Raw genomic sequence first — 46,817 nt, forward strand, 5'->3', positions numbered from 1 at the left:
AGCTGCGCCGCGAGCTCGCGGGGCTGCGCACCACCCGCGACATCAAGAAGGCCCGACGTCGGCGCAACGAGGTGCCGGCCGTCGTCATCGCCGGCTACACCAACGCCGGAAAGTCGAGCCTGCTCAACCGGCTGACGGGCGCGGGCGTGCTGGTCGAGGACGCGCTGTTCGCGACCCTCGACCCCACCACGCGCAAGACCCAGACGAGCGACGGACGCGTGTTCACCATGTCCGACACCGTCGGGTTCGTGCGGCACCTGCCGCACCAGCTGGTCGAGGCGTTCCGCTCCACGCTCGAGGAGGTCGGCCAGGCCGACGTCATCGTGCACGTCGTGGATGGCTCGCACCCGGATCCGGGCGCGCAGCTGGCGACCGTCCGCGACGTGATCGGTGATGTCGGCGCCAGAGACACCCGCGAGATCGTCGTGTTCAACAAGGCCGATCTGCTCGACGCCGACGCGCGGCTGCTCCTTCGCGGGCTCCAGCCCGATGCGCTGTTCGTGTCTTCCCGCACCGGAGAGGGGATCGACGAACTCCGTGACGCCGTGGAAGCGGCGCTGCCGCTGCCCGCGGTCGAGGTCGACGCGCTCGTCCCCTACGACCGGGGCGACCTCGTCTCGGCCGTCCACGAGCACGGCATGATCCTCACGCAGAGCCACGAGGAGCACGGCACCGCACTGCGCGCGCGCGTCCCCGAGGCGCTCGCCGGGCGGCTGGCGCCGTTCGCCCGCTGACCCGGGCGGTCAGGCGCCGTCGAGCGTCGGCATCAGCACGCACAGGTCGGGATCATCCGCGACCGTCATGAACCCGGCCCCGTGCAGCAGCTCGGTCCAGGCCGCATCCGTCGACCGGGTGTAGAGCGGCCGGTCCGCTTCGCGGGAGACGACGATCGTGAGATCGCGTCCGGAGTGTTCGGTGGGGACGGCGCCCTCGGCGATGCGTAGCTCACGCCCTCGGGGGCCGGCCGTGGCGGTGAACGGGCCCACCGAGAGTTCGAACGGCGGCACATCGGGGGTCGCGAACCCGAACACGCGACCCAGGAACGCGTAGGTGCTCTCCAGGGCGTGGATCACGGTCTCCCGGCGGCGGAAGCCGTGTCCCTCGCCCGGGTAGAGCACATAGCCGTACGGCACGCCACGGGATATCAGCGCGTCCCGGATGGATTCCGCCTGCGCCGGCGGCACCACGGCGTCCTCGTCCCCCTGCAGGATCAGCAGCGGCACCCGGAAGCGCTCCGCGTGCGAGAGCGGCGAGCGTTCCCGGTACACCTCAGCGGATTCCGGCAGCGGTCCGATGAGCCCGTCCAGATAGCGCGCCTCGAAGTCGTGCGTGTCCTCGGCGAGGGCGCGCGCATCTCCCACGCCGTAGCGGGAGATCCCAGCCGCGAACACGTCCGTGCCCACAAGGGCAGCCAGCACCGTCCAGCCGCCGGCGGATCCGCCCTCGATCGCGATGCGCTCCGGGTCGGCACGGCCGATCTCGCACAGTCCGACCGCGGCGGCCGCGACGTCGTCGACGTCGACCACCCCCCACTGCCCTTTCAGTCGCTCACGGTACGCCCGCCCGTATCCGGTCGAACCGCCGTAGTTGACCTCGAGCACGCCGATGCCGCGGCTGGTGAAGTAGGCGACCTTCGCGGACGCCGACGGGGTCGCGTGGCTCGTCGGTCCGCCGTGCACCCACACCGCATAGGGCGGCAGTTCGCCCTCGGGTCCTGCGGCGTCGGGGTGGGTCGGCGGGTAGTCGATCGCGTGCACCGGGCCGTGCGGGCCGGCCACATGCAGCTCCCGCGGGCGCGGCAGCCACTCCTCGCCCCAGGGGGTGTCCGTGCCGGTCACGGGCACGGCAGTCCCCGCATCCAGGTCGATCAGCCACACGGCGGCGTCGCTGATCTCACCCGCGCCGATGACGAGCGCGCGCGAGCCCTGCACCTGTTCGACCGTGATACCCGCCGTGAGGGGGGCGTCCACCGGGGTCGCCGATCCCTCCTCCGGGTCGATGACGACGAGGCGGTCGCCGCCGTCGGTCTGCACCGCCAGGATGCGGCCGTCCTCGAGCACGTCGAACCATCGAGTGCCGAGTACCCACAGCGCGCCGCCGGTGTCGGCCTCGGCTGGGGCGACCGGGACCGGCGCGAGGGAACCGGGGGAGAGGCGGAAGAGGTTCCAGCGGTCCTCGGGATCGTCGCTGAACACGAGGTCCACGCCGTCCCATACCGGCTGCAGCGGGGCGGAACCGTGGTCGATGAGGGTCTCGACCGGGCCGCCGAGGTCGCGGACGTGCAGGCGGCCGTGATCCCACGGCATGTTCGGGTGGTCCCACGCGATCCACGCGAGACGGGTGCCGTCCGGTGACAACGCCGGCTGCGCGACGAAATCGCCGCCGGCGGCGAGCACCCGGATGCGGTCGCGATCGGCGACGGCACTGCCATCGAGCGGGATAGCGACAATCTCCCGATGGGGTGTGCGGGCCTCGCCGTGCGTCTCCCGGACGGCGAGGAGGATGCCCGCCTGGAGTCGGAGGCCGCCGAAGCGTTCGGCCGTCTTCTCCGCGGTCAGCGGACGCGGATCCTCGCCCGGGCGCAGGGACCATACCCGCTGGTCCGCCTTCTCCACGAACAGCAACTCGCCGTCGTCGGTGGCCGTCCAGGCGCCGCCGCCGTACTCGTGCACCAGAGACCGGGCGTTCCACGGGGCGGGCAGCACCGTGGACACGGTGTCGTCGGCCATTCGGCGAAAGACCGCCACCCGGCCCGACTCGGCCGGCACCGACTGCCCCCACCACACCTCGTCGCCGACGAACCGGGCGCCGTCGAGGCGGGGAGCCGCGGCCGTCACCTCAGCCGCAGTGAGGGGGGAAGGCCAGGAACCGTAGGGGAGGGTCTGCGTCACGCCCCCACGCTACGGCGAGACGTCCGCCCCGTCGACATCCGCGGGAGTCGGCGCCGAGAGTGGCAGATCAGACGGCGCGCAGCAGCGCCACGATCTTGCCGAGCACGACGGCCTCGTCGCCGAGGATCGGCTCGAATGCGGAGTTGCGGGGCAGCAGCCAGGTGTGCCCGTCGCGCTGCCGGAAGGTCTTCACGGTCGCTTCGCCGTCGAGCATGGCGGCGACGATGTCCCCGTTCTCGGCGGTCGACTGCGACCGCACGACGACCCAGTCCCCGTCGCAGATCGCGGCGTCGATCATCGACTCACCCGCCACCTTCAGCATGAACAGGTCGCCCTTGCCGACCAGCTGGCGGGGGAGGGGGAACACCTCTTCCACCTGCTGCTCCGCGGTGATCGGCACGCCGGCCGCGATCCGCCCGACAAGGGGGACGAGTGCCGCGTCGCCGATGTTCGGGGCGCTGTCGGCCGGACTCTCGGTCGCGGTGCCGGGAAGATCGATCAGCACCTCCATGGCGCGGGTCTTGCCCGGGTCGCGGCGGAGATACCCGCTCAGCTCCAGCTGGTTCAGCTGATGGGTGACGCTCGAGAGCGACTTGAGACCGACGGCGTCCCCGATCTCACGCATGCTCGGCGGATAGCCGTGCCGGGCGATCGACCGCTGGATGACCTCGAGGATCGCCATCTGCTTGTCGCTCAGGCTCTTGCGGCGTCGGGTCTGCGGCTTCGGCGCTGCGCTCATCTGCGTGACTCCCTCGGTTTCCGTCCGCCCGCGTCTTCGAATGTCGGAGGTCGGTGATTCGGTGTTCTTGTCGAAACGGTATCCGGTTCGGACCCGACTGTGGGGCAAGCGCCTCGCGTGTCGTCTTCGAAACTCCGGGTCGCCGGATCCCCATTGACAGGTTACAGAATCGAAGATAACTTCGGAAGAGAGGTTCGCATCCGGTGCTCCCGGCCGAGCACCTGGATGCGAATCTCTCCCCGGCGGAAGGAGACCTCATGAGCACGATCGAGTACGCACCCATCGAGTACCCATCGATCCGGCACGCCGCGCGCCTCACGGCGCGCACGCGGCTGCGGCTCACGGCCCGCGGTCGCCGGGTGCTGACGGCGCTGGCGGCGACGCCGCTCGTGGTCGCGGTGGCGGCCGGGGTGCTCGCCGGCGGCGCGGCCCTCGCGTCCCGTGAGGCGAGCGCACCGGCGGGGTCCTTCGAGACCGTCACCGTCACGGCAGGGGACTCGCTGTGGTCGATCGCCGAAGACGTCGCCCCCGGGCACGACCCGCGCGACGTGGTCGACGCCATCATGCGACTCAACGCCCTCGACGACGCTGCGGTGCTCGCGGGTGAGCGACTCGCGATCCCCGCGGAGTTCGTCCAGGAGTGAGGCCTCGCCCCGGCTCTACGATGGATGGATGAGCGCGCGACTGGAAGACCTGCCCCTCCGTGATGACCTGCGGGGCATGACGCCGTACGGTGCACCGCAGGCACCGCTGTCCATTGCGCTCAACGTCAACGAGAACACCCACCCGGTCCCGGAGGAGGTCGTCGACGACATCCTTGGCCAGATCGCCCGGTCGCTGCACGAAATCAACCGGTACCCCGACCGTGAGTTCGTCCAGTTGCGCGAGGCCTTCGCGGACTACCTCGGCGAGGGACTGACCGCCGACCAGATGTGGGCTGCCAACGGCTCCAACGAAGTGCTGCAGCACCTGCTGCAGGCCTTCGGCGGACCGGGTCGGACGGCGATGGGCTTCGCCCCCACCTACTCCATGTACCCGCTGCTGACCCGCGCGACCGGGGCGTCATGGATCGCGGGCACCCGGGAACCCGACTTTCGGCTGACCCCCGACTCCGTCTCCGCGCAGATCGCCGACGCGCAGCCGGATGTCGTGTTCCTCTGTGCACCGAACAACCCCACCGGCACGCCGCTCGAGCTCGACGTGGTCGACGCTGCGTATGAAGCGGCTCGGGGCATCGTCATCGTCGACGAGGCCTACCAGGAGTTCGCACCGCACGACGCCCCGTCCGCTGTGACCCTGCTGGAGGGCCGGGAGCGCCTGGTGGTGTCGCGCACCATGAGCAAGGCGTTCGCCTTCGCCGGCGCTCGGGTCGGGTACCTCGCGGCCGACCCCGCCGTCGTGGATGCGCTGCGCCTGGTGCGATTGCCTTACCACCTCAGCGCGCTCACCCAGGCGGCAGCGCTCGCGGCTCTCCGCCACGCCCCGCTCATGCTCGGGATGGTGGACGAGATCGTCGCGCAGCGCGACCGCATCTCGGCGACCCTTGAGGCGCTCGGCTACGTGGCGCACCAGTCGTGGACCAACTTCGTCCTGTTCGGCGACGTCGACGATCCCGCCGCGACCTGGCAGGCGCTCTACGACCGTGGCGTCCTCATTCGCGACGTGGGCATCCCCCACCACCTGCGGGTGACGGCGGGCACCGAGGCAGAGACCACCGCGTTCCTGGAGGCGCTGGCCTCGATAGACTCGGAGGCATGAGCCTCGAGCCCGCCGCACACCGTACGGCCAGCATCCGCCGCGCCACCAGCGAGTCCTCGGTCGAGCTGACGCTCGACCTCGACGGAACCGGCGTGAGCACGATCGCGACCACCGTGCCGTTCTTGGATCACCTGCTGACGGCGTTCGCGAAGCACTCCCTCACCGATCTCACCGTGACCGCCACCGGCGACACGCACATCGACGCGCACCACACCGTGGAGGACGTCGCGATCGTGCTGGGCCAGGCGATCCGGCAGGCGCTCGGCGACAAGTCCGGCATCGCCCGGTACGGCGACGCTCTGGTGCCACTGGACGAAGCGCTCGCGCAGGCCGTGGTCGACATCAGCGGCCGGCCCTATCTCGTGCACTCCGGCGAGCCCGCCGGCTACGAGCACCACCTCATCGGCGGGCACTTCACCGGCTCGCTCGTGCGCCACACGTTCGAGGCGATCGCGTTCAACGCCGGGCTCACCGTGCACGTCACGGTGCTCGGCGGGCGCGACCCGCACCACATCGCCGAGGCCGAGTACAAGGCGTTCGCGCGCGCGTTCCGGCAGGCGAAGGCACTCGACCCGCTTGTGCAGGGCATCCCCAGCACCAAGGGCGCACTGTGACCGAACGCCCCCTCGTCGCTGTCCTCGATTACGGGTCGGGGAACGTCCACTCCGCGGTGAAGGCACTCATCGCCGCGGGCGCAGACGCCCGGCTCACCGCCGACCGCGCCCTCGTCGCGGAAGCCGACGGACTCCTGGTGCCCGGCGTCGGGGCGTATGCCGCCGTCATCGAGGCGCTCCGGGAGAGTCGCGGAGACGAACTCATCGACCGGCGGCTCGCCGGAGGGCGTCCGGTGCTCGGGATCTGCGTCGGGATGCAGGTCCTGTTCGGCCGCGGCGTGGAGCGCGGCATCGACACCGAAGGCCTCGGGCAGTGGCCGGGCGTCGTGACCGAGCTCGATGCGCCCGTGCTGCCGCACATCGGCTGGAACACCGTCTCCCCGGACCCCGATTCGGTCCTCTTCGCCGGCCTCGAGGACGAGCGGTTCTACTTCGTGCACTCCTACGCCGCGCAGGACTGGACGCTCGAGACGCAGCCGCCGTTCCCCACCCCGAGGCTCACCTGGACGACGTACGGGTCGCCGTTCCTGGCTGCCGTGGAGAACGGACCGCTGTCGGCGACGCAGTTCCACCCGGAGAAATCCGGGGCCGCCGGCATCCGCCTTCTCGCCAATTGGATCGGCACCCTCCGCGCGGGCTAGTCTCTTACCTCGTGCGTGCGGCGGATGTCCGCGCGAGGCACGAGGAGCTATGAACGATTTCGCGTCGACCCCGGCATTGACCCTGCTGCCGGCCGTGGATGTCGCCGGCGGCAAGGCCGTCCGTCTCACCCAGGGTGAAGCGGGCAGCGAGACCAGCTATGGCGACCCCGTCGATGCGGCCATGGAGTGGGCCCGTCAGGGTGCCGAGTGGATCCATCTCGTCGACCTGGATGCGGCCTTCGGGCGCGGCAACAACGCCGGCGTGCTGCGCAAGGCCATCAAGGCCGTCCGCGGCGTCCAGGTGGAACTGTCCGGCGGCATCCGCGACGACGAGTCGCTGGAGGCTGCGCTGGAATCCGGTGCCTCCCGCATCAACCTCGGCACCGCGGCGCTGGAGAACCCGGAGTGGGCCGCCGACGTCATCGGACGCTACGGCGACGCGATCGCTGTCGGCCTCGACGTCCGCGGCACGACCCTGGCCGCCCGCGGCTGGACCCGCGACGGCGGCGACCTCTGGACCGTGCTCGACCGGCTCGAGGACGCCGGCTGCAGCCGCTACGTCGTCACCGACGTCACGAAGGATGGCACGCTGCGCGGACCCAACCTGGACCTGCTGCGCGAGATGACCACGCGCACCCCGAAGCCCATCGTCGCCTCCGGCGGCATCGCCAACCTCGACGACATCGCCGCCCTGCGTGAGCTCGTGCCGCTCGGTGTCGAGGGTGCGATCGTGGGCAAGGCCCTGTATGCGGGCGCGTTCACGCTCGCCGAGGCGCTGGATGTCGCCGGAGGCTGAGCACCCGCACCACGCGGATTCGGCGGGTGTTCCCTGGGAGGGGCGCCGGTTCGAATCGAACCCGTACTCGACCGACGACGGCACGGCCGATCCGGCGCTCCTCGCGGCGCTGACGGCGTTCCGCGACGGCACCGGCGACGAGATCGCGGTCGTCGAGGCGTACCGCGAGGCACGCCTGCTCATCCCGCTCATCGCGGAGAAGGGCGACGAGGGCGTCGGCCCCACCGGGCTGACGGTGGACAAGACGCAGGAGCTGTCGATCGTGACGGTCGCCTCGCCCGACGGGCGGCGGGTGCTGCCAGTGTTCACGAGCGTCACGACGCTGCAGGCGTGGGACGCGGTCGCCCGCCCCGTGCCCGCCGCGGGGATCCGCACGGCGCTTGCCGCTGTCGCAGACGACACCGACCTGATCGTTCTCGACCCGGGTTCACCGACGGAGTTCGTGCTGCGCCGCCCAGCGGTGTGGGCCATCGGCAAGGGCGAGCCGTGGGAGCCGTCGCACCGCTCACCCGAGGTGTTCCGCGGGCTGCAGCAGAGCATTGCGATGGAGCTCGCGGTGCTCGACCTCGCCGTCGCCCCGGGCGACCCCGAGGCGCGCGGCCGCGGTCCGGAGCTGATCGTGGAGCTGGAACTCGTTTCGGGACTCGAGCAGGCCGAGCTCGACGCGGTGCTGCAGCGTCTCGCTCGTCGCTGGGCCGAGGACGATCGGGTGGCGACCCTGGTCGACTCGCTGACCGTCAAGCTCCGTCGTTCGCGCTGACCCTGACCCTGGTCGACTCGCTGACCGTCAAGCTCCGTCGTTCGCGCTGACCCGCTGCATCCGTCGCCCGCGTGTCCCGAAAACCGCAGAACATGTCCCATTTTGTGCCGTTATGAGGTGCGTATAACGACAGAAATCGGGACATGCTCGCTGGGGTGGCGGGTCGGCGCTGAACCGGCGCGCTAATCCTGACGGCGCGGCCGACGCGAGCGCTCGGCCGGGATCAGCGCGGGGGAGCGGTCAGTTGACCGGGCCGGTCCACTTCTCGCCCGGGCCCTTGCCGATCGGGTCGGGGATGACGGATGCTTCGCGGAACGCCAGCTGCAGGGAGCGCAGGCCGTCGCGCAGCGAGCGCGCGTGCATGTCGCTGATCTCGGGAGCCGCGGCCGTGATGAGGCCGGCGAGGGAGTTGATGAGCTTGCGGGCCTCATCCAGGTCCATCTGGCTGTCCGGGTCATCGGCGAGGCCCACCTTCACAGCCGCCGCGCTCATGAGGTGAACCGCGGTGGTGGTGATCACCTCGACCGCCGGGACGTCGGCGATGTCGCGCGTAGCCGCGGAGGCGGCGCGTTCGCGCTCCTCCCATTCGGCTTCGCGGTCGACGTCGGTCGGGACGCCTGCGGGCTGGGGCTGGGAGGGAGTCGAGTCCACGGTGCACTTTCTGCTAAACTAGGCGGGCATCGGAGCGTCTGCTCCGTTCGAAAGAGGATTTATCCCACCCGCGCTTGCCGTTCCAGGCTACCGGGTCATTGCACTCCGTCTCTCCCAGAGAGGCAGTCAGGGTGCGAAAGCCGGTCGTCTCGACGTTCGGCGGGTGGAATATGCCTCTTCTGCCCGTGACGCACCCGCGTCGCGGTGGCACCACTCGCACGTCAGAGGAGTTCCGCATCAGCGATCCCCGCACCAATGAGCGCATTCGTGTGCCTGAGGTCCGACTCGTCGGCCCGAACGGCGAACAGGTCGGCGTCGTCCGCATCGAAGTTGCGATGCGGCTCGCTCAGGAGGCCGATCTCGACCTCGTCGAGGTGGCACCCAACTCGAAGCCTCCCGTGGTCAAGATCATGGACTACGGAAAGTTCAAGTACGAGGCCGCTCAGAAGGCCAAGGAAGCTCGCCGTAACCAGGCCAACACCGTCCTCAAAGAGGTCCGGTTCCGGCTGAAGATCGAGGCTCACGACTACACGACCAAGCTCAAGCGCGCCGAGGGCTTCCTCCAGGCGGGGGACAAGGTCAAGGCCATGATCCTCTTCCGCGGTCGGGAGCAGCAGCGCCCCGAGCAGGGCGTCCGGCTTCTGCGCAAGTTCGCAGAGGACGTCGAGGAGTTCGGCACCGTCGAGTCGAACCCCACGATCGACGGCCGCAACATGGTCATGGTGATCGCACCGCACAAGAACAAGTCCGAGGTCAAGACGGAGCAGAACGCTCAGCGCGCGGCCAACAAGGAAGCAGCCCGCTCCGCGCGGACCAGCTCCGAGGACGAGTCCACTGACGAGGCCCCCGCAGCCACGGCCGAATAGGCCCCCCAGACTCCCGCTCCGGCGGGACGCACAACGAAGGAAGAGAACATGCCGAAGCAGAAGACCCACTCGGGTGCCAAGAAGCGGTTCAAGCTGACCGGGAGCGGCAAGCTCATGAAGCAGCAGGCCGGCATGCGGCACAACCTCGAGGGCAAGTCGAGCCGCCGCACCCGCCGCCTCAACCAGGAGCAGGTCCTGGCCCCGGGCGACGCCAAGGTCGCCAAGAAGCTGCTCGGTCTCTGAGCGACGCACGTTAGTTAGGAAGAGAAATGGCTAGAGTCAAGCGGGCAGTAAACGCCCACAAGAAGCGTCGCGTCATCCTCGAGCGCGCCTCCGGTTACCGGGGACAGCGTTCGCGCCTGTACCGCAAGGCGAAGGAGCAGGTCACCCACTCGCTCGTCTACGCGTACCGTGACCGTCGCAAGCGCAAGGGCGACTTCCGCCGCCTGTGGATCCAGCGCATCAACGCCGCGGCCCGGGCGAACGGCATCACCTACAACCGCTTCATCCAGGGCCTGGGCCTTGCGGGCGTGCAGGTGGACCGTCGCATCCTCGCGGAGCTCGCCGTGAAGGAGCCGGCGACGTTCGCCTCGCTCGTGGCGACCGCCAAGGGCGCGCTGCCCACCGATGTGAACGCGGCCAAGGCCTCGGCGTAATCGCATCCTCGTCCGAAGGGGCGTCCACCCGTCAGGGAGGGCGCCCCTTCGTCGTGTCCGGGCTGCCCGTCGCCCTAGACTGAGACCGTGCTTGAGAATCCGCGGTCGCCGCGCGTCCGCGCCGTCGCGAAGCTCGCCAAACGGAGCGCGCGCGACGAGACCGGCCTGTTCCTGCTCGAGGGCCCGCAAGCGGTCGCCGAGGCGATCCGCTACCGGCCAGAGGGCGTGATCGAGCTGTTCGCGACCCCCACCGCGATGGAGCGCCACCCCGCGCTGCGCGACGCCGCCCGGGATGCGGACATCGACATCGAGTTCGCGGTCGAGAGCGTGCTGGACGCGATGAGCGACACCGTCACGCCGCAGGGCATCGTCGCGGTCGCCCGGCAGTTCCCCACCGCGCTGAAGGACGTGCTGGCCGAGGGGCCGCGCCTCATCGCCATCTGTGAGGAAGTGCGCGACCCCGGCAACCTCGGCACGATCATCCGAGCTGCGGATGCGGCGGGCGCCGACGCCGTGCTCCTCACCGGACGCACCGTCGACCCGTTCCACCCCAAGGTCGTCCGGGCCACCACCGGTTCGCTGTTCCACGTGGCCGTGTCGCGGGCGGGGGAGCTCGAGGACGTCATCACCGCCGTGGGGCTCGCTGGGCTCCGCGTCATCGCCGCCGATGTGAAGGGCGAGGACCTCCTCGCCGCGCGTTCGCGGGGGATCCTGGCGGAACCCACCGCCTGGCTCTTCGGCAACGAGGCCCGCGGACTGTCGGATGAGGCGCTCAAGCTCGTCCCCACCGTGCTGCGCCTGCCGATCTACGGCGCGGCGGAATCGCTGAACCTCGCCACCGCCGCGAGTGTCTGCCTGTACGAATCCGCATTCGCGCAGCGCGCCGCCGACCTCTCCTGATCGCGTCGCCGCGGGCGGCGATCGTGAGAAGTAGATGAGAGAGCTGTGGACAACTCCTCATGTAGCGATCGGGTTCCTAGCCTGAGGGCATGACGCCTTCAGATGACGCGGCACCGCAGACTTCGAACATCTCGGTGCGGCGCGGTGACCCGCTGGTCGTCATGACCGGGGTGCAGAAGCACTACGGCGACTTCCAGGCGCTCACCGATATCGACCTGACCGTCAATCGCGGCGAGGTGGTCGTCGTGATCGGCCCGTCCGGATCCGGGAAGTCGACCCTGTGCCGCACCATCAACCGGCTCGAGACGATCACGAGCGGCACCATCACGATCGACGGTCGGGCGCTCCCCAGCGAAGGCAAGGCGCTGGCCGCCCTCCGGGCGGACGTCGGCATGGTGTTCCAGTCGTTCAACCTGTTCGCACACCTCACGATCCTGGAGAACGTGACCCTGGGGCCGATCAAGGTCCGGGGCATGAAGAAGGCGGATGCGGAGCGCGAGGCCCGCATCCTGCTCGAACGCGTGGGCGTTGCGCAACAGGCCGACAAGCTCCCCGCTCAGCTGTCCGGCGGCCAGCAGCAGCGCGTCGCGATCGCCCGTGCGCTCGCGATGAACCCGAAGGTGATGCTCTTCGACGAGCCGACGAGCGCACTCGACCCGGAGATGATCAACGAGGTCCTCGACGTCATGACCTCGCTGGCCGAGAGCGGGATGACCATGATCGTCGTCACCCACGAGATGGGGTTCGCCCGCAAGGCGGCGGACCGCGTCGTTTTCATGGCCGACGGGCTGATCCTCGAAGAGGGCACCCCGGAGGAATTCTTCACCGCAGCCAAGAGTGACCGCGCGAAGGACTTCCTGTCGAAGCTCATCACGCACTGACCCGCGCACCGGATCGTTCCATCCCCCCACGAAGGAGACAGCACATGCGACCCTCACGATTGATTGCCGGAATCGGCCTCGCCGCCGTGGCGATGCTCACCCTCAGCGCCTGCAACAGCGGTTCACCGACGGAGCCGGCGGGAACCGGCGACACCGGGGGCGACGACGCCCTCTGGGAGGTCGCGACCGAGGTCGATCTCACGGACAGCCCCACGTACGACCGCATGGTGGAGCGCGACGGCGTGATCATCGGCGTGAAGAACGACCAGCCCGGCCTGGGGTACCAGGACGCGGTCACCAATGAGCGCAGCGGGTTCGACATCGACATCGCCCGCTGGATCGCCGCCTCCCTCGGTTTCGACGAGGACCAGATCGAGTACGTCACGATCCCCTCGGCGAACCGCGAGCAGGCCATCGTCAACGGCGACATCGACTACTACGTCGGCACCTACTCCATCACCGACGCCCGCAAGCAGCAGATCGACTTCGCCGGTCCGTACTTCATCACCGGGCAGGGCCTGCTGGTCGCCGCCGACGACGACTCCATCAGCGGCCCGGACGACCTCGCCGGCAAGATCGTCTGCTCGGTCACCGGCTCGACGCCGCTGCAGCGCATCCGTGACGAGTACAGCCCGGGCGACACGGTCGAGTACGACACCTACTCGCAGTGCGTCGAGCAGCTGAAGGCCGGATCGGTCGACGCGATCACCACCGACGAGGCGATCCTCGCCGGGTATGTCGCACTCGAGCCGGACGCGCTGAAGATCGCCGGCGAGCCGTTCAGCGAGGAGCGCTACGGCGTCGGCCTCGAGAAGGGCGACACGGCGCTGAAGGACTGGATCAACACGCTGTTCACCGACGGCGGTGACGTGTGGACCGCGCTGTTCGACGAGCACCTCGCCCCGGCCGGCATCGAGGGCGAACAGCCCGCCGTCGACGAATGATCCCCGCGGGGGCGGCGCATGCGCCGCCCCCGCTCCTCCCTCCGGAAAGGACCGCCTGTGGGCGTCATCACCGACAACCTCGACCTCTGGGTCCAAGTGGTGCTCGGCACGCTCCTGCTGTTCGCCGCCGGCGGTGCCCTCGCGCTCGTGCTCGGCACGATCGTCGGGGCGATGCGGGTCTCACCGATTCCGGTGGCGCGTGTGATCGGCACGCTCTACGTCAACACCATCCGCAACACCCCGCTCACCCTCGTGTTCTTCGCCTTCTCCTTCGCGCTGCCGCCACTGCTGGGGCTTCGCCTGACCGAACCGGTCTCGATCACCCTCGCGATCTGCGCCCTCGGCGTGTACACGGCCACCTACGTCGCCGAGACGATCCGCTCCGGGGTGAACACGGTGCCGGTCGGGCAGGCCGAGGCCGCCCGCGCACTCGGTCTCACCTTCGGCCAGGTGATGGGCTCGGTGGTGCTGCCGCAGGCGTTCCGCTCGGTCATCCCGCCGATGATGAGCGTGTTCATCGCGCTGCTGAAGAACACCACGGTCGCCGCGGGCTTCTCCGTCGTGAACCTCGGATCGATCCGCAACTACCTGAGCGAGCGCGGCGAGAACCAGTTCGTCGTGATCCTCTGGGTCATGGTCATCTTCATCGTGCTGGTGCTGCTGCTGTCCTGGCTGCAGCGCAGTCTCGAGAACCGGTGGAGGGTGGCGCGATGAGCGGCAGCGTCCTGTACGACGTCCCCGGCCCCCGTGCGATCGCGCGGAACCGCATCCTCGGTGTCGTCAGCGTCCTCGTGGTCGCGGCGATCATCGGCTTCTTCGTCTGGCGGCTCGCCGCGACGGGGCAGTTCAGCGCCCAGAAGTGGTCGGCCTTCACCTACACCAACGTGTGGCTCAACATCGGTCAGGCAGCCCTCCGCACCCTCGCCGCGTTCGCCGCGGCCGGTGTCGGCGCGCTCCTGCTCGGGTTCGTGCTGGCCCTCGGCCGGCTCTCCGACCACGCCTGGGTGCGCGTTCCCTTCACCGCGGTGATCGAACTGCTGCGCGCGGTGCCGGTCCTCATCTTCATGTTCCTGCTCTACTACGGCTTCCCGGTCATCGGGCTGCGGATGGAACCGTACTGGGCGGTGGTCATCGCCCTCATCGCGTACAACGGCTCCGTGCTGGCCGAGGTCATTCGCGCCGGCGTCGAGTCGCTGCCACGCGGGCAGCGGGAGGCGGGCTACGCCATCGGACTGCGCAAGGCCGGCGTCATGCGTCTCGTCCTGCTGCCGCAGGCCATCCGCGCCATGCTGCCGGTGATCATCGCCCAGCTGGTCGTCACGCTGAAGGACACCGCGCTGGGCTTCATCATCACGTACCCGGAGTTGCTGTTCTACGCCAAGTACCTGGGATCGCAGTCGAGCATCGGGTCGCCCATCGTGCCCGCCACGATCGTCACCGGGGTCATCTACATCGCCCTGTGCCTGGCGCTGTCGGGCGTCGCGATCCTCGCGGAGCGGAAGCTGCGCAGCTCGCCGCGCACCATCCGGGTCGCGGGCGCGGAGCCGCCCTCGCAGGTGGGGACGGACACCGAGCTCATCGCGGCCCAGCGGGGCCTGGGGAAGTACGACGGCACCTCCTGGTGACCGGCCGGGGCCCGGGGGAGGGCGCGAGGGGTACGTACGGCGCTGGTGGGACGGAGCGGACCGCACGCCCCGCGTAGACTCGATTCTCGTGTCCGACGCATCCGAAACCCCGATCACGCCCGAGGCGGTCGCACAGGCGACCGGCGACGCGCTCGCCGCGATCGCGGCCGCATCCGACTCCGCCGCGCTCAGGCTGGCCCGTGCTGCGCACGCCGGTGAGGCCTCGCCGCTCGCTCGCCTGAACGCCCAGCTGCGCGATGTGCCGAACGACCGCAAGGCCGAGTTCGGCAAGCTCGTCGGGCAGGCTCGCGGCCGGGTCGCGACGGCGCTCGCCGCCCGCGAGACCGAGATCGCCGCCGCCGAGACCGCCGCGCGCCTCGACGCCGAGCGGGTCGACATCACCGCGGTGCCCTCCCGCACCCGCGTCGGTGCCCGGCACCCGCTGAGCCTGCTGCAGGAGGAGGTCGGCGACATCTTCGTCGGCATGGGCTGGGAGATCGCGGAAGGACCCGAGCTCGAACACGAGTGGTTCAACTTCGACGCACTGAACTTCGACGAGGATCACCCGGCACGGCAGATGCAGGACACGTTCTTCGTCGCCCCCGAGGAGCGCCACCTCGTCATGCGCACCCACACCAGCCCCGTCCAGGTGCGCTCGATGCTCGAGCGCGACCTGCCGATCTACGTCGTGTGCCCCGGCCGGGTGTACCGCACCGACGAGTTCGACGCCACGCACCTGCCGGTGTTCAGCCAGTTCGAGGGTCTCGTCATCGACAAGGGCATCACGATGGCGCACCTGCGCGGCACGCTCGACCACGTCGCCCGGCAGCTGTTCGGTGCCGAGGCGAAGACCCGCATCCGGGCCAACTACTTCCCCTTCACCGAACCGAGCGCCGAGTTCGACCTGTGGCACCCCACGTTCAAAGGCGGGGCCCGCTGGATCGAATGGGGTGGATGCGGGATGGTGAACCCGAACGTGCTGCGCGCCGCGGGCATCGACCCGGAGGAGTACTCCGGGTTCGCATTCGGGATGGGATTCGAGCGGACCCTCATGTTCCGCTCCGATGTGAAGGACATGCGCGACATGGCCGAAGGCGATGTCCGCTTCAGCGAGCTGTTCGGGATGGTGGTGTGATGCGCGTCCCGTTGTCGTGGTTGCGTGAATTCGTCGAGGTGCCCGAGGGCACGACGCCGGAGGACGTGCTGGCGTCGCTGGTGCGGGTCGGCTTCGAAGAGGAGGACGTGCACCGGTTCGAGCTGGAAGGCCCCATCGTGGTCGGCCAGGTGCAGGAGTTCGTCGAGGAGCCGCAGAGCAACGGCAAGACGATCCGCTGGTGCCAGGTCGACGTGGGCGAGGCGCACGGCGGCGTCCGTGGCATCGTCTGCGGCGCGCACAACTTCTTCCCCGGCGACAAGGTCGTCGTGACCCTGCCAGGATCCGTGCTGCCCGGTCCGTTCCCGATCGCCGCCCGCAAGACCTACGGGCACGTGTCGGACGGCATGATCGCCTCCGCCAAGGAGCTCGGGCTCGGCACGGACCACGCCGGCATCCTGCGTCTCGTGGAGCTCGGCATCGACGCGCCCGTCGGCACCGACGCGATCGCGCTCCTCGGCCTCGACGACGTCGCGGTAGAGATCAACGTCACCCCGGACCGCGGCTACGCGCTGTCACTGCGCGGCGTCGCCCGCGAGTACTCGCACGCCACCGGTGCCGCGTTCCACGACCCCGGACTCCGCCCCGCCGACGAGGTCCGTCCGGGCGAGGGCTTCCCGATCGCGGTGCAGGACGAGGCGCCGATCCGCGGCCGTGTCGGCGTCAGCGAGTTCGTGGTGCGCGTCGTCCGCGGGGTCGACGCGAAGCGCCCCACCCCGGCATGGATGATCACGCGGCTCGCCCTGGCCGGCATCCGGTCGCTGGGGGTGCTCATCGACATCACCAACTACGTCATGCTCGAACTCGGCAACCCGATCCACGGGTACGACCTCGACAAGCTCACCGGCGGCATCACCGTGCGCCGTGCCCACGCGGGGGAGAAGCTCACCACCCTCGATGGTCAGGAGCGGACGCTCCACACCGAGGACCTGCTCATCACCGACGAGTCCGGCCCCATCGGCCTCGCCGGCGTCATGGGCGGCGGCACCACGGAGATGAGCGACACCACGGCGAACGTGCTCGTGGAGGCCGCGATTTTCGATACCGTCTCGATCGCCCGCACGGCCCGCCGGCACAAGCTGCCCTCGGAGGCATCCCGCCGGTTCGAGCGCGGCGTCGACCCGGCGATCCCGTTCGCCGCGGCGCAGCGCGTCGTCGACCTGATGGTGCAGTACGCCGGCGGCACCGCCGACCCGGTCGGGGGTGCTCTGTACACCGACCTCGAGCGTCCCGTCATCGCGCTTCCCGCCGGCTTCGTGTCGGGCCTCATCGGGGTGGACTACACGCCCGCCCAGGTGCGCGGCGCCCTTGAGCTCATCGGCTGTCAGGTCGAGGAGACCGGCACCGGCTGGGAGGTCATCCCACCCACCTGGCGACCCGACCTCACCGACCGGTGGACCCTCGCCGAGGAGGTCGCCCGCATCGACGGGTACGACCGCATCCCCTCCGTGCTCCCGGTGGCCCCGCCCGGCCGCGGGTGGACCCCGGCGCAGCAGGGCCGCCGACGCGTGTCGAACGCGCTCGCCGCCGCGGGATTCGTCGAGACGCCGTCGTTCCCGTTCACCACCGAGGAGCAGAACGACCTGCACGGCTCCGCGGCGGGCACCCACCTGCCGAGTGTCGTCCTCGCCAACCCGCTCGCGGGCCAGGCGCCGGCGCTCCGCCGCTCCCTGGTGCCGGGTCTCCTGCAGGTCGCGCACCGGAACGTGGCGCGCGGACTCACCGATCTGTCGCTGTTCGAGGCCGGTGCCGTCTTCCTCCCGGAGCCGGGCGTCGTCTACGGCACCGCGCAGGTGCCGCCGCTCGCGGTCCGCCCGGACGCTGCCACCCTCAGCCGGCTGGATGCGTCCATCCCGCCGCAGCGCCGCCACCTCGCGTTGCTCCTGGCCGGTGCCATCGCGCCGCGTCAGCCCGGCCGCCCCGCCGAGCCGGCGGGGCTGTCGGAGGCGCTCGACGCCGTCCGGGTGATCGCCACCGCCGCCGGCACCACGATCGACGTCGTGCAGGGGGAGCGCGCCGCGCTCCACCCCGGCCGCACGGGTGTCCTGTCGGTGCGCGGCACCGAGGTCGGATACGTGGGGGAGCTGCTGCCCGCCGTCGCCGAGGGTGCGGACCTGCCCGGGCGGGTGACGGTCGTCGAGATCGACCTCGACCTGCTGCTCGAGCGGGCCGGTGACCGCGTGGTCGCCGCATCCCTCTCCGGCTACCCCGCCGCGACGCAGGACGTGTCGCTCGTCGTTCCGGTCGACGTGCCCGCCGCGGCCGTCCGCGACGTCCTCGTCGCCGGCAGTGGCGAGCTGCTGGAGGCGGTGCGCCTCGTCGACGACTACCGCGGCGACGGGATCGAGCCGGAAACCAAGAGCCTCACGTTCGCGCTGCGTTTCCGCGCTCCCGACCGCACGCTCACCGCGGCCGAGGCGACCCAGGCGAAGCTCGCCGGAGTTGCGGCGGTCGCCGAGCGATTCGGCGCGAAACTGCGCGACTGACGCACCCACGGCGTCTGCGCCGACCGATACAGTCGACCCTTGGGCGGGTATCCGAACCGCCCAAGGGGGGAACCGGGATGTCGTCGTTCCTATACCGCGTGGGGCGGTTCGCCGCGCATCGTCGCTGGTGGGTCATCGCCGCGTGGCTGCTGCTCGTCATCGGCGCCCAGGTGGGGGGAACGGCCCTCGGCGGTACGCTCGCGTCTTCGTTCTCCATCCCGGGCACGCAGGCGCAGACCGCGCTCGACACGCTCGAGCAGCGCTTCCCGCAGACGAGCGGCGCGAGCGTCAAGATCGTGTTGCATGCCCCCGCGGGCGACAGCGTGGACGCGGACGCGGATGCGGTCGCCGCCGTCTGCGAACAGGTCGCGGCGCTCCCCGAGGCGACCCTCGTCACCTGCCCCGTGCCCATGTCCGCCGCCGGCAGCACTGCCGCGTCGGACGGCTCCCCGGCGCAGATCTCCGCCGACGGCGAGATCGCGTACGTGTCCGTGCAGCTGTCCGTCGCGTCGACCGCGATCACCCCGGCACTCGGCGAGGAGATCAGCGCGGCGGCCGCCCCCGCCGTCGCCGCGGGTCTCGCGGCATCGTATGCCGGTCTGCCGGCCGAGAGCTCCGGCGACGACATCACCGAACTCATGGGGCTCGCCATCGCGTTCGTCGTGCTGGCGGTCACCTTCGGCGCCGTCCTCGCGGCCGGCATTCCGCTGGTCACCGCGGCCCTGGGGGTCGCACTGGCGACCGGGTCGATCCTCATCGTCGCGGCGTTCGTGCCGGTCTCGTCCACCGCGCCGCTGCTGGCCACCATGCTCGGGCTCGCCGTCGGCATCGACTACGCCCTGCTGATCGTGTCCCGCCACCGGGCGCAGCTGAAGGCCGGGATGGAGGTGCGGGACTCGATCGCTGTCGCGATCGCCACCGCCGGGACCGCGGTGGTGTTCGCCGGCCTCACCGTGATGATCGCCCTCATCGGCCTCTCCGTCGCCGGAATCCCCTTCCTCTCGGTCATGGGCCTCGGTGCCGCCACCGCCGTGCTCGCCGCCATCGCCGTCGCCGTGACCCTGCTGCCGGCGCTGCTGGCCGTGTTCGGACGCCTGCTGCGACCTCGCGTGCGGAGCCCCCGGCACGCCCGTCCGCCACGTCCCGCACGCCCCGCCTGGTGGGTGCGGGCGACCACCCGCGTTCCGGTGGCGACCTTGGTACTCGCCGGCCTCGCCCTGGTCGTCGTCGCGCTCCCCGCGACACAGCTGCGTCTGACCCTTCCGGATGCCGGGTACGACCCGCCCGGCAGCACCGCACGCACCGCGTACGACCTGCTCGATCAGGGCTTCGGTCCCGGCACCAACGGCCCGCTCGTGATCGCCGCGGATATCTCCGCGACCCTCGACATCGAAGGCGCCATGACCGCGCTCGATGACGCCTTCGCGAATGTGCCCGATGTCGCGGCGGTGTCGTCCGCGCTGCCCAACCAGGCAGCCGACCTGCTCGTGGTGATCATCACGCCCGACAGCGCCCCCTCGTCGGAACAGACCACAGCCCTCGTGCAGCGGCTGCGCACCATGGCCCCCGCGTTCGAGGCGGAGCACGGGTTCACCTACCAGGTGACCGGCTCCACCGCGCTCGCGATCGACATCTCCGACCGGCTGAGCAAGGCCCTCGTGCCCTTCGGGATGGTCGTGGTGGGGCTGTGCCTGGTACTCCTGACCATCATGTTCCGCTCGATCGCCGTGCCCATCACCGCCACCCTCGGCTATCTGCTGTCGGTGGGGGCGGCGCTCGGGGTCACGACGGTCGTCTTCGTCTGGGGATGGGGGGCGGACGTCCTCGGGGTCGGCAAGGTCGGCCCCGTGATCAGCTTCCTGCCGATCCTCGTGATGGCGGTGCTGTTCGGCCTGGCTATGGACTACCACGTGTTCCTCGTATCCCGGATGCGGGAACGGTTCGCCGCCACCGGAGACGCCCACGACGCCGTCCGCACCGGCTTCTCCGCTTCTGCGCGCGTCGTCACCGCTGCCGCGCTGATCATGTTCGCGGTGTTCTTCTCCTTCGTCCCCGGGGGCAACGCCATCATCCAGCCCCTCGCCCTCGCGCTCGCGGTGGGTGTGCTCATCGACGCGTTCGTCGTGCGAATGACCCTCATCCCGGCGGCGATGGCGCTGCTGGGCGACCGCGCCTGGTGGCTGCCGCGCTGGCTCGGCCGCATCCTGCCTGATGCCGACATCGAGGGTGAAGCGGTGGAACGGATGCTGACACAGCGGGAATGGCTCACCGGCCCCGGCGCCGACCGCAGCCGCGGAGTGTGGGCGAACGACGCGCGGGTCGCAGGCGGGGCCCCGGTCAGCCTCACAGCTCCCGACGGAGCGCTCCTCGTGATCGGCGGCGACCCGGTGGCCGCCGCCCGCATCGTCGGCGCTATCGCGGGACGGGTGCCGGACGTCACCGGTGACCTCGCGGTCGGTGGCCGCCTGCTCCCGTTCGACCGCGCCGCGATCGCCGCCGCGGCCGCCTACGTGCCCGCCGCCCCCGCCGACGTCGACGCCACCACGCTGGCCGAGCACCTGTGTCGGGGGCTCGCCTCCCAGTCCGTCGGCCTCTCCCGGGCCCGTGAGGCGACGGCCCGCGCCGCACAGGCGTTCGACGCTCTCACCGGCGTGCTCGCCGGGCCCGCCGCCCGCCGCATCCTGCCCGAGACGCCGTTCGCCCGGCTCAGCGACGCAGAGCGCTGGGCCGCAGATGCCGCGATCGCACTGGCGAGCGCATTGCCGATCATTGCGCTGGACCTCGGCGGCCGCCCCGCCGCGAACGCCGTGCTGGCCGCGATCCTGGCCCACGCAGACGCCGGCTCGACCCTCGTGGTCGCGGCGGATGTCGGGGCGGTGCCACCGACGACGCGGCCGGTCGTGACGATCGTCGCGGGCAGCGGCGTGCGAGAGGAAGTCGGAGCATGAAACGCATCTGGTCGCTCGTGACCGCCCCCGCCCGCGGTCAACGCCGCTGGCAGGTGGGGCTAGCCCTCGTCCTCGTGGCGCTCGCACCGTTCGTCGTCGTGCTCACCCTGGCGCCGCAGCGAGACAGCGACACGACCGTCCCGGTCGCACTGGTGAACCAAGACGTGCCGGTCAAGAGCGGCGACACCTATCTTGCGGTGGGGAAGCTCCTGACCCAGAACCTGGTGTCGGCCGGAGCCGTGGACTGGGTGCTCACCGACACCGTGACGGCCACGACCGGCCTCGCCGATGGCGACTTCCTGGCCGTCGTCACGATCCCCGAGGACTTCTCGCAGACCGCCACGACGATCGCCACCGATGCGCCCACGGTCTCGACCCTGTCGGTGCAGACCAGCACCGCGCACGGCTACGTCGGTGGAGTCATCGCGCAGGCGCTGAGCACCGGCATCCCCGCCGGCGTGTCGACGCAACTGACACAGCAGTTCCTCGAGGGCACCCTGACGGCGTTCACAGATCTGAACACCGGGATCAGTGCCGCCGCCTCCGGCGCCGGAGGCATCTCCGAGGGTCTGGCGGCGGCTACCGATGGTGCCGGGTTGCTGGCCGACGGTAACGCGACCCTTGCCGAGGGGCTCGGCACCATGACGGGCGTGCTCGCTCAACTGCCGGCCGGTGCCCGCGGGCTCGGCGACCTGACCGCCGCCGGCGCCGTGGCATCCGGCGACCTGTCCCTGCGCCTGCTCGGCCGGTCCGCCGAAGCCGGTGCCATCGACCTCGCGCAGGACGACACCGTGGCTGCGCTCGCGCTGCTCGCCGACCGCATCTTGGCCGACCCGACGGCCCCCGCCTCGTCGCTCGCCGCCGATGTCGCCTCGCTCCAGGCGCTCGCCGCCGGCATCGACGCCTCGCTTGCGGGTCAGTCCGAGGCGCTCGCCGGTGACGCCGTCACCGCGGGGGAGGTTGCGGTGGGCGCCGGGGTGATCTCCGCGCTCAGCGCCCCCGTCGCCGAGGGACTGGGACAACTGTCGGAGGCCGCCGGCGTCGCCACCCGCGGAGCCGAGACCATCGCCGAAGGCGGTCGCGGGATCACCGCGGGGCTTTCCGCACTCACCACCGGCAGCGACAGCCTCGCGAGCGGACTCGCCGACGCTGCGGCCAGCATCCCGTCGTACACGACGACCCAGAGCACCGACATCGCGACCGTCGTCGCCAAACCGATCACCGTCGACACCACTTCCACCAGCGGCCCGGCCACCGGCATCGCCTCGTCGCTTGCGACGCTCGCGCCGATCGCGCAGTGGCTCGGGGCGATCGCCACCTTCCTCATCGTCGCCCCGTTCGCCCGCGGGGCGCTGACCACCGCCGCGCCCCCCCGGCGCATCGCCGGCGACGGTGCGCTGGTCGTGACCGCCCTCGCTCTCGTGCAGGCGCTGCTCGTGTGGGGTGCGCTGCTGTTCTCCGGCATCTCGGGGGAACGGTTCGCCGTCGCGGGCGCGTTCGCGGCGATCATGGCGCTGTCGTTCGCTTTCGTGCATCAGGCGTTGGTGGCGTTCCTGCCACGGGCGGGACTCATCCTCTCGATCACGTTCCTGGGGCTGCAGATCGCGGCCGCCGGCACCCTCTCACCGCAGGCGCTGAGTCCCGCCGCATCCGGGCCGCTGTCGATTCTGCCGCTGAGCATCGCGCTGCAGGGCACGCAGGATCTCGTGGGCGGTTCGCTCCACGGCGTCCTCGCCTCGGTCACCGGGCTGGCGCTCTGGGCGGTGGTGGGCCTGCTCGGGATGGTCGCTGCGGTCCGTCGTGCCCGGTCCCGGTCATTGTCGTTGCGCGAACTCGCCGGCGTCTGAGGATTTGCGGGAGCGGCGTCGGCGGGGATATCGTCTCGGCATGCCCGAAGCCGTCCCCGCCGTGTCCGCACCCCTGGTGCGGATGGCTGCGACGCGCCGACGTCTGGACGGTCGCCGACTCTAGGCGACTCCGCGTTCCGCCGTGCGGCGGGCCCGCCGAGGCGGGGGAGCGGACGTCGCCGTCACCGGCCCTGCAAACCCAGACTCTAAGGTAGAACCATGACCTATTCGGTCGCCGTCTCCGGCGCTTCCGGCTATGCGGGCGGCGAGATCCTGCGCCTTCTCGCCGCGCACCCCGACATCGAGATCCGCACCGTCACCGCGCACGCCAGCGCGGGGCAGCCTCTCATCCAGCAGCAGCCGCACCTGCGCTCGCTCGCGCACCTCACCCTGCAGGACACCACCCCGGAGATCCTCTCCGGTCACGACATCGTGTTCCTCGCGCTGCCGCACGGCCAGTCGGGGCAGTACACCGACGCGCTCGGCGAGGTCGGTCTCGTGATCGATGCGGGAGCCGACCACCGGCTCACCTCGCGCGACGCGTGGGAGGCCTTCTACGGCGGCGCGTTCCACGAACCGTGGGCCTACGGCGTACCGGAACTGCTCGTCGACGGCCGGAAGCAGCGGGAGCTGCTGGCGGGCGCGACCCGCATCGCCGCGCCCGGCTGCAACGCCTCCACCGTCGCGCTGAGCCTCGTCCCCGGCGTCGCCGCCGGCGTCATCGACCCGGGCGACATCGTCAGCGTCCTCGCGGTGGGTCCCTCCGGGGCGGGCAAGAGCCTCAAACCGCACCTGCTCGGCAGTGAGATCCTCGGTTCCGCCAACCCCTATGCGGTCGGCGGCACCCACCGGCACATCCCGGAGATCCGCCAGGCGCTCGTGGCCACCGGGAACGCCGTCGCCGCCGACGTCCGCATCTCCTTCACGCCCGTCATCGTGCCAATGGCCCGCGGTATCCTCGCCACCACCTCGGCACCGATCGCCGCCGGAGTCAGCGACGCCGACATCCGCGCCGCCTGGGAGCACGCCTACGACGGTGAGACGTTCGTCCACCTCCTGCCGGAGGGCGTCTTCCCCCGCACGGCGGACGTCCTCGGGGCGAACACCGCCCTCATAGGGCTCACCATCGATCGTGCCGCGAACCGGGTCGTCGTCGTCACCGCCGTCGACAACCTCGCCAAGGGCACGGCGGGCGCCGCCGTCCAGTCCATGAACATCGCGCTGGGCCTCCCCGAGGACCGCGCCCTCAGCGTGAACGGAGTCGCACCGTGAGTGTCACCGCAGCCCAGGGGTTCGAGGCGGCGGGCGTCGTCGCCGGACTCAAGTCCACCGGCAAGCCCGATCTCGCCCTGGTCGTCAACCGCGGGCCGCTCAAGGTCGGCGCGGCGGTGTTCACGAGCAACCGGGCTAAGGCGAACCCCATCATCTGGTCGCAGCAGGCCATCGCCGACGGCGTGGTCGAGGCTGTCGTGCTCAACTCCGGCGGGGCGAACTGCTTCACCGGCAGCTTCGGCTTCCAGACCTCGCACCTCACCGCCGAGAAGGTGGGGGAGGCGCTCGACGTCTCCGCGGGAGATGTGATCGTCTGCTCCACCGGGCTGATCGGCACCGGCGACGAGGTCTTCCGCCAGAAAGTGCTCGACGGGGTCGCGTCGGCCGCCGCCGAGCTGTCCGCCGACGGCGGCGAGGCCGCATCCCTGGCCATCATGACCACCGACTCGCATCCGAAGCGGGCCGTCCGCTCCCGCGACGGCTGGACCGTCGGCGGCATGGCGAAGGGCGCCGGGATGCTGGCGCCCGGTCTTGCCACCATGCTCGTGGTCATCACGACCGACGCCGTGCTGGACGCCGCCGCGGCGGACGCCGCTCTCCGCGCCGTCACCCGGGTCAGCTTCGACCGCCTCGACTCCGACGGGTGCATGTCCACGAACGATCAGGTGACCCTCCTCGTCTCCGGCGCCAGCGGCGTCACCCCTGACCTCGACACCTTCACCGCGGAACTGCGGGAGGTGTCCCTCGACCTCGCCCGGCAGCTGCAGGGCGACGCCGAAGGCGCCAGCCACGACATCACGATCGTCGTGCGCCACGCCGCCACCGAGCAGGATGCGGTCGAGGTCGGCCGCTCCGTCGCGCGCAACAACCTCTTCAAGGCCGCGATCTTCGGTAACGACCCGAACTGGGGCCGTGTGCTCGCCGCCATCGGCACCACCGATGCCGCCTTCGACCCATACGACGTCGACGTGTGGATGAACGGCGTGCGCGTGTGCACCGCCGGTGGGCCGGACCGGCCGCGGGAGGACGTCGACCTGACCCCCCGCGCCACCGAGCTCGTCATCGACCTGAAGACCGGCGAGGACACGGCGACGATCCTCACCAACGACCTCACCCACGACTACGTCCACGAGAACAGTGCCTACTCCTCATGACTGAGATCGATCTGCAGGACACCGACCCGAACGAGGCCAGCGCGAAGGCGGCGACCCTCATCGAGTCGCTGCCGTGGCTGCGCCGCTTCAGCGACCAGATCGTCGTGGTCAAGTACGGCGGCAACGCCATGGTCTCCGAGGAACTGCAGGACGCGTTCGCCGCGGACATGGCCTACCTCCGCTACGTGGGCGTGAAGCCCGTCGTCGTGCACGGCGGGGGCCCGCAGATCTCCCGCATGCTCGACCGGCTGTCGATCCCGAGCGAGTTCAAGGGCGGCTACCGGGTCACCTCCACCGAGGCCATCAGCGTCGTGCGGATGGTCCTGACCGGTCAGATCAACCCGCAGCTGGTCGCCAAGATCAACGCGCACGGTCCCAACGCCACCGGCCTGTCCGGCGAGGATGCGGGCCTGTTCGGCGGACGCCGGCGCGGCGTGGTCGTCGAGGGCGTCGAACACGACCTCGGCCGGGTGGGCGACGTGGTCACGGTCGACCCGCGACCGGTGCTCGATCACCTCGAGGCCGGCCGCATCCCGGTGGTGTCCTCGATCGCCCCGGACCTCGACAACCCGGGCCACTCGCTCAACGTGAACGCGGATGCGGCCGCGGCGGCGCTCGCGATCGCCCTGCACGCGACGAAGCTCGTCGTGCTCACTGACGTGCCGGGGCTGTACGCCGACTGGCCGAACCGCGACTCGCTCGTGTCGCACCTCACCTCGACCGAACTGCGCGCGCTGATGCCGCAGCTGGAAACCGGCATGATCCCGAAGATGCAGGCCTGCCTCGACGCGGTCGAGGGAGGCGTCGACTCCGCGGCGATCATCGATGGCCGAGTACCGCATTCGGTGCTCGTGGAGATCTTCACCCAGAAGGGGATCGGAACCGAGGTGGTGGCGAAATGACCGCTCAGAACTCATGGCGCGACGATGCCGGACGCGACCTGGTGCGAAACACCGGCGACCGCATGGCGATGTTCGTGCGCGGCGAAGGCGCACACCTGTGGGACGAGACCGGGCGCCGGTACCTCGACTTCCTCGCCGGGATCGCGGTGGACTCGCTCGGGCACGCGCACCCCGCGTTCGTCGAGGCCGTCAGCGCGCAGGCCGCGACCCTCGCGCACGTGTCCAACTACTTCGCCACCCCGCCGCAGCTCGCGCTCGCAGCCCGGCTGAAGCGCCTCTCCGGCGCGGGCGAGCGCGGCCGCGTCTACTTCGCCAACTCCGGCGCCGAGGCCAACGAGGCCGCGTTCAAACTCGCCCGGCTGCACGGCGGTGCGGCGCGTCCCCGCATCCTGTCGCTCAAGGACGCGTTCCACGGCCGGACCATGGGCACGCTCGCCCTCACCGGCAAGCCGTACATGCAGGAGCCGTTCGGCCCGATGGTGCCCGGCGTCGAGTTCCTCGACTCGACCGTCGAGGCACTGGAAGCGGCCATGGACGACACCGTCGCCGCGCTGTTCGTGGAACCCATCAAGGGCGAGGCGGGCGTCGTCGAACTGCCCGAGGGCTACCTGGCCGCCGCGCGGGAGATCACCGCCCGCCATGGTGCGCTGCTCATCGTGGACGAGATCCAGACCGGCGCCGGGCGCACCGGGGCCTGGTTCGGCTTCCAGCACGCCGGTATCGTCCCGGACGCCATCACGGTGGCCAAGGGCATCGGCGGCGGGTTCCCCATCGGCGCGCTCATCACCTTCGGCGACGCCAGCGACCTGTTCTACCCGGGCACCCACGGGTCCACCTTCGGCGGCAACGCGCTGGCGACCGCGGTCGCCGGCGCGGTGCTCGACGAGATCGAGCGGGCCGGGCTGGTGCAGAACGCCACGGTGCGCGGCGCGCAGCTGCGCGAGGCGATCACCGCGATCGGTTCACCGCTGGTGCAGACGGTGCGCGGGGCGGGGCTCCTCCTCGGTGTCGTCCTCACTCACCCGGTCGCCGGTGCCGTCACCGCCGCCGCGCAGCAGCACGGCCTGGTCGTCAACGCCGCGAACGAACACACCGTCCGGCTGGCGCCGCCCCTCATCATCGGCGACGTGGAGATCGACGAGTTCGTCGAGCTGTTCTCCGCTGCGCTGCACACCGCGGCCGACGCTCTCCTTCTCGACCACCCGGATGCGGCCGCATCCGCTTCCACGGAGGCCCACGCATGACCCGCCACCTGCTGCGCGACGACGACCTGACCCAGACCGAGCAGGCGGAGATCATCGACCTCGCGGTGACGCTGAAGCGAGACCGGTGGCAGACCAAGCCCCTCGCAGGGCCCCAGACCGTCGCGGTCATCTTCGACAAGTCCTCCACCCGCACCCGGGTGTCGTTCGCCGTGGGTATCGCGGATCTCGGCGGTTGCCGGCTGATTAACTCAAAAGCGAACCGCCAGCTGGGCGGCAAGGAGACCCCGTCCGACACCGCGCGGGTGCTCGAGCGTCAGGTCGCCGCGATCGTGTGGCGCACCTACGCGCAGGCAGGGCTGGAAGAGATGGCGCGCGGCACCCGCGTGCCCGTGGTCAACGCGCTCAGCGACGACTTCCACCCGTGCCAGCTGCTGGCGGACCTCCTCACGATCCGCGAGCACAAGGGCGAGCTGAAGGGCCTGACTCTGTCGTTCTTCGGCGACGGCCGCTCCAACATGGGCCACTCCTACATGCTCGCGGGCGTCACCGCCGGCATGCACGTGCGGATCGCCTCGCCGGAGTCGTACGCCCCGCGGGAGGACATCGTCGCCGACGCAGACCGCCGCGCGGCCGAGACCGGCGGCTCCGTGACGCTGTACACCGACCCGCTGGAGGCGGCCGCGGGAGCGGACGTCATCGTCACCGACACCTGGGTGTCGATGGGCAAGGAGGAGGAGAAGCTCGCGCGCCTCCGCGACCTCGGCGCGTACAAGGTCACCCGCGAGACCATGGCGCTCGCCAAGCCCGACGCGATCTTCATCCACTGCCTCCCCGCGGACCGCGGCTACGAGGTGGATGCCGAGATCATCGACGGGCCGCAGAGCGTGGTCTGGGACGAGGCCGAGAACCGGCTGCACGCCCAGAAGGCACTGCTGGTCTGGTTGCTGGAGCAGCAGAAGGTCTGACCCGGCGTCATCCCCCAAGGGTGCGGAGGGTGAGCGCGGACCCGGCGAGGCCGATCGTGTGCGTGTTCGCGACGCGCACCGTGGCGGTGAGCGGGTTCTCGCCGGTCCCCGCGTTCCGGGGGAACTGCGGGAACGAGCCTCCCGCCACGAGGAGCCGGATGCGGTGGCCGGCGGCGAATCGGTGGGCGAGCGGGCCGAGCTCGATCCTGACCGGGGCGTCGTCTCGATCCACCGGGAGCCGCCGGTAGGCCTCGCAGAGGTTCCGGGAGTGGCCGCGTTCGTCGACGTCGCTGACGCGGATGAAGAGGTCCGCATCCGGATGCTGTGAACGATGGGCCAGGGTCACGACCGGGGCGCCGGCGACCACAGTGTCGCGCGTCAGCGGCTCGCCGGTGAAGGCGAGCACGTCCTCGCGCGCGGCGAGAGAAGAGTCGTCGACGTACCCGCCGCCCATGAGCACGGGGCCACCGACCGCGGGCGTGGGTTCCTCCGGGTCGTAGGTGAAGCCCGCCGTCGCGCCGGGGTCGGCCGTCGGGGTGGCGGACAGCCGTCCCTCCGCGCCGAGGTGGAACGTGCGGTCGCTGCCTGCCGGCGGCCATACGGCGTGCCGCTGCCAGTCGGTGCGCCGCCGCTTCGGGCCGGTCACCCCGATCTGCACCGGACCCTCCGCCGATGCCGGTGCATCCGCCAGATGGTGGTCGACCCACGCGAGCATGCGCTGGGTCACGAGCGCGCCGTCGGTGCGGCCGACCTGCGTGTGGGTCCAGGGCCCGGCGAGGAGCCCCACCCGGATGCCGCGCTCCCGGAGCCGCGCGTACTGGGCGAAGCTCTGCGAGACGAAGAGGTCCTGCCAGCCCGAGATCAGGAGGACCGGGGTCGTCACCTTCTCCAGTGCCGTCGCGTGCCGCATCGGCGCCCAGTACGGGTCGTCGATGTCGGACCGGGTCAGGCGGTCCCGCATCCACGGCGCCTCGGCGCCGGCGTGCGCGACGGCGGCGTCGGCGAGGGGGGTGGCGTTCAGGATCGGCGCGAGACGGCGGCCGGCGGTCATGAGCTTGCGGATCGCGCCCAGCGTGCTCGACGTCCGCTGCGAGATGATCATGTCGGACCAGCCGATGAAGTCGAGGTTGAACGACCCGCTGCCCCAGGCATGGCGGGCGAAGTCGTGCGGGCCGACCGTGATGATCGAGGTCACCAGATCTGCCGGGGGATCCTCGAGCAGCGCCCACTGGGTGTGCCCCAGGTACGACCCGCCAAACGTGGCGAATCGTCCCGGATACCACGGCTGCGTCCGCATCCAGCCCACCGTGTCCTGCCCGTCGTCGGGTTCCGTGCGCATCGGGTCGAACGCGCCGCCGGAGTCCGCCGTGCCGCGGCTGCTGACCAGCAGCACGGTGTAGCCGTGGCGCACGAAGGGGGTGACGATCCCGGCGAACATCCGCCCGCGTCCGTATGGGCCCCGGGCCAGCAGCAGGCCGCGGGACGCCGCCTTCGGGTGGTACAGGCTGGCGCCGAGTTCGACGCCGTCGCGCATCGGGATGCGTACGGTCTCGGGTGTGGACATCATCGTCGCTCCATACTCTGCGATGCTTCGCTGCATCGCTGTGTCCGGATGCTAGCACAACCGGAATCAGGCATTCCGTTTCTGCCGCGCCCTAGACTTCGTGACGTGTCCGAGCCTCCGAAGTCACTGCGCCGCGACGCCGCGCGCAACCGGCGACGCATCCTGACGGTCGCGGCGGAAGTGCTCGCCGGCCGGGGCCTCGACACCTCCATGGAGGACATCGCCGCCGTCGTCGGGGTCGGGGTCGGCACCCTCTACCGGCACTTCGGCTCGAAGGCGGCGCTCATCGAGGCCATCTTCGAGAGTGGCATCGACGAGCAGCTGGAGACGATGACCGAGCTCGGCCGGGCGCCGCGGGCCTGGGACGGGCTGTGCGCGATCATGCGGTACCTGGTCGACATGCAGTCCCGGCAGCCGGGCATCATGCAGGTCATCTTCTCCCGCATCGACGCGGTGCCGGAGGTTCTGCGCACGCGAGTGGAACCGGTCCTCACCGAGCTCGTCACCCGTGCTCAGGCGGAGGGGAAGCTCCGGGCCGACTTCGCCGCGACGGACGTGCCCATCGTGACCTTCGCCCTCAGCCGCCTCGCCGCCGTTCCATCGTTCGGGGAGGGGCTGGCGCGGCGCTATCTGGAGATCTTCCTCAAGGGCCTGGCGCCCACGGCGGACGACGTCGAGGTGCCGCCGCCGCTTGCTGACGACGACTTCGGCGCGTGGTTTCGTGCGACGGGGGATCAGGGTGGCTGACCGGTGGCGGCCGCAGTGGACGCGCCTGTCAGGCCCCCGGCGGCTGGCGGGCGTCGATCTGGCGCGCGGACTCGCGGTCCTCGGCATGCTCGCCGCACACCTGCTCGTGCTGCCGCCCTTCGTCTGGGGGGATCCCGGCACCTGGCTGGAGCTGGTCGACGGACGCTCCTCCATCCTGTTCGCCGTGCTCGCGGGCGTCTCGATCGCGCTGACCACCGGCGGCACCCATCCGGTCACGGCGGAGCGGGCCGCGCGGATCCGGTCACTGGCGGGGGAGAAGCCGGCCGGACCCGGCATCCTGTCCGCTCTTCCTCCTCGCCATCCCGGTCGTGCGGTTCCCCGCGGGGCCGCTCCTTGCTCTCGCGGGTGTCGGCCTGGTCGTCATGCCCTGGGTGCAGGCGGGGCTGGAGTTCCTGCCACTGTGGGACACGCTCGCGGGCGAGTCCCTCGGGCTCGTGATCGGATGGCCGTACCCGTTCCCGCTGTGGGTCGTCTTCCTCCTCACCGGCCTCGGTATCGGGCGTCTCGACCTGCGCTCCTGGCGCGTCGCCGCCGCCCTCGTCGTGGCGGGAGTCGGCGCAGCCATGGTCGGGTACGGCATCGGCGCCCTGTTCGCCCCGGCAGGGGAGCGAGAACCCGAGACCTACCTGGAACTCGTGACGAGCATGCAGGCGCACTCCGGCGGTCTCCCCGAGGCAGTCGGGTCCACCGGCTTCGTCGTCGCCGTGCTGGGGCTCTGCCTGCTGCTGTGCCGCACACCGGTCGCGGCTCTCGTCTGGCCGATCCGCGCCGCGGGCAGCATGCCGCTGACCGCGTACACCGCGCAGATCGTGGTGTGGGCGGTATGGGCGCTGGTCGCGCTCGGCACCACCGGCGACCTCGCCGGGTTCCGCGCGCTGGCCCCCTTCTGGCCCCTCACGATCGGCGTCGTCGCGGGCTGCTCGCTGTGGGCGCTGTTTCTCGGCCGCGGTCCACTCGAGTCGCTGCTGGACCGCCTCACCCGTCGCATCCGCTGATCCACGCGCGGATGGGGGTGAGCCGCGGTCGGTAGGCTGGCCGGATGAGCGACGGCACGAACGAGGGCAAGACCGAGGGCACGAACCAGGGCGCGCTGTGGGGCGGACGATTCGCGTCCGGACCCTCGCCGGAGCTGACCGAGCTCAGCCGTTCCACCCACTTCGACTGGGTCCTGGCCCCGTACGACCTCGCCGGCTCCCACGCCCACGCCGCAGCGCTGGAGAGCGCCGGCTACCTCACCTCCGACGAAGCCGCCCGCATGCACGCGGGCCTGGATGCGCTCGCCGTCGCCGTGGCCAACGGGTCGCTGCGGCCCGTGCCGTCGGACGAAGACGTGCACGGCGCCCTGGAGCAGGCCCTCATCCGCGAGGTCGGGCCCGAGCTCGGCGGCAAGCTCCGTGCCGGCCGCAGTCGCAACGACCAGATCGCAACCCTGGTGCGGCTGTACCTGCTCGATCACGCACGCACGATCGCCCACGGCATCCTGCGCGTCATCGACGCGATCGTCTCGCAGGCCGAGGCGGCCGGCAGCGCCGTCATGCCCGGCCGTACCCACCTCCAGCACGCCCAGCCGGTGTTGCTCGCCCACCACCTGCAGGCCCATGCCTGGCCGCTCGTGCGTGATCTCGAGCGCCTCCGGGACTGGTCCGTCCGAGCCCGGGTCTCGCCCTACGGTGGCGGCGCGCTCGCCGGTGCCACCCTCGGCCTCGACCCGCAGCTGGTCGCCGACCACCTCGGACTCGACCGGCCGGCGGAGAACTCGATCGACGGTACCTCGTCCCGAGACGTCGTCGCCGAGTTCGCCTTCATCGCCGCGATGATCGGCGTCGACCTGTCGCGCTTCGCCGAGGACGTCATCATCTGGAACACCAAGGAGTTCGGCTTCGTCCGGCTCGACGACGGCTACTCCACCGGGTCGAGCATCATGCCGCAGAAGAAGAACCCCGACATCGCCGAGCTCACCCGCGGCAAGGCCGGCCGGCTCATCGGCAACCTCGCCGGTCTCATGGCGACACTGAAGGGCCTGCCGCTCGCGTACAACCGCGACCTGCAGGAGGACAAGGAACCCGTCTTCGATCAGATCACCACCCTCGAAGTCGTCCTGCCGGCATTCGCGGGCATGATCGCGACCCTCCGGTTCGACACCGAGCGCATGGCGCAGCTCGCCCCGCAGGGCTTCTCGCTGGCCACCGACGTCGCCGAATGGCTCGTCAAGCACGGCGTGCCGTTCCGCGACGCGCACGAGATCTCCGGCGCGCTGGTGCAGGCGTGTGAGCAGCGCGGCATCGAACTGCACGAGGCGTCCGACGACCTGCTCGCCGAGGTGTCGCCGCACCTGTCGCCCGACGTGCGGGAGGTGCTCGAGGTCGCCGGCAGTGTCGCGAGCCGCGACGGCGTCGGCGGGACCGCGCCGGTGCGGGTCGACGAGCAGCGAGCCGAGCTCATCTCGCGGGCGCAGGGGCTCGCCCACGCCCTCGGCCTGTAGGACGTTCACCCGCATCCGCGGGTCGGTCACCCGCACAGCCTCTCTTCGTCGACCTGCGTTCACCCGTAGGCCATGCCCCGGTGGCTTTCCGCGGGCATTCTGCCCAGGCACCCTGCTGATTCTCGGGTGTCGCTAAGGGGGTACACAGGATGTCCGCGCAGCTCGTGTACGCGCGATTTCCGTCACCCGCGCACCGGGCGGCCCGGGACCCCCGCCGGACCGATCGCGGCCTGGCGGCTGGTCAGCGACAACCACCGAGAGATCGCCCGCGGCTGCCGCTTCTTCGCCACCGAGCGGCTCGCCCGGGCCGACGCCGCCGTCCTGCTGCGCCACGCCCCTGACCTCGCGGTGCATCCCTCGGTGGAGCCGCGGCTGCGCACCACCGGCTGGTTCGTGACCCTCGACCGGCGCCTGGTCATGATCGGCGCCCGTCGGTACGAGAACCGTTCGGTGGCACGGAACGCCGGGGCGCTCGCGGTGCGGCTCCTCGCCGAGATGGCGCGGGACGCCGCCGACGGCGCCGAGGGCAGGGAACGCCCCGCCCCCGAGTTCGCGCTGTGACGAGTGAGCCGCTCATCGCCGGTCGCTTCGCGATCCGGCGGCTGCTCGGCAGCGGCGGGACCGCGGCGGTGTTCGCGGCCGACGACACCCTCACCGGCCGCCGGATCGCTCTGAAGCTGCTGCATCCGCATCTGTCCACCGACCCGGCCACCGCGGAGGCCTTCTTCGAGGAGGTGCGCGCGGCCCGGTCGATCGCCCACCCCGGTCTCGCCGAGATCCTCGACGCCGGCGTGGACGACCGGATCGACCCGCCCGTGGTGTGGATCGCGATGGAGCTCGTGACAGGCGTCACCCTCGCCGACCACGTCCGCGCCCACGGGGCGATGGCCCCCGCGGACGTCGCCACCCTCGCGGTCGCCCTGCTCGACGCGCTCGCCGCGGCCCACGAGGGTGGGATCGTGCACCGCGACGTGACCCCCGCCAACGTGATGTTCGATCCCGGCGCTCTCGGCGACCGGAACCAGCTCGCTCGCAGCGTCCGCCTGCTGGACTTCGGCCTCGCCGACATCCCGGGGCGGCCGAGCGTCGGCGGGGACGCTCTCCTCAGCACCGGCGCCGCGGCCGACGCCGGCGTGGTGACCAGCGTTCCCTACGCCTCGCCGGAGCATCTCGCCGGTGCCCCCGTCACCGAGGCGAGCGACATGTACCAGCTCGGCGCCACGCTGTACGTCGCCCTCACCGCTCGGGCACCGTTCACGGGCGACACCCGCGCGGTCATCCGGGCGCACCTGACCGCGCCGCCGCCGCTGCCGTCCGTGGTACGCCGGGAGCTGTCCCGCGACTGGGACCGTCTCCTCACCACCGCGCTGCTCAAGTCTCCCGCCGACCGGTACGCCACGGCGGCGAAGATGCGGGCGGCGGTCCCCGGCGCCGCCCCGGTCGCGGGGGAGACGGATGCGGTGACGGCGCTCGACCCGGACACCGGAGTGACGCGCGTGTACCGCACCCGCATCCCCGCCCCGACGGCTGCCCCCGCCGGGGTGGTGCCGCCTCCGCCGCCGGTCGGGTCGTCCCGCGCCCGGCGGCTGCCGGTGGCGGTCGCGACCGCGGTGGTGGGGGCTCTCGCCCTCGTCGGCGTCGTGGCCCTCTCGGCGGCCGCCGGATCGGCCCCGTCCGCCGTTCCCACCCTGCCCCCGTCGACCGTGCCCACGGCCGTGACCCCCAGCCCGACCCCGGACCCCCTTCCCGCCGAGCCCGCCGCCGTGACGGTGCCGGATGTCACCGGCGCCGGGCTCGCCCAGGCCACGGAGCAGCTCATCGCCCACGGCTTCGTCGTCGGCGCGGTATCTCGCGTCGACGCCGCCGTGGCAGCGGAGACCGTGCTCGCCTCCGACCCGGCCGCGCGCGAGACTCGCCCCGCGGGGGCGACGGTCACGCTCCGGGTCGCCTCCGGTCGCAACGCGATTCCCGCCGTCGCCGGTCTCACCGCCGCGGATGCGGCGGGGGTCCTCGCCGGCGCGGGATTCGGCTCGACCATCGTCGAGGCGGGAAGCGGTACGCCGGGACTCGTGGCCGGGTCTGCTCCGGCCGCCGGGGAGAGCGCGATGGTCGGGACCGCCGTGGTGCTCACGGTTCCGCGGGCTCCCGTACCCACCGTGACGCCTACGCCCAGCGTCACCCCGACGGCGACGCCGTCCCCCGCCCCGTGAGGGACCCGTCACCCGCGCAGGGGCATCCCGTCACCCGTCGGACATTCCCGCAGCATCCGTCGTTCACCGACCCGGACGATGCTGACGCCGAGACCTGGGGCGGCACGCGCCTGCCCGGAAACCGGAGGCAGGGATGAGCGATGCGGTCACCGAGGTGGTGACGCCCGCTGATCGGACGGCGTCGGCGCCGCTGCTGCGATCGCTGCGGTCGGCGCCGGTCTTCTCCGACCGCGTCTTCCGCACGGTCTGCATTGCGGCGGGCGGTGCCACGGTCGCGATCATGCTCGCCGTGGGCGTCTTCCTCACCCTGCGCGGTGGTCAGGCGCTCAGCGTCGCCGGGTTCTCGTTCCTGTGGACGCAGGCCTGGTCGCCCGAGACCGGTGACTTCGGGATCGCCGCCGTGCTGTTCGGCACCATCACGATCGCGCTCGTCGCCCTCACGTTTTCGTTCCCGCTCGCGCTCGGCACCGCCCTCCTGATCAGCGAGGTGCTGCCGGACGGCATCAAGCGCGCCATGACGACGATCGTCGACCTCATGGCGGCCGTGCCGAGCGTCGTGTTCGGCCTCTGGGGCGTGCAGTTCCTGCAGGAGAACGTCATCCCGGTGTCCCGGTGGATCTCCACCTACTTCGGCTGGATCCCGGTGTTCGCCGTGACGGATGCGGAGGGCGACCGTCTCACGGATGCCAGCGCCTTCACCTCCTCCGCATTCATCGCCGGCATGGTGGTGGCCCTCATGGTGCTGCCCACCCAGACCTCGATCATGCGGGAGGCGTTCTCGCAGGCTCCGATCGGTGAGCGGGAGGGGGCCCTCGCGCTCGGATCGACCCGGTGGGGCATGATCCGCACCGTCGTGCTGCCGTTCGGCAAGGGCGGCATCATCGGCGGCACGATGCTCGGCCTCGGCCGCGCATTGGGGGAGACCATCGCGGTCTACATGATCATCTCGCCCATCTTCACCATCAACACCGAGGTGCTTCGCACCGGGTCGAACTCCGTGTCGGCCCTCATCGCCCTGCGGTACGGCGAGGCCAGCGAGTTTGGTCTGTCGGCGCTCATGGCCGCCGGTCTCGTCCTGTTCCTCATCACCCTTGCGGTGAACTTCACCGCATCCTCCATCGTCGCGCGGTCCCGGTCCGGGGCGGAGAGCACCTGATGACCCTCATCGACGACTCCGCCACCTCCCTGGACCCCGACGACCACCCACGCCCGGGGCGCACCGTCATCCCGGCGGAGGCCACCGGACCCGCGCCGGCACGGCGTCGCCCCGGCACCGTCTCGCTGGAAGAACGATTCGACGTGGTGGGAGCGCTCCTCGCCGGCGGCGCGGTCGCGACCCTCCTGTTCGGCTGGCTGACACCGCTGTCCGGCGCGATCGGCTGGGCCGTCGTCGCCTTCCTCGTGTTCCTCGTCTCGTACGCGGTGCTGGTCGCACTGCGCGCGGACCGGCTCGCCGTGATCGACCGCGTGGTCACCGTGCTGCTGTACAGCGCCGGCTTCATCGTCATCTGCGCGCTTGTGTTCGTCGTGCTGTACACCGTGCTGCGGGGCATTCCCGCACTCTCCCACGGCGCCTTCTTCGTCGAGACGATGCGGCTCGCGGGCCCCCTCGACCCGTTGGAGGTGGGCGGGATCGCACACGCGATCGTGGGCACCCTCATCCAGATCTCGATCGCGCTCGTCATCACGGTGCCGCTCGGGATCACCACGGCCGTGTTCCTCAACGAGATCGGCGGCCGGTTCGCACGGTTCGTGCGCACCGTCTCCGACGCCATGACGGCGCTGCCCTCCATCGTCGCGGGGCTGTTCGTGTATGCGGCGCTGATCACCCTCGTCACCCACGAGCGGTCGGGGTTCGCCGCCTCCGTGGCCATCACCGTCATGATGCTGCCGATCGTGATCCGCTCCGCGGACGTCGTCCTCCGGCTCGTGCCTCACCAGCTGCGGGAGGCGTCGTACGCGCTCGGCTCCTCACGGTGGCGCACGGTGTGGCGGGTGGTTCTTCCCACCTCCCGGTCCGGCCTTGCCACGGCGATCATCCTCGGCACCGCCCGCGGCATCGGTGAGACCTCCCCGGTGCTGCTGACCTCCGGGGTGACGGCCGAGATGAACACCAACCCGTTCTCGGGACCGATGATCTCGCTCCCGCTGCAGGTGTTCACCTTCGTGCAATCGCCCGAGCCGAACATGGTCGCCCGCGGTTTCGGCACCGCGGCGGTCCTCATCGTGCTGGTGCTCAGCCTGTTCGTCATCGCCCGCCTGATCGGCGGCCGCGGCGCCGGCGTCCTCTCCGACGGTCAGCGTCGACGCGCCGCCCGACGCTCGCGCGAGGACCTCATGCGCATCGTCCGGCGCGCGACCGTCCCCGTCCCCGCTGTCCCCGTCCACGCCGTCCCCTCCGTCCCCGACAGCGACGGCGCTGCCACGACCGAGGACACCGCACCGACCGCCCCCACCCGCTCGCAGGAGACCCCGTGACCCTTCGTCCCCGCCGCCGCGCCGTGCGCGGCGCCCTCGTCGCGCTGCTCGTCGGGGTGCTCGGACTCGGCGCCGCCGTCCCCGCGCAGGCCGCCTCCTACGTCGCCATCTCCGGATCGGGCTCGACCTGGTCGCAGAACGCCCTCGACCAATGGCGCCGGAACGTCGCCAGCAACTACGGCATGACCGTGAACTTCTCCGGCACCGGGTCCTCCGCCGGCCGCTCCGACTTCATCAAGGGGTCGGTGGACTTCGCGGTCAGCGAGATCCCGTTCCAGGCACACCCGGAGGACGGTTCGGCGCCGGAGGTCTCGCCGCGAAGCTACGCCTACCTGCCCGTCGTCGCGGGCGGCACCTCGCTGATGTACAACCTCAAGATCGGCGGGAAGAAGGTCGACACCCTCCAGATGTCCGGCGAGGTGGTCACCCGCATCTTCGCCGGTCAGATCACGCGGTGGAACGACGCCGCCATCGCCGCGGACAACCCCGGGCTCGCGCTGCCCGACAAGGAGATCATGCCGGTGGTGCGTTCGGACGGCTCCGGTTCCACCGCGCAGTTCACGAAGTGGATGGCGACGCAGTACCCGTCCATCTGGACCACGCCCATGACCTCGCAGTTCCCCACCTCGAAGCTGGCGACCTACAAGGCGCAGAGCGGTTCGCTGGGGGTGTCCGGGTACGTGAGCCAGAACTACGGCGAAGGCTCCATCACCTACGTGGAGTACTCCTACGCGATGAAATCGGGTTTCCCGGTGGTGAAGGTCAAGAACGCGGCCGGCAACTACGTGGAGCCGACCGCCGCGAACGTGGAGATCGCGCTCCGGTTGGCGAAGATCAACGAGGACCAGAGCTCGCCCGACTACCTCACCCAGATCCTCACCGACGTGTACAACAACCCCGACCCGTCGGCGTACCCGATGTCCAGCTACTCGTACATGATCGTGCCCACCCAGACCGGGGGAGTGTTCAATGAGAGCAAGGGATACACGCTCGGCGAGTTCGTGAAGTACATCGTCTGCGAGGGCCAGAAGCAGGCCGGCGCACTCGGATACTCGCCCTTGCCCAACAACCTCGTCGCCGCCGCATTCGCGCAGATCAAACGCATCCCGGGTTCCGCCGTCGGCGACTACAACGCCGCATCCTGCAGCAACGCCGGCGCCGCGGCCAGCGGGACCCCTGCGGCCGAGACCGGATCCGGGGGAACGACGACCGCGGCGGCTGGCACCGGCACCGACACCGCCGCCGCGGCCGGCGGCGACGCCGTCTACGACGCCAACGGCAACCTCATCTCGGGGTCGTCGGCGTCCGGCGGGGCGGCCGTCTCCGCGCCGTTCACGCTGGCGGCGGACTCGTGGAACGCGCCCAAGACCGGCATGCTCGTCGCCGCGCTCCTGCTCCTCGCCGCGATCCTCGTCCCGCCGCTGCTGCTGCTCGTGCGGGGCAGACGCCCGGGCCGCTGACGGCAGCGTCACCCGGCGTTCACCGGGCGATCTGTGAACGGACGCCCGGACGCTCCGCCCGTTGCCGGTGCGGACATGGCGGGTTCGTTCGGGATTCCTACCGTATGAGTGGCCGCTGGGGTGGCCGGAACTGGGGTGTCAGGTGGTTCGATCCGCACGCGTTCGCGCAGTGCTGCGCGCGACGACGGCAGGGATGGCGGTGTTCGCCGCCGTGTTGTCGCTCTCCGTGATCGGCGGCACCGCCGCGGAGGCCGCCGATGGCGCCGCATCCGCGGTCACCGTCACGGCGAAGGACCAGGACATCTACGCGGCGACCTCGCCGATGCCCGACCTCGCGGTCACGGTCTCTCAGACCACGAACCTCGTCGCGCAGGCGATCACGGTCTCCTGGACCGGGGGAGAACCCTCCACCCTCCCCAACTCGCAAACCGGTGGCGAGAACTTCCTGCAGATCATGCAGTGCTGGGGAGATGTCATCAACGATGACGCCGAGGCGTTGCCCTCCCGCACGACGTGCCAGTTCGGCGGCTTCGGCACGCCCGGTGCGAAGCGCGACGACGAGCTGCAGGCCGCGGCGATCGCGCCCGAGGACGCGCGGTACTCGTACATCAGCACCAGCGGTCTCGAGGGCTCCTACACCGGCATCCCGTTCCGATCGGTCCCCGACCCCGTCACGGGTGAGTCGACGGTCATCAAGAAGGTCGACGAGAAGGGCGCAAAGATCCCCGGCGTCAACCTCAACGAGAACGAGTTCTTCACGAAGTACACGACCAACGAGGTGCCGTGGGCGGGCTCCGCGTCGAACGGCAGCGGATCGGTGACGTTCGAGGTGCAGACCGCGCTGCAGTCGCCCGGACTCGGATGCGGCGCCGCGCAGGCCGCCGCCGACGGCACGGTGACCGGTCGCCCGTGCTGGCTGGTCATCGTCCCTCGAGGGGCCGGCACCAACACCGCATCCCCGCTGTTCTGGGAGCAGTGGAAGCACCGCGTCGCCGTCCGGCTCGACTTCCAGCCGGTCGGCACCCACTGTGCGATCGGCGCCGGCGAGCAGCAGCTGGCGGGCAGTGAGCTCATCTCCGATGCAGTCTCGTCCTGGCAGCCGAACCTGTGCAGCGCCGCCGACGGCGACGCGTACACCCTCATCACCACGACCGATATGGATGCAGCCGCCACCTCCAATGCGGTTCCCGATGCGCCGCTCACCCTCACCACGCAAGCGCTGGACACGTCCGACGGCGCCGTGGATGGGTTGAGTTACGCCCCCGTGGCACTGACCGGGATCGCGGTCACCTTCGCCGTGGACCGGTACCCGTCCGCGTCCGCCCCCGATGAGGTGCAGGCGCGCGCTCGGGAGCCGTTCACCGCCATGAAGCTCACCCCACGGTTGCTGGCGAAGCTGCTGACGTCGTCGTACACCGACGCGCTGCCGACGAACGCCGACATCGGACATCTGCGGGGGAACCCGCGCAACCTTCTGTTCGACCAGGAGTTCCTCGCCCTGAACCCGGACTGGGCGCAGCAGGCCATCGTCAGCCCGGCCGTCGCCGACATCCTGCTCCCGCAGGGGCGCCTGGGCTACGCCCGCGCCGTGTGGGACTACATCCTCGCCGACGACGACGCCCGTGCCTTCCTCGACGGCGAGGCCGATCCGTGGGGGATGCACGTCAACCCCTGGGCCACCACCGACGCCGACCTGAACTCGTCAGGAGCGGCGCTCGAACTGCCGCGCGACGACTTCCCCAAGGTGGATCCCGCCGAGGCGTACAAAGGCAGCGAGCAGGTGCTGAACGCGGTCACGTGGCGTCCGTTCACGAACGACCTGGCGTCGGGCGCCTACTACGCGCTGCGCGGCGACGGGCTGAACGTGGGCGAGTGGGATCCGATCTCCATCCCCGCGAAGTGGCAGCGGAAGGCACGCGACCTGGTCGGCGACCGGAAGGTCCTCGCCCTGACGGACACCTCGTCCTCGGAGCGGTACGAGACGGTCACCGCGTCGCTGCTGACCCCGGCGGGCACCTACGTCGAGCCCGACACCGACAACCTGCTCGCTGCCGCCGCGGTGATGACCGCATCGGGTGTGCAGCCGCAGGTGTTCGCGTACGACGCGACATCGGATGCGGCGGCCGCCTCGCGCTCCGCCTACCCGCTGACCGTTCCGGTGTATGCCGCGACGAATGCTGCCCTCAACAGCCTCGATGTCAACGCCAGCTACGCCCGGTTCATCCGCTACGCCGCAACGGACGGGCAGAAGCCCGGCGTGCTGCAGGGCCAGCTGCCGGCGGGCTACGCCCCGATCCCCGCCGGATGGCGGACGCAGGCGCTCGCCGTCGCGGACCTTCTCGCCACCGCTCCCGCTCCGCAGGCCGCCGTCGCACCGAGCGCCGCGCCCGCCGCCGCGACCACCACCGTGCCGGTCGTCGCGCCGGCCGTCACGGTCCCCGCCGACCCTGCCGCGACCGAGACCACGGCCGCCGCACTGTCCGCCGGGGCGACTCCGGACGACCCGGACACCGGGGCGCTCACGCAGGCGCTGCCGCTGAGCATCCTCGCCGGCGTCCTCGCCGCGGGGGGCGTCCCGTTCGTCGGGCGCCTGCGCTGCCGCCTCTGACTTGTCCTCCGCACCTTCCGAAACCCGATAAGAGAGAGCACACATCATGAAGTTCAAGCGGTTCGCCGCGGTCACCGCGGCGCTCGGCGTCGTCGTGGCCGGCGGCATCGTCGCGAGCTCGGCCAGCGCCGAGGTCGTCTCCAACAGCTACGTGCTGGTCGGCTCCGACACCCTCCAGGACGCGGCCAACGCGCTCGCCAACGGCACCAATATCACCGGCACGCGCGTCCGGGTCACCTCCAGCGGCGGGGACACGATCGGCTCGTTCGATGCGTTCCCGGGCACCGGCACGGGAAGTCAGATCCAGACCAAGCCGGGCGGCCCGACCTTCCTCCGCCCCTCTGGCTCCGGCAATGGCGTCACAGCCCTCCGCGCCTCTATCACCGGCGCGGCGTGGGGTGGGAAGACCATCACCGGTCAGGTCGACGTCGCCCGCTCCTCCAGCGGCCCCGGCACCAATCAGAACTCCGACGGCAAGCTCGCCTACGTGCCGTTCGGTCGCGACGCGCTCTCGTACATCTACAAGGGCGGCACCGCGGCGTGGGCGAACCTCACCGCAGCCCAGCTCAAGCAGATCTACGAAGGCACGCTCACCTCGATCGACGGTGTCGCGGTGAACCCGCGTCTGCCGCAGAGCGGATCCGGGACGCGGTCCTTCTTCCTGACCGCGATCGGCAACCCGTCGCTGAAGGCAGGCATCGACACCGGAAACACCACGGCGGAGAACGACGCCACCGTCCTCGCCGCGGGGGAGATCATCCCCTTCTCGGTCGCCAGCTGGGTCGCCCGTCGTGCTCGGCAGCCCGGTCGCCGGTGTGTCGCCCGTCACCGGTACCGGCACCGCGACCGTGCCGAACGCGGCGTACTACGCCAACACCACCTTCGGTCGTGACACCTACCTGGTCGTGGAGCGGGCACGCATCACGCCCGGCGACGGAAAGTTCGACGCCGGCCTCGCCGCGCTCGTCGACCCCGCCAGTGCGACCAGCCTCACCAACTTCACCGCCGGCCTGTCGGGCAGCCCCCGACGCGTCAAGGAGAAGTTCGGTTTCCTCGCGCCGTCGCAGACGACGCCCATCTTCGCGTACGTCACCCTCTGAGCCCCTTCCCGGAACAGGAACAGACATCATGAAAATCTCGATCCGCAAGGTCGCGGCCGCAGGCCTGGCCGTCTCCCTCGGCCTCGGTCTCGCCGGCTTCGGCGCGACCGCCGCATCCGCCGCCGTCGGCGACTGGACCCCCAACGGCACCCCTGAGCCCTACTACCTGTACTCGTTGGACACCGGAGTGGTCGTGCCCTCGGGCACGACGCTGCACTACACCACCGGACTCGTCGGAGCGCCGTCCCCGACGGACCCCGACCAGCGGTTCGCCGACGCCCCGTCGGATGCCACCACCGCGTACATCTTCATCGCCCCCAAGGGCAAGGAGTCCTCCATCGCGGACTGGGCGTCCCGGGTCGACGTCGGCTTCGAGCCGGGAACGCAGCGGGTCTTCCAGACGCCCGCGGCCCTCAACCAGTTCCCCTCGGCCAGCTTCGGCGCGGTGAAGGCTGCGGGCGGCGACTACAGCCTCGGCGTCGCCTACACGAAGAACAACGGCGTCACGTTCGTCGGTCTGGGCGCGTACACGTACGTGCACATCACCGCGGGCACCGCGGATTGGACCTACGACTACCCGACCCCGATCACGGCCACGCCGCCGGCGAACACCACGGGCCAGATCGGCCTCGCGGCTCCGGTCGCCGCCCCGGTCAACGGTGCGCTCTCGCTCAGCGTCCCGGCCGGCGCCACCGCGACCCTCGGGGCCACAGCGCTGAACGCCTCGGGTCAGTCGGTGTCGACGGGTACGTTGCCGACCTTCCAGGTCAGCGACCAGCGCTACGTCACCAAGCCCGGGTGGACGGTGAACACCTCGGTTGCCGCCTTCGCGAGCGGTGCGAACACGATCGTGCCGTCCGCGCTGTCGATTGCCCCGGTCATCGACGCCAGCACCACGGCCACCGGGGTCACCAAGGTCGCGTCGCTGCTGGGCAACCCCACGGCGGCGGCGTTCGCCGAGGCTGCGGCCGGACAGGGCACGGGCACCACCGACCTGTCCGCGGCGCTCACGCTGACGGCGCCGCTCGGCACCCCGGCGGGCACCTACACCTCGACGATGACGGTCACCGTCGTCTCGAAGTGATCCCGGGGGCGGGGGCGAGTCGTCCCCGCCCCTCCCGCCGCCCCCGGGCCGAGCCCGGGGGCGGCATCACCGGTTCTGCACTGTTCGCCTCGCGTTCACGCGTCGGACGTGCGGCCGCAAGCCTCATAGGGAGTAATTGGTCCGTGTCCGACACCCGAACCCGAACGGGTACCCTCGCTCGGCGTGCGCTGATCGCCCTGTCCGCGAGCGTCCTCGCCACGGGGATGCTGACGCTCGTCGCCCCCGCATCCGCCCACGCCGCGGACACCGATGCCATCTCGGGCAGCCCCTGCGGGTCGGACGGTGCCGCCGACGGTCGCTCTCGCTTCACGTACGAAGCCGCTCCCGGTCAGCAGATCGACGACTGCTACCTGGTCGAGAACACCGGCACCACCCCGCAGACCGTCACGGTGTATGCCACCGACGCGTTCAACACCGAGGCAGGCGATTTCGCCCTGCTGGACGCGAACGCTGCCGCGACCGACGCCGGATCCTGGGTCGTGTTCGAGGACGGCTCCACCCGCATGAGCCTCGACCTCGACCCGGGCCAGTCCCGTGCCATCCGCTTCCGGCTGACCCCGCCGGCCGATGCCGGCCCGGGAGACCACGCGGGCGGACTGATCGTGTCCGCACAGACCCCGTCCGACCAGATCCTCGTCGACAGGCGCGTGGGGACCCGCCTGTACGCACGCGTCCCGGGCGACCTGCAGTCGCTGCTGAACATCACCGGGATGACGGCGACCTACGCCCCGAGCCTGAGTCCGCTCGACGGCACCGCCCGGGTCACCCTCACCGTCAGCAACCAGGGGAACATCGCGCTGGCTCCCACCCTGGTGCTGTACGCGAAGAGCTTCTTCGGCTCGGATCTCACCGAGCGGCGGCTCGAGAACCTCGACGAGCTGCTTCCCGGCGCCTCCCGCACCGTCACCTACGAGCTCGGCCCGGTCGGGCAGTACGTGTACGTCACCGTGTCAGCCTCGCTCTACTCCCGGGGCGATCAGACCGGGGCGGTGAGCGAGGCGCCGGTCGCGCCGCAGGTCAACCGCGAGGCGGGCGTGTGGGCTGTGCCGTGGGTCCTGGTGGGGGTGCTGCTGCTGGCGGCGCTCGGCGCACTGTTCCTGCGGTGGCGGCGACGGCGCGACGACCGGCGGACCGCGGAGTGGGTTGCCTTCACCCGGGCCGAGGCCGAGCGGACCGCCGCGCAGCGCGAGAGCATCGGATCGGGGGGTCGATGAGCGCCCACGCCCGCCTGCGTGCCACCGCCCGGGTCGCGCTCGCCGCCGGCGCCGCGCTCGTCGCGGTGTCCCTCCTTGCCGTGCCCGCGCATGCCGCCGACGACGACGGCGCATCCGGCGGCATCGGTCTCACCGTTCCGGTGATCGGATCGGCGGTGACGCCCGCCACAGGCACCGCCGCGGGGTCATCCGGCCGGGGCTCCGGCACGGGAGGCGGCGTGGATGCGGTGGTCACCGCGCCGGCGGAAGAGCCGACGCCGGCGGAGGGCGACCTCCTCATCGCGGGCGGCCTGTACCTCAGCGACATCACCGGGACCTCGCGCCCCACGCCGAACCCGCTCGAGGGGAAGGCCGACCTCTGGTTCACGCTACGGAACCTGTCGACCGACACCATCGACGCGACGGCCGACTTCAGCATCGCGACCCTCACCGGGGCGCTCATCGACGACGCCCGGGTCGAGATCGCCGGGCTCAAGCCGGGTGAATCCCGGGTCGTGGGTGCGACACTCTCCGGCACCGGCCAGTGGCCCTTCGTCGCGGGCAGGGTCACCCTCAACCCGCCGGATGAGATCGAGGGACAGCCGACCGCCGCGGTGAGCCGGGCCGCCGTGGTCTATGTCTTCCCGTGGCTCGGCGCCATCGGCGTCGTGCTCGTGGGGCTCGCCGTGGTCCTGTTGCGCGTGACCGCGGGGGCGGCCGCTCCGGCCGCTCGCGCCGCCGCCGGTGCCGTCGCGGGCGCGGCCGCATGAGCGCCGCGCCCGCGACGGCGCCCGCGGCGCCCGTCGACACCCTGCCTGACGCCCCGCCTGACACCCCGCCCGGCACGTCGCCGCGCCCACCCCGCGGCGGCAGGCCGCCCAGGGTGCCCCGCCGCCCGCCGCGCGAACCGGCACCCCCGCTCACGCTGCAGCAGGCGCTCGTCCGGGGCGTCCTCATCATGGTGGCGGCGCTTGTGGCCATGTTCCTGGTGACCGTGCTGCTCATCGGGAACATCACCTACCACGCCACGCAGCAGCAGCTCGCCGACCGATTCCGCAGTGAACTCGCCGACGGCACCGCGCCGGTGAGCGAGGGGGACTTCGAGGATGTGCTCCTCGCCGACGGCGACCCCGTCGCGATCATCGACATCCCCGCGATCTCGCTGTACGACGTGGTGGGGGAGGGGACCTCCTCC

At 71.1% G+C, this 46,817-nt stretch carries 42 protein-coding genes and 1 pseudogene; 39 read left to right on the plus strand and 4 right to left on the minus strand.

Features of this window, described 5'->3' with window-relative positions:
• Positions 1 to 734: GTPase (locus tag NT132_RS00465; RefSeq protein WP_297783136.1), on the plus strand; the 734-nt coding region annotated here is incomplete at its 5' end.
• 9 nt (positions 735 to 743) lie between these two features.
• Here the strand turns inward: NT132_RS00465 and NT132_RS00470 are convergent.
• Positions 744 to 2,891: a prolyl oligopeptidase family serine peptidase gene (locus tag NT132_RS00470; RefSeq protein WP_297783139.1), complete on the minus strand. Its 2,148-nt coding sequence runs from the start codon at positions 2,889 to 2,891 to the stop codon at positions 744 to 746.
• A gap of 67 nt (positions 2,892 to 2,958) precedes the next feature.
• On the minus strand, positions 2,959 to 3,630 hold the full coding sequence (gene lexA, locus NT132_RS00475) for a transcriptional repressor LexA (protein WP_297783143.1): 672 nt from the start codon (positions 3,628 to 3,630) through the stop codon (positions 2,959 to 2,961).
• Positions 3,631 to 3,887: 257 nt separating this feature from the next.
• On the opposite strand from lexA, the gene NT132_RS00480 reads away from it, so the two are divergent.
• From NT132_RS00480 to NT132_RS00505, 6 genes are read left to right on the plus strand one after another with little or no spacing between them, the layout of a single operon-like run.
• Complete coding sequence (locus NT132_RS00480) at positions 3,888 to 4,274, plus strand: LysM peptidoglycan-binding domain-containing protein (RefSeq protein ID WP_297783146.1); 387 nt, start codon at positions 3,888 to 3,890, stop codon at positions 4,272 to 4,274.
• Between the two features lie 28 nt (positions 4,275 to 4,302).
• The gene (locus NT132_RS00485) at positions 4,303 to 5,388 is read left to right on the plus strand and encodes a histidinol-phosphate transaminase (protein WP_297783150.1); all 1,086 of its coding nucleotides are present in this window, start codon (positions 4,303 to 4,305) and stop codon (positions 5,386 to 5,388) included.
• On the plus strand, positions 5,385 to 6,002 hold the full coding sequence (gene hisB / locus NT132_RS00490; protein WP_297783153.1) for an imidazoleglycerol-phosphate dehydratase HisB: 618 nt from the start codon (positions 5,385 to 5,387) through the stop codon (positions 6,000 to 6,002). Before NT132_RS00485 ends, hisB begins: the two co-directional genes overlap by 4 nt.
• A complete protein-coding gene (gene hisH, locus NT132_RS00495) occupies positions 5,999 to 6,643 on the plus strand; it encodes an imidazole glycerol phosphate synthase subunit HisH (RefSeq protein ID WP_297783156.1) in 645 nt (214 codons plus the stop codon). The genes hisB and hisH overlap by 4 nt, the downstream gene beginning before the upstream one ends.
• A gap of 49 nt (positions 6,644 to 6,692) precedes the next feature.
• A complete protein-coding gene (gene priA, locus NT132_RS00500; protein ID WP_297783160.1) occupies positions 6,693 to 7,439 on the plus strand; it encodes a bifunctional 1-(5-phosphoribosyl)-5-((5-phosphoribosylamino)methylideneamino)imidazole-4-carboxamide isomerase/phosphoribosylanthranilate isomerase PriA in 747 nt (248 codons plus the stop codon).
• Positions 7,423 to 8,199, plus strand: coding sequence for an SseB family protein (locus NT132_RS00505; RefSeq protein ID WP_297783163.1), 777 nt, complete (start codon positions 7,423 to 7,425; stop codon positions 8,197 to 8,199). Before priA ends, NT132_RS00505 begins: the two co-directional genes overlap by 17 nt.
• Before the next feature lie 240 nt (positions 8,200 to 8,439).
• On the opposite strand, the gene NT132_RS00510 is transcribed toward NT132_RS00505, so the two are convergent.
• On the minus strand, positions 8,440 to 8,850 hold the full coding sequence (locus tag NT132_RS00510) for a DUF1844 domain-containing protein (protein ID WP_297783165.1): 411 nt from the start codon (positions 8,848 to 8,850) through the stop codon (positions 8,440 to 8,442).
• A gap of 170 nt (positions 8,851 to 9,020) precedes the next feature.
• On the opposite strand from NT132_RS00510, the gene infC reads away from it, so the two are divergent.
• The 17 genes from infC (at position 9,021) to argF (ending at position 28,654) form a co-directional block, all read left to right on the plus strand.
• The gene (gene infC / locus NT132_RS00515; RefSeq protein WP_297783257.1) at positions 9,021 to 9,716 is read left to right on the plus strand and encodes a translation initiation factor IF-3; all 696 of its coding nucleotides are present in this window, start codon (positions 9,021 to 9,023) and stop codon (positions 9,714 to 9,716) included.
• Between the two features lie 48 nt (positions 9,717 to 9,764).
• Positions 9,765 to 9,959 (plus strand): 50S ribosomal protein L35, encoded by a 195-nt coding sequence (gene rpmI / locus NT132_RS00520; protein WP_159499525.1) that lies wholly within the window; start codon positions 9,765 to 9,767, stop codon positions 9,957 to 9,959.
• A gap of 26 nt (positions 9,960 to 9,985) precedes the next feature.
• On the plus strand, positions 9,986 to 10,372 hold the full coding sequence (gene rplT / locus NT132_RS00525; protein ID WP_297783172.1) for a 50S ribosomal protein L20: 387 nt from the start codon (positions 9,986 to 9,988) through the stop codon (positions 10,370 to 10,372).
• 87 nt (positions 10,373 to 10,459) lie between these two features.
• Complete coding sequence (locus NT132_RS00530) at positions 10,460 to 11,272, plus strand: RNA methyltransferase (protein ID WP_297783175.1); 813 nt, start codon at positions 10,460 to 10,462, stop codon at positions 11,270 to 11,272.
• Between the two features lie 152 nt (positions 11,273 to 11,424).
• Positions 11,425 to 12,153: an amino acid ABC transporter ATP-binding protein gene (locus tag NT132_RS00535; protein WP_297783260.1), complete on the plus strand. Its 729-nt coding sequence runs from the start codon at positions 11,425 to 11,427 to the stop codon at positions 12,151 to 12,153.
• Between the two features lie 44 nt (positions 12,154 to 12,197).
• Entirely contained in the window at positions 12,198 to 13,097 is a 900-nt protein-coding gene (locus tag NT132_RS00540; protein ID WP_297783177.1) for a glutamate ABC transporter substrate-binding protein, read from the plus strand.
• A 57-nt stretch (positions 13,098 to 13,154) separates the two neighbouring features.
• Positions 13,155 to 13,811 (plus strand): amino acid ABC transporter permease, encoded by a 657-nt coding sequence (locus NT132_RS00545; RefSeq protein ID WP_297783180.1) that lies wholly within the window; start codon positions 13,155 to 13,157, stop codon positions 13,809 to 13,811.
• Entirely contained in the window at positions 13,808 to 14,722 is a 915-nt protein-coding gene (locus NT132_RS00550; protein WP_297783183.1) for an amino acid ABC transporter permease, read from the plus strand. The genes NT132_RS00545 and NT132_RS00550 overlap by 4 nt, the downstream gene beginning before the upstream one ends.
• An 88-nt stretch (positions 14,723 to 14,810) precedes the next feature.
• Positions 14,811 to 15,857, plus strand: coding sequence for a phenylalanine--tRNA ligase subunit alpha (pheS, locus tag NT132_RS00555; protein ID WP_297783187.1), 1,047 nt, complete (start codon positions 14,811 to 14,813; stop codon positions 15,855 to 15,857).
• A complete protein-coding gene (pheT, locus tag NT132_RS00560) occupies positions 15,857 to 18,361 on the plus strand; it encodes a phenylalanine--tRNA ligase subunit beta (protein ID WP_297783190.1) in 2,505 nt (834 codons plus the stop codon). The genes pheS and pheT overlap by 1 nt, the downstream gene beginning before the upstream one ends.
• Positions 18,362 to 18,438: 77 nt before the next feature.
• Complete coding sequence (locus NT132_RS00565) at positions 18,439 to 21,309, plus strand: MMPL family transporter (RefSeq protein ID WP_297783193.1); 2,871 nt, start codon at positions 18,439 to 18,441, stop codon at positions 21,307 to 21,309.
• On the plus strand, positions 21,306 to 23,156 hold the full coding sequence (locus tag NT132_RS00570; RefSeq protein ID WP_297783196.1) for a hypothetical protein: 1,851 nt from the start codon (positions 21,306 to 21,308) through the stop codon (positions 23,154 to 23,156). Before NT132_RS00565 ends, NT132_RS00570 begins: the two co-directional genes overlap by 4 nt.
• Before the next feature lie 219 nt (positions 23,157 to 23,375).
• Entirely contained in the window at positions 23,376 to 24,428 is a 1,053-nt protein-coding gene (gene argC, locus NT132_RS00575) for an N-acetyl-gamma-glutamyl-phosphate reductase (protein ID WP_297783199.1), read from the plus strand.
• Entirely contained in the window at positions 24,425 to 25,582 is a 1,158-nt protein-coding gene (gene argJ, locus NT132_RS00580) for a bifunctional glutamate N-acetyltransferase/amino-acid acetyltransferase ArgJ (protein WP_297783202.1), read from the plus strand. The genes argC and argJ overlap by 4 nt, the downstream gene beginning before the upstream one ends.
• Entirely contained in the window at positions 25,579 to 26,484 is a 906-nt protein-coding gene (argB, locus tag NT132_RS00585) for an acetylglutamate kinase (RefSeq protein WP_297783205.1), read from the plus strand. Before argJ ends, argB begins: the two co-directional genes overlap by 4 nt.
• Positions 26,481 to 27,728 carry an acetylornithine transaminase gene (locus tag NT132_RS00590; RefSeq protein ID WP_297783208.1) on the plus strand — a complete coding sequence of 416 codons (1,248 nt, stop codon included), beginning with the start codon at positions 26,481 to 26,483 and terminating at the stop codon, positions 27,726 to 27,728. The genes argB and NT132_RS00590 overlap by 4 nt, the downstream gene beginning before the upstream one ends.
• A complete protein-coding gene (gene argF, locus NT132_RS00595; RefSeq protein WP_297783211.1) occupies positions 27,725 to 28,654 on the plus strand; it encodes an ornithine carbamoyltransferase in 930 nt (309 codons plus the stop codon). Before NT132_RS00590 ends, argF begins: the two co-directional genes overlap by 4 nt.
• A 7-nt stretch (positions 28,655 to 28,661) precedes the next feature.
• Here the strand turns inward: argF and NT132_RS00600 are convergent, their stop codons facing one another.
• Complete coding sequence (locus tag NT132_RS00600) at positions 28,662 to 30,221, minus strand: CocE/NonD family hydrolase (protein WP_297783214.1); 1,560 nt, start codon at positions 30,219 to 30,221, stop codon at positions 28,662 to 28,664.
• 102 nt (positions 30,222 to 30,323) lie between these two features.
• On the opposite strand from NT132_RS00600, the gene NT132_RS00605 reads away from it, so the two are divergent.
• The 15 genes and pseudogenes from NT132_RS00605 to NT132_RS00675 form a co-directional block, all read left to right on the plus strand.
• Positions 30,324 to 30,965 (plus strand): TetR/AcrR family transcriptional regulator, encoded by a 642-nt coding sequence (locus NT132_RS00605; RefSeq protein ID WP_297783217.1) that lies wholly within the window; start codon positions 30,324 to 30,326, stop codon positions 30,963 to 30,965.
• Between the two features lie 329 nt (positions 30,966 to 31,294).
• Positions 31,295 to 31,981, plus strand: a complete 687-nt coding sequence (locus NT132_RS00610; protein ID WP_297783220.1) for a DUF418 domain-containing protein — start codon at positions 31,295 to 31,297, stop codon at positions 31,979 to 31,981.
• Positions 31,982 to 32,025: 44 nt separating this feature from the next.
• Positions 32,026 to 33,468 (plus strand): argininosuccinate lyase, encoded by a 1,443-nt coding sequence (gene argH, locus NT132_RS00615; protein WP_297783223.1) that lies wholly within the window; start codon positions 32,026 to 32,028, stop codon positions 33,466 to 33,468.
• Positions 33,469 to 33,594: 126 nt separating this feature from the next.
• Entirely contained in the window at positions 33,595 to 34,029 is a 435-nt protein-coding gene (locus NT132_RS00620; protein ID WP_297783226.1) for a hypothetical protein, read from the plus strand.
• On the plus strand, positions 34,026 to 35,678 hold the full coding sequence (locus NT132_RS00625) for a PASTA domain-containing protein (protein WP_297783228.1): 1,653 nt from the start codon (positions 34,026 to 34,028) through the stop codon (positions 35,676 to 35,678). The genes NT132_RS00620 and NT132_RS00625 overlap by 4 nt, the downstream gene beginning before the upstream one ends.
• A gap of 133 nt (positions 35,679 to 35,811) precedes the next feature.
• Positions 35,812 to 36,834 carry a phosphate ABC transporter permease subunit PstC gene (gene pstC, locus NT132_RS00630; RefSeq protein ID WP_297783230.1) on the plus strand — a complete coding sequence of 341 codons (1,023 nt, stop codon included), beginning with the start codon at positions 35,812 to 35,814 and terminating at the stop codon, positions 36,832 to 36,834.
• Positions 36,834 to 38,156 (plus strand): phosphate ABC transporter permease PstA, encoded by a 1,323-nt coding sequence (gene pstA, locus NT132_RS00635; protein ID WP_297783233.1) that lies wholly within the window; start codon positions 36,834 to 36,836, stop codon positions 38,154 to 38,156. Before pstC ends, pstA begins: the two co-directional genes overlap by 1 nt.
• A complete protein-coding gene (gene pstS, locus NT132_RS00640) occupies positions 38,153 to 39,616 on the plus strand; it encodes a phosphate ABC transporter substrate-binding protein PstS (protein ID WP_297783236.1) in 1,464 nt (487 codons plus the stop codon). The genes pstA and pstS overlap by 4 nt, the downstream gene beginning before the upstream one ends.
• A gap of 193 nt (positions 39,617 to 39,809) precedes the next feature.
• Complete coding sequence (locus tag NT132_RS00645) at positions 39,810 to 42,224, plus strand: hypothetical protein (RefSeq protein WP_297783239.1); 2,415 nt, start codon at positions 39,810 to 39,812, stop codon at positions 42,222 to 42,224.
• A 46-nt stretch (positions 42,225 to 42,270) separates the two neighbouring features.
• Positions 42,271 to 43,116, plus strand: a complete 846-nt coding sequence (locus NT132_RS00650; protein WP_297783241.1) for a substrate-binding domain-containing protein — start codon at positions 42,271 to 42,273, stop codon at positions 43,114 to 43,116.
• The gene (locus tag NT132_RS00655; protein ID WP_297783244.1) at positions 43,073 to 43,324 is read left to right on the plus strand and encodes a hypothetical protein; all 252 of its coding nucleotides are present in this window, start codon (positions 43,073 to 43,075) and stop codon (positions 43,322 to 43,324) included. Before NT132_RS00650 ends, NT132_RS00655 begins: the two co-directional genes overlap by 44 nt.
• A gap of 28 nt (positions 43,325 to 43,352) precedes the next feature.
• Complete coding sequence (locus NT132_RS00660; protein WP_297783247.1) at positions 43,353 to 44,408, plus strand: hypothetical protein; 1,056 nt, start codon at positions 43,353 to 43,355, stop codon at positions 44,406 to 44,408.
• A gap of 143 nt (positions 44,409 to 44,551) precedes the next feature.
• Positions 44,552 to 45,643: a hypothetical protein gene (locus NT132_RS00665; protein WP_297783250.1), complete on the plus strand. Its 1,092-nt coding sequence runs from the start codon at positions 44,552 to 44,554 to the stop codon at positions 45,641 to 45,643.
• Complete coding sequence (locus NT132_RS00670; RefSeq protein WP_297783254.1) at positions 45,640 to 46,392, plus strand: hypothetical protein; 753 nt, start codon at positions 45,640 to 45,642, stop codon at positions 46,390 to 46,392. Before NT132_RS00665 ends, NT132_RS00670 begins: the two co-directional genes overlap by 4 nt.
• Positions 46,389 to 46,817, plus strand: a pseudogene (locus NT132_RS00675) (hypothetical protein); the annotation flags it as partial. The gene NT132_RS00670 and the pseudogene NT132_RS00675, both read left to right, overlap by 4 nt.

The organism is Microbacterium sp., assembly GCF_026393345.1.
Lineage (GTDB): Bacteria > Actinomycetota > Actinomycetes > Actinomycetales > Microbacteriaceae > Microbacterium.

Excerpts from the sequence above, each read along its gene's own strand:
- rplT (WP_297783172.1), top strand. The coding sequence starts at position 9,986 with ATGGCTAGAGTCAAGCGGGCAGTAAACGCCCACAAGAAGCGTCGCGTC.
- NT132_RS00570 (WP_297783196.1), top strand. The coding sequence starts at position 21,306 with ATGAAACGCATCTGGTCGCTCGTGACCGCCCCCGCCCGCGGTCAACGC.
- NT132_RS00565 (WP_297783193.1), top strand. The coding sequence starts at position 18,439 with ATGTCGTCGTTCCTATACCGCGTGGGGCGGTTCGCCGCGCATCGTCGC.
- NT132_RS00645 (WP_297783239.1), top strand. The coding sequence starts at position 39,810 with ATGGCGGTGTTCGCCGCCGTGTTGTCGCTCTCCGTGATCGGCGGCACC.
- NT132_RS00650 (WP_297783241.1), top strand. The coding sequence starts at position 42,271 with ATGAAGTTCAAGCGGTTCGCCGCGGTCACCGCGGCGCTCGGCGTCGTC.
- argC (WP_297783199.1), top strand. The coding sequence starts at position 23,376 with ATGACCTATTCGGTCGCCGTCTCCGGCGCTTCCGGCTATGCGGGCGGC.
- pstC (WP_297783230.1), top strand. The coding sequence starts at position 35,812 with ATGAGCGATGCGGTCACCGAGGTGGTGACGCCCGCTGATCGGACGGCG.
- NT132_RS00670 (WP_297783254.1), top strand. The coding sequence starts at position 45,640 with ATGAGCGCCCACGCCCGCCTGCGTGCCACCGCCCGGGTCGCGCTCGCC.
- NT132_RS00590 (WP_297783208.1), top strand. The coding sequence starts at position 26,481 with ATGACCGCTCAGAACTCATGGCGCGACGATGCCGGACGCGACCTGGTG.
- NT132_RS00550 (WP_297783183.1), top strand. The coding sequence starts at position 13,808 with ATGAGCGGCAGCGTCCTGTACGACGTCCCCGGCCCCCGTGCGATCGCG.
- argB (WP_297783205.1), top strand. The coding sequence starts at position 25,579 with ATGACTGAGATCGATCTGCAGGACACCGACCCGAACGAGGCCAGCGCG.
- rpmI (WP_159499525.1), top strand. The coding sequence starts at position 9,765 with ATGCCGAAGCAGAAGACCCACTCGGGTGCCAAGAAGCGGTTCAAGCTG.
- pstA (WP_297783233.1), top strand. The coding sequence starts at position 36,834 with ATGACCCTCATCGACGACTCCGCCACCTCCCTGGACCCCGACGACCAC.
- priA (WP_297783160.1), top strand. The coding sequence starts at position 6,693 with ATGAACGATTTCGCGTCGACCCCGGCATTGACCCTGCTGCCGGCCGTG.
- lexA (WP_297783143.1), bottom strand. The coding sequence starts at position 3,630 with ATGAGCGCAGCGCCGAAGCCGCAGACCCGACGCCGCAAGAGCCTGAGC.
- infC (WP_297783257.1), top strand. The coding sequence starts at position 9,021 with ATGCCTCTTCTGCCCGTGACGCACCCGCGTCGCGGTGGCACCACTCGC.
- NT132_RS00540 (WP_297783177.1), top strand. The coding sequence starts at position 12,198 with ATGCGACCCTCACGATTGATTGCCGGAATCGGCCTCGCCGCCGTGGCG.
- pheT (WP_297783190.1), top strand. The coding sequence starts at position 15,857 with ATGCGCGTCCCGTTGTCGTGGTTGCGTGAATTCGTCGAGGTGCCCGAG.
- hisB (WP_297783153.1), top strand. The coding sequence starts at position 5,385 with ATGAGCCTCGAGCCCGCCGCACACCGTACGGCCAGCATCCGCCGCGCC.
- NT132_RS00480 (WP_297783146.1), top strand. The coding sequence starts at position 3,888 with ATGAGCACGATCGAGTACGCACCCATCGAGTACCCATCGATCCGGCAC.
- NT132_RS00600 (WP_297783214.1), bottom strand. The coding sequence starts at position 30,221 with ATGATGTCCACACCCGAGACCGTACGCATCCCGATGCGCGACGGCGTC.
- argH (WP_297783223.1), top strand. The coding sequence starts at position 32,026 with ATGAGCGACGGCACGAACGAGGGCAAGACCGAGGGCACGAACCAGGGC.
- argF (WP_297783211.1), top strand. The coding sequence starts at position 27,725 with ATGACCCGCCACCTGCTGCGCGACGACGACCTGACCCAGACCGAGCAG.
- NT132_RS00660 (WP_297783247.1), top strand. The coding sequence starts at position 43,353 with ATGAAAATCTCGATCCGCAAGGTCGCGGCCGCAGGCCTGGCCGTCTCC.
- NT132_RS00485 (WP_297783150.1), top strand. The coding sequence starts at position 4,303 with ATGAGCGCGCGACTGGAAGACCTGCCCCTCCGTGATGACCTGCGGGGC.
- NT132_RS00505 (WP_297783163.1), top strand. The coding sequence starts at position 7,423 with ATGTCGCCGGAGGCTGAGCACCCGCACCACGCGGATTCGGCGGGTGTT.